Origin of the sequence: Pseudoalteromonas sp. CH_XMU1449-3, from assembly GCF_037027245.1 — a bacterium.
Classification (GTDB): domain Bacteria; phylum Pseudomonadota; class Gammaproteobacteria; order Enterobacterales; family Alteromonadaceae; genus Pseudoalteromonas; species Pseudoalteromonas shioyasakiensis.
Genome location: NZ_JAYMDY010000005.1, coordinates 230,687 through 284,256, shown reverse-complemented (window position 1 = coordinate 284,256; position 53,570 = coordinate 230,687). Strand labels below are relative to the sequence as shown.

The following is a 53,570-nucleotide window of genomic DNA, read 5'->3' as shown; positions in this document are numbered from 1 at the left end:
TGATAGCTGATAGCTGATAGCTGATAGCTGATAGCTGATAGCTGATAGCTGATAGCTGATAGCTGATAGCTGATAGCTGATAGCTGATAGCTGATAGCTGATAGCTGATAGCTGATAGCTGATAGCTGATAGCTGAAGCGCAAAAACCTACCTTTTTTCGTTCGATATTTGACCACTGATAATAATTAGTACGTATTACAGTAAAAAAACTTCAAGATTTAGCAAAATTAGCTTAAATCCATCAGTTAATTGATGAAATTTTTTGCTACAATTGGGGGGCAAGTAATGTGAGTGAGTTCAACAACAGCTAATGCAGAATTCTGTTTCCTCTTAGTGAGGTTGATCTTGGTCAGTATATTGTTTTTTTATATGCGTTATCATAACCAGCGGCTTCATACTCGAGCTAACCTAAATTAATAATTCATTAAATAGGGTTTATTCGAGCATGAGACTGTGAATAACCTTGTTTTAATCAAGGGTTTTAATTATGATCGCGTCTATTTTGAAATTTCTAAAAATTAACCTGCTGTAACTGATGTTCTCAATATGGCAAGTGTTGGGAATCATAGTGGAGATAAGTGGATGAGCAATGCGCCTGTAGACAATGGCCGACGTCGCTTTTTAACCATAGCTACCTCTGTTGTTGGTGGTGTTGGTGCGGCTGGGGCTGCTGTTCCTTTTATTGCGTCTTGGAATCCAAGTGAGCGAGCTAAATCTGCGGGTGCGCCTGTAGAAGTAGATATCAGCAAGCTTGAGCCAGGACAATTAATACGTGTTGAGTGGCGAGGAAAACCTGTTTGGGTTATTAATCGTACACCAAGAATGCTTGAACAGATGAAAGAACATGAAGGTCAACTTCGTGATCCTGCGTCTGAAGAGCCTCAACAACCTGAATCATCAACCAATGAATATCGTTCGCAACGTCCTGAAATTTTCGTTGCTGTTGGTATTTGTACGCACTTAGGTTGTTCTCCTAGCTTCCTACAAGGTGGCTTTGGTGAGAAAGTAGAGGGCACAGACGACGGTTTCTTCTGTCCGTGTCACGGTTCTAAATTTGATATGGCTGGTCGTGTATTCCAATCTGTACCTGCACCATTAAATCTAGAAATTCCTCCGTATACCTTCCTTGATGACACGACTATTCTAGTCGGTGAAGAAAAAGGAGTGGCGTAATGTTTGGTAAAATTATTGGTTGGATCGACGATCGTATTCCAATGACACGTGTTTGGAACATGCATATTGCACAGTATCCAGCACCAAAAAACTTTAACTTCTGGTACTTCTTTGGCTCTTTAGCCATGTTAGTACTTGTTAACCAAATCGTAACTGGTATCTGGTTAACAATGAACTTCGTACCATCTGCTGAAGGTGCTTTCGCATCGGTAGAATACATCATGCGTGATGTTGAATACGGTTGGTTACTTCGTTACCTTCACTCAACAGGTGCATCAGCGTTCTTTATCGTTGTATACCTGCACATGTTCCGTGGCATGATCTACGGTTCTTACCAAAAACCACGTGAATTACTGTGGTTATTCGGTATGTTCATCTTCTTAGCGCTTATGGCTGAAGCTTTCATGGGTTACTTACTACCTTGGGGACAAATGTCTTTCTGGGGTGCACAGGTAATCATTTCACTATTCGGTGCGATTCCGGTTATTGGTGATGACTTAACGCTTTGGATCCGTGGTGACTACGTAATTTCTGGTGCTACGCTTAACCGCTTCTTTGCACTACACGTAATTGCATTACCTTTAGTAATCGTTATCTTAGTATTCTTACACATTGTTGCACTACACGAAGTGGGTTCAAACAACCCAGATGGTGTTGAAATTAAGCGTAAGAAAGGCTCTGTAGCTGAAGAAGATAAGCCTAAATTCAAATTCCACGAGTATTACACCAACAAGAAAGACATTGTTGATGCAATCCCGTTCCACCCTTACTACACAGTAAAAGATATTGTGGGTGTGGTTGGTTTCTTAATCTTATTCTGTTGGGTTGTATTCTTTATGCCTGCGATGAATGGTTTCTTCCTAGAAGCGCCAAACTTCGAAGCAGCTAACCCGCTGAAAACACCAGAGCATATTTTCCCAGTTTGGTACTTTACGCCATTCTACGCAATCCTACGTGCAATCCCTAACAAGTTAATGGGTGTTGTGGCGATGGGTGCATCTATCGTAGTGCTTGCGTTACTACCTTGGATTGACCGTGGTTCGGTTCGCTCTATTCGTTATCGTTGTGGTCTTCACAAGTTAAACATCGCACAATTCGTGGTAACTTTCGTTATCTTGGGTTGGGTTGGTGCTACACCACAAACTGATTTCAAAACGCTGTTATCACAAATCACGACTGTGACATACTTCATGTTCTTCGTATTGTTATTTGTTTACAGCAAGAATGAGAAAACTAAGCCATTACCAACGAGGTTGACGAAATGATGAAAAAGCTAATTATCGGTTTATTCGCATTGTTGCCATCGTTGACAATGGCAGCAGGTCCTTCGGTTCCTTTAATGGATGCGAACATTGACCTTAAAGATAACGCATCTTTACAGCGCGGTGCTAAATTGTTCATGAACTACTGTCTTGGTTGTCACCAAATGCAGTATCAACGTTATGAGCGTACGTTCCGCGATATCGGTATTCCTACTGAGATTGGTCAAGAGCAATTAATTTTTGATGGCTCAAAAGTAGGTAGCCACATCAAAAATGCGATTGATAAAGATGACGCAGCTAAATGGTTTGGCGCAGCGCCACCGGATCTTACGCTTGTAGCGCGAGTTCGTGGTACTGACTGGATCTACACTTATCTGAAGTCATTCTATAAAGACGAGTCTCGTCCGTTTGGCGTAAACAACGTTGTTTTCCCATCGGTAGGTATGCCACACGTTCTTCAAGAACTACAAGGCTTACCAACACCAATCACTGAAGAAGTGGAAGAACATGGTCATACTGTGACTAAAGTTGTTGGCGTTGAAACAGATGGTTCTGGTGAAATGAGTGTTGACGAGTACGATCGTGCTGCTCGTGACTTAACTAACTTCTTAGCTTACGTTGGCGAGCCGTCACGTTTAGAGTCAGAAGCGTTAGGTCTGAAGGTAATTGGTTTCCTAGTGATTCTATTTATCTTGGCATTCATGCTGAAGAAAGAATACTGGAGAGATGTTCACTAATCCTGGGCATTTTGAAAGGTAGTTTTGTGATAGGGGCTTAAGCCCCTATTGCTGTTTTTGTAATATAATGGAGGTAGGCATGGCCGTAGCTGCCAATAAGCGCCCTGTAATGACCCTGTTTTCTGGTGCTAACTGTATGTATAGCCATCAAGTACGTATCGTACTTGCTGAAAAAGGTGTAAGTGTTGACATTCACCTGGCTGAAAAGGATAACCTGCCAGAAGCACTTCATGAGATTAACCCTTACGGTACAGTACCAACACTGATCGATCGTGAGCTTGGTTTATATCAGGCAAACATCATCATGGAATACCTTGATGAACGTTTCCCTCATCCTCCACTAATGCCAGTTTATCCGGTTATGCGTGGCCGTAGTCGTCTGATGATGCATCGTATCGACACGGATTGGTATAGCCTAGCTAACAAAATCACTAGCGGTAGCAGCGAAGCTGCGCAAGCACGTAAAGAGCTTACAGAAGCGTTACTTGCAATTGCACCAATCTTCTCTGAAGCACCTTACTTCATGAGTGAAGAGTTCAGCTTAGTTGATTGTTACTTAGCACCACTTCTTTGGCGTTTACCTGAGCTTGGCATTGAGCTTAATGGTGCTGGCGCGAAAGAGCTTAAAGAATACATGTTGCGTTTATTTGAGCGTGAATCATTCCAAGCTTCACTAACTGAAGCAGAGCGTGAGATCCGTTTATAATGACGCCTAATCGTCCTTATTTACTACGCGCTTTCTTTGATTGGATTGTTGATAATCAGTGTACACCACACTTAGTGGTTAACGCTGATTTTCCTGCTGTACAAGTACCAACACAGTTTGTGCAAGACGGTCAGATCGTTTTGAACATTAGCCCATCAGCGGTAACACAATTTGCAATGGACAACCAACAGCTTAGCTTTAATGCGCGCTTTGGTGGCCAACCAATGCAAGTGTACGTACCTATGGGTGCTGTGCTCGCAATTTATGCACGTGAGAATGGTGAAGGGACTGTATTTACTGCAGAAGAATTCATCGAGGACGAAGACGATTTTGCTCCGGTATTAGAAAGTGTTGAAACACCTGACGAGATTACGCCAGATGATGAACCACCTGCTAAACCAGAGAAGAAAAAAGGTGCTCACTTACGAGTGATTAAGTAACCTTAGTCAGACAAAAGAAAACCCGCTATTAAGCGGGTTTTTTTATTATTAATTAACTGTTTAGCGTTACAGATATTCAAACACTTTAATAACACGTTCAACGCCTGATACGTTACGTGCTACATCAACCGCTAAATTCGCTTCAGAATCGCTCACTAAGCCCATTAAAAAGACTTCGCCATTCTCTGTTACTACTTTGATGTTATTGCTGCTGATACTCTCTGTGGTGAGTAATTGCGTTTTCACCTTAGAGGTTAACCAAGAGTCGTGCGTTTGCGTACTCATGCCAATATTTGAACCAATGCGAATTTGGTTGTGGATTTTACGAATGCCATCAACGCCTTCAATAGCGCGTTGTGCTTCGTCTTTCATTTCTGCGTTAGCAACTTGGCCAATCATAAGCACAATACCATTAACGCTAATGACGTTAACGTTAGCAAATTTATGTAGGCGCTCATTTTCGCTGATAGCAATAGAACTTTTGATTTCGATATTGTTATCGTCGATTTGTGAACCAATCGTGCGGCGATCATTCGCAGCAGTTACAGCGCCTGCAGTACCGGCGACAACGGCAGCTGCACAGCCTTGCAGCAATAAAACGGTACCAAATACTAGTAAAGACTGTTTAAACATTAATTTTCTTCCTGTGGGAATAAGGTTAAATCGATAAGCTCACTGAGGCAGTGCAAATTCACTAAGTGTGACTCAACAATACGGCTTGGGCGTTTGGATGGCACACGAATTTCAACATCATTTGGGCCAAGTAAGCCAACTAATTCACCGCCGTCATCACCAACAAGCACAATTACTTTCATATCACGGGTCAGTGCCGCTTCAACGGCTGAGATAATCTGCTTTTCATTACCATTGACAGCAATTGCTAATAAAAGGTCGCCTTGCTGTGCAAATGCACGAATTTGTCGTGCAAAGGTTTCGTGCTCATCATTATTTGCGGCTGAGCCTAAGTTAACTTGATCTTGTGCAAGCGCAACTGCGGGTAGGCATGGGCGCTCGGTTTCATAAAAGTTAATTAATAGCCCTGCCATGTGCTGTGCCAACATGTGGCAGCTAGGAGTGCCACAACACAGCAGTTTATTGCCGTTAATAAGACTTTGTGCAATGGTGAACGCTGCCGATTCAAGTGCGCTTGGCAGTACTTCACCTGCCGCTATTTGAACTTGAATATTTTCGGTAAAGATTTTTTTTATCGTTTCTTGCATAACCTACCAAATTAAGCCGACGCCAAACGGCGTTAGTAAACATTTTTAAACCAGTTTAGGGTGCTGTTAAGCTCACCTGTTATAGCGACATAATCTATCCGCATAGCCTGGTTTGAGATCTTTTTCTCGGCAAGATAATGGCTAATCGTGCGCCTTAATCGTTGCTGCTTTTGTTTGCTGAGCGCATAGTTTGCACCACCACGCAGGGTGTTTTTTCTAAATTTTACTTCTACAAATACCAGTGTTTGCCCGTCACGCATTATTAAATCGAGCTCGCCGTACTTGCATAAGTAATTGCGCTCAATGGCTTTTAAGCCATGTTGTATTAAATACTGTTCTGCCTGATGTTCGTAATACAGGCCTTTCTCGCGGCTATTTTGCCACAATTGCTTAAACCACGACATAGCTTCATCCTTGAGCTAATACTACGTTTTAAAAAGGGTTATTCAGCGGCATTGATCCCAATAGCAGATTGCATAAATAGCGGTATTGGTTGCTCAGTCGCTAAATCGACCGCAATGATTTTCTTATTCTTGTACTGTGCCCAATCTAGGGTGCGTGTAACATAGCCATTACTAGCAATGCTTAATTGACCACTGATACCACTAAAGCGTTTGCCTTGTACCATACTCAGTTGTTTTACATCACCAAGCATACTAGCTGCATCGAACGCCATGGCAAATAAGCGCTGGCTTATATCAGCGTTTTCTGGCCATAAGCTTTCGTACTGCTGGCGTAAATTGTGTTGCTGAATTTGACCGTCAAGCATCCAAGGTAGTTCCGTAAAATAAAGGCCATCTAAGTCGCCTTTATCGGTTCTATCAATTTGTTTACTGTGGCTTTTTGAGCTGGCATAAAGCGGGATTCTATCTGCGAAGGTACTCACATTAACGTCTAAATAAGGCTTGATTAAGCGTGTTTCGGTGGCATCACCTAAAATATAAATCACGTCAATGTCGCTGCGTGAGCGGGTTTCACTTTCTACTTCTTGCTTGAATAATGATTTGACGACTTTAATACGCTCTTTACTTTGGTCTACTTCAAGTAAGCCAGTGATGGTTTTCGGCATATCATCTTTACCTGAGTAAAACCCTATTTGTGGTTTAACTTCGCTGTATCGTTGCCACTGCGTTTTAAAGTGTTCAACTAAACGCTGACCGTTACTATTATTAGGGGCTAGCAACATCGGCTTTTGATAGCCTGCTGTTAAAAATCGCTCTAATGCTTGCTGAACTTCATGCTCAGGGCTTAGTGCAAAGAAAAAGTGCTGCTGTGAAATGCGCTCACCATCAAAGGTGTTTAAATGCATTACCGGGTAATCAACCAGTGTTTGTGCGCTAGTAAGCTTTTCGATATTGCTTTTTAGTAGTGGGCCAATAATAAAATCAGCATTAAATTCGCTTAGCTTGAGTGAGATCTCTGCAGCTGATAGTGATTCATCAATAAATAGGGTTTGCTCTAATGACTGTCCATCTAAGGCTGCAAGCACACCGGCTTTTAAGGCATCACCTAATCGCTCATTAGCACCTGATTGTGGAATAAGCACAGCTAAACGGTTCACATTTAGAGGTTCAATTTGTACTAGCTCAGTCACTTTTTTTGGCAGCACTTCAGCGGCTGGGTGACCCGGGTAGCGACGCAGCCAGTTATTCATTGCTTGGTGAAGTTCTACAGGCGCACCTAAATACACTTGATGATAAAGCGCTAAATTAACCCAACCTTGTTGCACCACTGAGCCTCGGTTAAAGCGCTCAAGTGCGTACGATGAAAGCTGGGTTAGGCTTTGCCATAAATCTTTGTTTAAATTGGCAACGATAAAGTTATTTTCGCTGCTAAGTGTTGATGCCTTAAAAAAGAAAGGCATTGCTTGTTTTGGCATACCTTGCGACGCGTAAACGCGTGCAGTCAGGTATTGATGCCATGCTTGATGCTCTGGCTGGCTTAACTGAGGCTCAAGTTGTTGTAACTGAGCTAAAGCTAAGTCGCTTTTGCCTTGATGCTCTTGCGCAAGGGCAATGTAAAGTTTGTTTTGAATTTGGTCGACACTTGGGGTTGCTTCTAGTTCGAGGCAGATTTTTTCTAGCAGTGCCCAGCGCTCTTCGCTGATAGCCGCATCACGTGCAGTATATAAAAGCTGGATTTTATCGGCACCTTGACGGTTTAGCGCCGCTTGGTACATAGATTGTGCGTCGGTTAGCTGTGATAGCGCAATACTCGATTGGCTCGATTGATTTTCTGCACTATTTCGAGGTTTTTCGGTTGTGCTACAAGCCGATAACCCTGACAATACAATTAATAGACTAACAAGTTTAAGTCGCACAATGATTTCCCGATACGTTAACGCGATTTGCTTATATTACTGACTGACGCAGGAGACCTCAATGTTAAATGAGGACAATTCAGATAAAATCGGCACTCTTTACATTGTTGCCACGCCTATTGGTAACTTTGATGACATCAGCCAGCGTGCCATCCAAACCCTATCTGAGGTTGACTTAATAGCCGCTGAAGATACTCGTCATACAGGAAAGTTGTTAAGCCACTTTAATATCAAAGCAAAAACCTTTGCTCTGCATGACCATAACGAGAAACAAAAAGCGCAACAAATTGTAGATTGGTTAGAGCAAGGAATGAACATTGCGCTGGTATCTGACGCCGGCACGCCACTTATTAGCGACCCAGGTTATGCGGTGGTCAATTTATGCCGTGAACAAGGCGCGCACGTCGCGCCAGTGCCAGGAGCATGTGCTGCAATTACCGCTGTATGTTGTTCTGGTTTACCAACAGATCGTTTTCAGTTTATTGGTTTTACACCAGCAAAGAGTAAAGCAAGGCAGACCTTTTTCATTGAAGCGGTAAACTCAGGTATTACTAGCATCATGTATGAAAGTACCCACCGTATAATGGCGAGCCTTGATGATTTAGAAGCAGCTCTCGGTGCAGAGCAGCCAGTAGTGTTTGCCAAAGAACTTACCAAAACTTTCGAAACCTTTTTCAATGGCACAGTTGCCGAGCTAAAACAGTTCTTAACGGATGATCCAACAAAGCAGCGCGGCGAAATCGTACTGATGCTACCGGGTAAAGCAAAGCAAAGTGACGATATTCCAGAAGATGCGCGCCGCATGCTAGGTTTACTCGAAGCCGAAATGCCACTGAAAAAAGCCTGTGGTGTTGTGGCTGAGTATTTTGGTTTGAAGAAAAACGCACTTTATAAAGCAATTATTGACGAAAAAGGCTAATTCTTTACTGCATAGACGTGCGCGCTCAGGTATACTGCGCGCCGAGTCAGCCGAGATAATCGCTGCCTGCAACGAAAATGCGCAGGGGGAGGAAAGTCCGGGCTCCACAGGGCAGGGTGCCAGCTAACGGCTGGGGGGCGCGAGCCTACGACAAGTGCAGCAGAGAGGAGACCGCCAACTTCGGTTGGTAAGGGTGAAAGGGTGCGGTAAGAGCGCACCGGGCCACTGGTAACAGTTGGTTGCAAGGTAAACTCCACCCGGAGCAAGACCAAATAGGGTTCCTTATGGCGTGGCCCACGTTGGAACCGGGTAGGTTGCTTGAGCCATAGAGCAATTTATGGCCTAGACGAATGATTATCCACGACAGAACCCGGCTTACTGGCTGACTCACCAAATCATATTAAAGCCCGTAGTGAATGCTACGGGCTTTTTGCTTTTTAGAGCAGAGTTTTTAGCTGATTGCTATTGTGGCCTAACCATTATGCTAAATAGTGAAATTTATCATTATTGTTAAACCACCACATTCACCATTTTTAAACTGAGTTTTACCTTTGAGTACTGAGACACGCTCGACGATCCCTAATACACCAAACCCGCCTTTAGAATTTGAGTTTTTATGTTCAGGCAGGCCTATGCCGTTGTCACAAATAACTATCTCAAGTTCATTTTCTTGGTAATTAATATCTATTGAAAACTCAGTGGCTAGAGAGTGCTTAACTGCATTTGTGGATGCTTCTTGGCATATACGAAAGATGGCGATTTTAAAGTCATCATTTAAGCTATCTATCGGTCCACTTATTTTACATTGATAAGCTATTCCAGCTTCATTTAGGTGCTCAGAGAATAGCTCGCTTTTTAATGCTGCTTCTAAACCTAATTCGTCTAATAAGCGAGGTCTCAGCCAGTGCATTAACCTGTATACCGAGTCATACATATGGCTTGAAACGTTTTGGAGTCTTGTAATTGTCGATGCTAACTCGTTATGGTTGGCTGTTTTCTTTTCTAATATTGCAATATTTGTTTTTAAAGCTGTCAGGTTTTGACCTATATCATCATGTAATTCTTGTGAAAGCTGGCTTCGCTCAGATTCTTGAACATTAACAACTTTAGTAGCTAAGTTTTGAGTTAACGTACTAAGTTCAATTAACTCTTTATTTTGCTCTAATAATGCGGATTTAGACTCATTTAATTCAGTAACAAATGCACTGAGCAAAAGAGCCAGAACGCTGTAACTTATTATGTAAAGTTGCGTAGTCAGGAGTAATTCGGTTTCATTCACACCATAGACGTTAATGAGCAAAGATATAACAGTTACACTTGCATAGCTCAGAGCACCTAAGGCCCCGTATCGATAGCTAAACCATATCAAAGGAAATATAGCGAGCATTCGCAAGAGGTAGAGTGATTTAGGTTCAAACAGGTAAACCCCAATAAAAACAGTGAGGCAAAAACACAGTTGCACTAAAAGCGTGCCAACCTCTTTAGTTATAAGTTTATTTAATTGCTGGTAAATTGTTTTAGCATGAAACGCGAAAAGCAACATGATAAGTGTCGTTATAATACCGCCAAGCTGATGAGCTAACATCATTTCAAAGCGATCTTCATCAGCAATAAGTCGGTATTTATTTTGGCTATCACTCGGTAAGATAATGAGCATTGATCGTATAAAGCGATATGAAATTGCAATAAATAATACTGTAACAGCACTTTTAACAGTTTGAATATCTAATCGAACTTTGAAAAGCTTTGCCAGCACAAGAGGAGTAAGAATCAAAAACTCTCGGCATGCGGAGCTAACAAGCCTATAGAGGACATCATCAAGAGGGACATCATAAAAATACCAAACATAACTGATTTGTCCTAATGTAAAACCTACTGCTAATGCTGGCCAATAACGTAAAGGAAAAAACAGATAACAAACTACTCTGAAGCCAACCGGAAAGTACCAACTAACAAAGTCCTCGTACACAACATAGTTAAAGGAAAATAAATAAAGACTATTTTCGATAACTGGCGCAATTAAAACTATTAAGCACGAAAACAATGCAAACTTTACTATTTCACTGCGCTGGGTGCTCTTCAACTTGAGAGCTAACGGAACAAAGTAGTTTTTGTTGAAGACTCTATCCATGAGTAAGCATAACCTTTTTATAATATATAAACTTGCGTCGTATCAAACTGTTGTTTGGCGCTAGGGTTACACAAAGTATAACGTTGTGTAACTTGAATTTCAGCTTTATTTCCAATGAGTTGTAATAAATGCCCTTTAGCAATATCTGACATATTACGCTTATGTTTTACAATCACTTCACGACCTAAAGCTCCTTGCAAGCGTGGTTTAGGGAAAGCTGTTTTGGTTACCGGCTTGATATGCTCGCACTGAGTAAAATAATCTAAACATTGCTGTTTTGCATTATTGATGGTCTCATCGTTACTTTTAATTATGTCTACATTTTTAATGAAATGAACAAACGCGGCATTTCGTGAAGTGAAGTTAGCCGTAACATTAGCTAAGGCTTTTGATTCTGGCCATTTACGCATGACTACATATTTATTTTTACCTGTTTTGACTAGGTTAGTAGAGCCTTTTGTCATTTTACTTGTCCACTCAATACGATAATTTGACTCGCCAATGTAATGTAGTAATACGGTGATGTTTTGAAAGTGGCTTGTTTCCCCTGCGATCTTTTTCATGGCTATTTCCTTGTCATTTTGGGTAAGCTTACAAGGAGATAAACAATAAAATTACTTCCACTTTTCTTAGGCTTATAAGAATTTTTCTTACCTTAGTAATCCACTCCCGCGTTATAATGGGATTAATCAATACATGGAGTTGTTATGAAATTTGCGCTTATTGACGATCATCAAATGGTAAGGGAAGGTTTTAAGGCTCTCATCGAAGAAGAAGATCCTGATTGGCAAGTTAGCTTTGAAGCAAGTAGTTACAGTGAGTGTCTACAAAACTTAGGTGATATTGATATAGATTGCTTCGTCATCGATATTTCGCTGCCAGATAGAAATGGGTTAGAAGTTTCTCAACTAATTGACAATAAGCTACCAAGTGCTAAGCGTATAATTTTGAGTATGTATGAGGAAAAGTCTTATATTCAAAGAGCGCTAGATTTAGGTGTTGATGCTTATCTATCTAAGCGAGATGCAGCTGAAGAGTTAATAACAGCAATACATTCTATCTTTAAAAACCAATTATTTTTAAGCCCTTCAATTAACACGCATTTCTTAAAACCTCAAAAAACTGACAGTGTATTAAACAAACTGACGCCAAGAGAATTAGAGGTTTTTAAGTTACTTGCACAGGGCTTTAATGCGAAACAAGTTTCACAGGTAATTGATATAATGCCTAAAACGGCTCATGTTCATCGTGCCAGCATTATGAGCAAACTGAATTTAACTTCGCAAATTCAAATTACTAAACTGGCTCTTGAAAAAGGGGTGATTCTTATTGATGACATAGGGTAAATCCATTCCCGTTTTGTATGCTGTTTATCAATTGCTTAAGTTATCAAAAACGGAAATTTCTAGTTTAAACGCTATATTTTCTGAATCGTTGTGATTATTGATCTCGGACAAGGTTACTGCGTTGACTCTGTATGTTGCAGTGGTACAGTGAAATTGAACTTAAATTCTAGCTAAAGGAGTTGCCCATGTTAGGCGAAAAACACTCGTTATTGAATGAATTCCCAGAGTTTAATGAATTAATCCATAGCCTCGCGAAACACGATGCTCACTTCAAGAAAACCATGCAACGTTACGATGATATGGATAAAGAAATTCGCTCTCTTGAGTTGCAAGACTCTCCAATCGAAGATGCGGACATGCATGAAAAGAAGCATCAACGCGCCGTGCTAAAAGATGAACTTTATGACTTTTTAAAAGCCAATGCTTAATAAATGAATCGAATAATGCTCCTGCTAACTGCATTCTTACGGTAGGAGCTTTTTCTCTCCTCTATTTTTACTCTCCAATCGTATTTAATCGCAATATCCCTTTACTCAATCAAGGTTATGGTAGTCTTAGCGCGATTTTTTAAGGCAACAATGGAATAGTGCTTTGCACTGACTGGGATTAACATGATTAAAAAAAATATTATTACTACTTCATTAGCACTTATGGGTGTTGTCGCTGTAGGTAGCGCACACGCTGATGAAGGGCAGTGGCAACCGCATCAATTAAAACAATTACAAAGCGAGTTTGACCGCGTTGGTATTGAGTTACCGGCTTCACAAGTGGCAGATCTTAACCAATATCCACTCAATGCAGTGGTTGGTTTAGGCTATTGCTCTGCGTCATTTGTGTCACCAAAAGGCTTAGCGGTAACTAATCATCACTGTGCTTATGGTGCGATTCAAAATAACAGCACACCAGAAAATAACTTAATTGAAAAAGGCTTTTTAGCAGCTGACTTGTCAAAAGAATTACCAGCAGGCCCGCAAGAGCGTTTGTATGTAACTGAACAAGTGGATGATGTAACAGATCGCGTATTGGGTAACTTACCTGCAGAACTACACGGCAAAGAGCGTTTTGAGGCGATTCAAGCAAACCGCAAAGCCTTGATCAGCGAGTGTGAGTCAGATCCTAACTACCGTTGTACAGTGCGTGATTTCCATCATGGGCTAGAGTACTTCATGATCAAACAACTGATGATCAAAGATGTGCGCTTAGTGTATGCTCCGGCAGAAGCGCTAGGTAACTTTGGTGGTGACATCGATAACTTTGAATACCCACGTCACACGGCCGATTTTACTTTTGTACGTGGTTATGTTGGTAAAGATGGCAAGCCTGCAGATTACAGCGAAGATAACGTACCTTATGAGCCAAAGTCGTTCTTAAAAGTGAATGCGAGCGGCGTAAGCTTAGGTGATGGTGTGCTGGTGGCAGGTTACCCTGGCCGCACTAGCCGCTATAAACTAGCAGATGAAGTAAATTATTCAGCGAGTTGGTATTACCCGACATTGCTTAATACTTACAACATGACCCTTGATGTGATTGCCAAGCAGAGCAAAGGCGATGAGCAAGCACAAGTTAAATATGCCTCTCGTGTAAAAAGCACTAACAACCGTTTAAAGAAACTGGAAGGCTTACAAGATGGCTTTAATGTAACGGATATTCCGGGTATTAAAGCTGCGCAAGAACAAGAGTACCTCGCTTGGTTTGCACAAAGTGCTGAGCGTAAAGCTTACGCAGATTCATATCACGCATTAAAGTCATTATTAGTAGAAGCGCACGCACAGCAACAAAGCCATTTTTACTTTGATTACGCAAAACGCGCAGACTTATTAAGTACGGCAATTCGTTTATACCGCTTAGCTAAAGAAAGCGAAAAGCCAAATGCAGAGCGCGAAATGGGTTATCAAGAGCGCGATCTTCCTATGCTTAAAGCGCGTTTAGAGCGTTTACAAAAACAGTTTACGCCTGAAGTCGATAAAGCCTTATGGTTAAGCTATTTAGGTAACTATTTAGCGCAAGATAAAACAGCGCAAGTAGCGGCATTAAACGACGGCTTAGGTATTACAGATACCACTACACAAGCTGAGCTTGATGCGATTATTGCTTCTTTTTATGCTAATACAGAGCTTACAGATGTAGACGCACGTGTTAACTGGATTGGTAAATCTGTAGCAGAGTTTGAAGCATCAAACGATCCATTCATAAAGTTAGCTGTTGCTCTATACGATACCAACATGGCACAAGAAGCTGATAAAAAAGAAATGGCGGGTCGTTTAGCAGAAATTCGCCCGCAGTATATGCAAGCCGTGATCGCTTTCAATAACGCTAAAGGTAAGCCAGTATACCCAGATGCAAATGGCACATTACGCGTAAGCTATGCACAAGTTGATGGTTACCCAGCGGCAGATGCTGTTTATAAAACACCTTTTACATCACTACGTGGTTTAGTGGCTAAACACACAGGTGAAAAACCATTTGTTGTTACAGATAAAGTACTTGAAGCATACAAAAATCAAGCGTTTGGCGCGTACTACCGCGGTGACTTAGGTTTACCAGGTGTCAGCTGTAGTTTATTTAGCTTTGGTTGTGAGCCACAAGCGGCTAAACCTCTTGAAGTTAACTCAGTACCAGTCAACTTTTTAAGTAGCGCTGATACCACAGGTGGTAACTCAGGTTCGCCAGTCATGAATGGTAAAGGTGAATTAGTGGGTCTTAATTTTGACTCGACTTATGAATCAATCACCAAAGATTGGTACTTTAACGCCAAAATCACCCGTGCTATTCACGTTGATATTCGATACATGCTTTGGTTAATGGAAGAAGTTGATAACGCAGGTTACCTACTTGATGAAATGACCCTAGTTAAATAGCTCCGCTATGTTAATAATAACCGCAGCAATCGCTGCGGTTTTTTTATGTCTTTAATTTTTGCCAATCTAACGTTTTTAATTTGTTTATTTTCAATACTTTTGTAATGTACAAAGCAGATACTTTTACTTGGGAAAAATAATGAGCGCCAAACAAATAATAAAAGCCATTTCAGTGAGTGTTGTGGCAATAACGGCAAGCTTTAATGCCAGTGCAGCGAATACCGAAGCAATGTGGCCGGGCACGGCTTATAATCAGCAAATACCAACATTTAAACAAGTACTCGGATACGATGTAGGTGAGCGTATCACCAATTACAACGATATGCGTCGTTATCTCAACGCTTTAGAGCAAGCAGCGCCTGATCGTATTAAAGTGTTTAAGTACGCAAACAGCTGGGAAGGCCGTGAACTGGTTTATGCGGCGGTTGGCACTGCGGAGCATATTCGCTCATTAGAAACTCTCGCCAATAACACCCAAGCTTTGGCTGATCCGCGTATCACCTCTGAAAAAGAAGCTAAGTCGCTAATTAAAAATTTACCGACGTCTGTGTGGCTTCAGTATGCAGTGCACGGTAATGAAATTAGCTCAACCGATGCTGCATTATTTACTGCATATCACTTATTAGCAGCCCCGAATGATGCCATTAACAGCAAAATTTTAGATAACACAGTGGTGTTTATCGACCCACTACAAAATCCTGATGGTCGTGAGCGCTTTGTTACTCGTTATTATGCGACCGTAGGTCTTGAGCACAGTGCAGATAGGTTAAGTGCAGAGCATAATGAGCCATGGCCAAGAGGCCGAACAAATCATTATTTGTTTGATATGAACCGTGATTGGTTAGCGCTTACTCAGCCTGAAAGTAAGGGCAGAGTGGCTGCAATCAATAAATATAAACCACAAGTGGTGGTTGATATTCATGAAATGGGCGGCGACCAATCTTACTACTTTGCACCGGCTGCTCAGCCATTTAATCCGCATATGACGAAAACTCAAATCGCTAACATGGATGCGATTGGGCAAAATCATGCGAAGTATTTTGATGAATTTGGCTTTGATTACTTTACCCGTGAAATCTTTGATGCCTTTTACCCAGGCTACGGTGATAGCTGGCCTGTTTTTTATGGTGCATCAGCATCAACTTACGAAGTAGGCTCTGCGCGTGGTCATGTATTTGAGAAAAATACCGGTGAACTACTCACCTATTTTAATACTGTAAAACGTCAGTTTGTGGCCTCAATTTCGACCGCCGAAGGGGCTGCCAACCAACGTGAAAAACTACTAGGTGACTTTTATCAATATCAAGTTGATGCAATTGATTCGGGTAAAGATAGCAAAGAGCGAGTTTATATCTTACCTAAGCAAAGTAACCGTGAAGGCGCTCATAGACTCGCAACCTTAATGGCTGAGCATGGTGTTGAAGTTAAACAAGCAACTGAAGACTTCAAAGCCTGTGGCGTTAAGTATAAAGCGGGTAGCTATTTTATTGATACCGCACAGCCACGCGGGGTATTTGTACGTACCACATTTACAGACCAAGTAGATATGGCTGAAGCATTTGTAAAAGAGCAAGAAAGACGTCGTGCTCGTAACCTAGGTGATGAAATTTACGATGTCACAGGTTGGTCACTGCCGATGATGTTTAATGTTGATAGCGATAGTTGTGGTCGCGTAGTTAGTGCAGATAGTAAAGCGGTTCAGGCCGGCGACACATTGCTTGGTAAAGTGAATAATCCAGAAGCCTCAGTGGCTTATATTGTTGCTTGGGGTGATACGGCCGCAGCACGCTTTTTAACAGCAGCACTGCAAGCAGGCATTAAACTGAAAAGTGCTGACCAAGCATTTGTATTAGGTGATAAAACTAACTACCCAGCGGGTAGCTTAGTAATCGAAAAGCGGCTAAACGATAAAGACTTACTGACTAAAATTAGCCAAATTGCCGAGCAAACTGGTGCAATTGTTGATGGTGTGGATTCAAGCTGGGTGATTGAAGGCCCAAGCTTTGGTAGTAACAAAACAGTGCCTATGGTTGCACCTAAAGTGGCGATTGCATGGGATGCAGCCACTCGTGAACTAAGCGCCGGTAACACTCGTTTTGTTATCGAAAGACAGCTTGGCTACCCGGTAACCGCTATTCGCACACCCATGCTTGCTTGGGCTGATTTAAGTGATTACCAAGTGCTTGTTTTACCAGAAGGTAATTACGATCAAGCACTAGGTAAATCGGGTGCAGCTAATTTAAAAAGCTGGGTTGAAGCGGGTGGCGTGTTGATTGCCTTAGGTAACGCTAACCGCTTTACCACAAATGCTGATTACGGTTTGTTAGATGTTAAACGCGAGCAAGCTTACCGAGAAGATAAAGCAAGTAGCAATGATGATAAAAGCAGTAAAGTGGCAGGGCAGTTATTCACTTCTCGCGATGATTTAAAAGCAGCGAGCATTGAGCCACATACATCGCCAGACTATGTAGCTGGTGTACTTGCAAATGTTGAAGTAGACCAAGAGCATTGGTTAACCGCTGGGGTTGATAAAGACCTTGTTGCGGTAGCTTACGGTAATGATATTTACACGCCAATAAAACTGAACTCAGGTAAAAACTTAGCTTGGTTTACAGGTAAAGATGATGTGCTAGCAAGTGGTTATCTATGGCAGCAAAATAAAGCACAGCTTGCGTATAAGCCATTGCTTGTTCATCAACCGCAAGGCAAAGGCATGGTGATAGGCTTTACACAGTCACCAACCTACCGTGCTTACCTTGAGGGCATGAATGTACTGTTAACTAACACGATTTTCCGTGCTGCAGCACATGCTCAGTAAGGTTTTAGTCTAATCAAAAAGCCCGCCGATGTTGCGGGCTTTTTTGTGGGCAAAGTTGATTCAGCATTAATCAAACGGTAATTATCGAAAAGCTTCTCAACAGTAACTAGATCCACTCTGCAGTAAAGCTCATCGATTGCATACCTAATTCATAATTCTTTATCTATATAAACAAAAAGGGCTAAATATTTAAGATGTAATGTTGTGGCGACTTAAAAATGCGCATAGGATGAGGGGGAAGGTGTTAAATCATATAATAATAAATAGGGAGTCCGATGAAAAAATTAGCATTAAGTATGCTAGCTGTTGGTGTTTTAGTTTCTCAGTCTGCACAGGCAAGTAATGAGCAACAGCGTGTTAGTGGTTATTTTGATAATCTTAAAAAGCCCGCGATTAATATTGCTGATAATTTATGGAACTGGGCAGAGGTTGGATTTCAAGAGCATAAAAGTAGCGAGTTAATGCAGCAAACTCTTAAAGACGCTGGTTTTGACATTCAATCAGGCGTTGCAGGTATGCCAACAGCTTTTGTGGCAAGTTATGGTGATTCAGGCCCTGTGATTGGTATTTTGGCTGAAATGGATGCCTTGCCTGGGCTATCGCAAGACGCGCAACCCGCTCACTCCCCAATTGCAGGCAAGCAAGCGGGCCATGCTTGTGGTCATCACTTATTTGCTGGTGGCTCTGTAACAGCTGCAATGGCAATCAAGCGCTGGCTTGAAGAAACCGGTACGCAAGGGCAAGTTAGAGTTTATGGTACTCCTGCTGAGGAAGGTGGAGCAGGTAAAGTGTATATGGTCCGTGATGGTTTATTTGATGATGTGGATATTGCTCTACATTGGCATGCCGGTTCACAAAACAATGCAGATGCGACATCGTCATTAGCAAACAAGGGGGCAAAATTCCGTTTTAAAGGGATTGCTGCGCATGCCGCCGTGATGCCAGAAAGAGGCCGCTCAGCACTCGATGGTGTCGAGGCAATGAACTACATGGTTAATATGATGCGTGAGCATGTGCCTTCTGATACGCGTATTCATTACGTGATTACTAATGGTGGTGGTGCACCTAATGTTGTGCCTGAATTTGCAGAGGTTTATTACTACCTTCGTACGCCAAGAGCCGCAGATCTCGCAGAGCTTTGGCAGCGATTAGAAAACACCGCAAAAGCAGCTGCGCTCGGTACTGGCACCAAAGCAGAGTGGGAAGTCGTCTCGGGGGTATGGGATATTTTACCTAATATGACGTTAGCCCATGTTATGCACGAAAGCATGAGTGAGTTTGGTGGTATTGAATACTCTAAAAAAGAACAGGCGTTTGCAGAGCAGATCCGTCCTACTTTAGGTAAACAAGCTGAATCAATTATAGGTCGTGAAAAGCAAATAATGCCTCTAAGCGATAAGGTGCACGCAGGCACTTACTCATCAGATGTTGGCGATGTGAGTTGGAATGTACCTACGGCGGGTCTGATTGCTTCAACCTGGGTACCAGGAACAGCATTTCATAGTTGGCAGGCTGTTGCTTCTGGTGGTACTTCTATTGGCCACAAAGGGATGATTCTTGCCGCTGAAACTCTTGCTTTGAGCGCGGTAAAGTTGTACCAAAATCCGAATTTAATTGAAAAAGCGAAAGCGGAGTTTAAACAGCGTAAAGGGGACGTAAAATATTACCCTCAGATAGGTGATAGAGCGCCAGCGCTAGATTTACGCGCAAACAATAAGGATTAATACCAATCCGCAATAATACTTAATCATTTTGAGGGATTAAACCTGTCGCTACCTGCGTTAAAAATTTCTGATTTAGAACAACTAAATAACGAAATTTTTGCCTTGTTATCAACGAGGTTTTCTTGCCTCAAAATAGACTACTTAATTAAGCGAATTGGTATAAAAATAAAAAAGCCCGCAGGGCAAAGGGCGGGCTTTTTAGTGTTCCATGGAGAGGAAGTGTTAAGACACAATCCCTAGTGGCTTACCTGTTTGCCAAGCGCCACGGGTAAAATCTGGAATCGTTTTGCTGTTACTTCTATCAGCAACCGATGCCATACTTTGCGGGAAGATTGATGACCATGCTGCGGCATCGTATACATCTTGATCGAGTGGCTCATTATTGCGTAAGCAGTAGATCATGCGCCAAAGCATAATGAAGTCCATACCACCGTGGCCGCCGTTACGAACAGCTTCTTCACCCATGCGTTTCCATAGTGGATGATCAAACTCAGCACGCCACTTTTCCATATCTTGGTCCCAGCTATGGAAGTTTTGCATATGTGGCTTACGACCCTGTGAACCTGCTTTTTCCCATGCAGCGAGCTCTGCTTTATATTGCTGTTGGTAAATTTTCGCGATGGCTGGTGGCACATCTTCAAGAGCAATACGGTTAGGGAATCCAGCAAATGTGCCATTAGTACCTTGAATTAAGTTATGGCGGCTGTACGGGCGAGGGCTTGTGGTGTCGTGCTGAACCATAATGCTACGACCTTTCACTGTTTTAATAATGCTGGTGTTCATGTCGCCAGCAGTAAATTTCAGTGAGCGACGTTCGTGGCCCGCAGGAAATTCACGCTCTGCATAAGCTGCGCGGCCAAGTGCAGGTGAGCTGACTGATGTAACAAAATCAAAGCGGTCACCACGGTTGATGTTCATATATTGAGAAACTGGGCCTAAACCATGGGTTGGGTATAAGTTACCGTCTACTTTTGTATGCCAGTAAGTGCGCCAAGAACCAGTGCTGCGGTCAATTTCTTTCATTTGCCAACGCAGGTCATGAATATAAGCAGCTTCACCATGCAGTAACTCACCAAATACGCCTTTACGAACCATGTTTAAAACCATTAACTCGTCACGGCCGTAGTTAACGTTTTCCATCATCATACAGTTCTTTTGCGTGCGTTCAGCAGTGTTTACTAGTTGCCAACACTCTTCCATCGTGGTTGCTGCAGGTACTTCAACAAAGGCATGCTTACCACTTTCCATGGTCTCAACACTCATCGGTGTGTGCCATTTCCAAGGGGTTGAAATGATCACAATGTCGATGTCATCGCGAGCAAGCATGTCTAAATAGGCTTTATCAGAACCCGTATAAGCAGTTGGTTTAGGTAAGCCTTTTTCAACAACATAATTAACAGACTTATCTAGCATTAGCTGATCTGTATCGCAAATAGCTTTAATTTCAACACCTTCAATATGGCAAAGATGTTTAACATGGCCGCTACCACGTTGACCAACCCCAATAAAACCAACACGTACCACATCCATTGCTGGCACAGCTAAGCCCATTACGCTTTTACCTTGTGCTGCAAGAGGTGTGCTTTGATTATCACCTTGTTGGCTTTTTGCACAGCCAGTCACGACTGTCGCGGCGGTAATGGCTGCGGCAGATTTTAAAAAACTACGTCTATCTATTGTCATAACGATACCTAAATCACTGAGATTATTTTAATAGTGGGTTTCAGTTGTTTCTGTTATATCGCAACTCAAAGTCAATTACAATTAAATGCTTTCAAATTCTTTCGTAATCTTGGGTTTTATCATTTTAATCCTTATTTAATAGCGTGATTAGCGTGTTTTGAACTTATTTTCCATCTTTCATTGCCTTTCGTTTTGTTGCGCAGCGTTTCGCGCTGTGCTACTGTAATTTCAAATCACGTATCTAACCATAGGCGTAAGCTGCTTGGAGAAAACCATGAATGCATTAAAAACGATTATAAATAACAATCGAGTAGGGCAAGCGCAGGGTATTTATTCTGTGTGTTGTGCACACCCGCTCGTTATCGAAGCAGCAATGTTGCAAGCTCTCAATGATGACACCGAAATTTTAATTGAAGCTACGGCGAATCAAGTTAATCAGTTTGGTGGTTACACAGGGATGAAGCCCCATGACTTCGTAGAATTTGTTCATGCAATAGCCGAAAAGGTAGGGTTAGATACCCAGCGCGTTATTTTGGGGGGTGATCACTTAGGGCCCGTGTGTTGGGTAAATGAGCCTGCAGAGGTTGCAATGGTAAAAGCTGTTGACCTAGTAAAAGCCTATGCAAGCGCTGGTTTTAAGAAAATTCATTTAGATGCCAGTATGCCATGCGCTGACGATGGAGAACGTTTAGCTGATGCCGAAATTGCCAAGCGTGCAGCGTTGATGTGTCAAGCCTCTGAGTCGGTAGCAAAAGATAACGATATTCTTTATGTGGTGGGTACTGAGGTTCCTCCTCCAGGTGGCGCTACAGAAGAACATGAAATTATTGAGGTATCTCATGTTGAGGGAGTGCAGCAAACAATCGAATTACACCAGGCTGCGTTTGCTAACTTAAACATAAGCGATGTCTGGTCGCGTGTTATTGCTGTTGTTGTGCAGCCAGGAGTTGAATTTGATAACCATCAAGTTTTTGATTACCAACGTAATGAAGCGCAAAAACTAAAAGAGTTTATCACCACAGTCGATAACCTTGTTTATGAGGCTCACTCTACCGACTATCAGCCAGATCATTGCTACCACGAGCTGGTGCAAGATCACTTTGCCATATTAAAAGTGGGTCCACAGCTTACTTATGCACTACGCGAAGGGTTGTTTGCATTATCTTATATTGAAGATCAATTAGTCGAAGCGGCTAAGCGTTCTAATTTACGTGATGTATGTGAGCGCATCATGCTTGAAAAGCCACATTACTGGAATAAGTTTTACCCAACACAAGGTGCTGAAGCTAAGCTGTTTAGAGCTTATAGTTATAGCGACCGTATTCGTTATTACTGGCCTGAAGACGAAATAAAACAAACAGTAGAAAAACTGTTTGAAAACTTAGAAGGGCAAATTATTCCTCAGACCTTGCTTAGTCAGTTTATGCCAGCGCAATATAAGGCATTGATCAATGGCCAAATTAACTCATCACCACGTGAGTTAGTACTCAATAAAATAATGGAAGTAACGAATACCTATTCGCGTGCTTGTAATCAATAAGTGGTGTTGAGAGAGAATTAATTATGACGCAGTTTTTATCATTAAACGAAACAGAGCTTAAGCAGCAAAACGCATATTGGACAGCAAGAGAAATCTCTCAGCAGCCAGAGTCATGGTGCAATACAGCGGCTATTATTGAAACGCATCGAGCAGAAATAAGTGCATTTTTAGCGCCAATTTTGGCATTAAAAGGACTGCAAATCGTATTAACGGGGGCTGGCACATCGGCCTATGTTGGCGAAGCATTAGCACCTCACTTAACAGCCAAAACAGATTTAAATGTGCGTGCAGTTAGCACCACCGACATTGTGTCTAACCCACATGGTTTTTTACAAAAGAGCACACCCACTTTACTTGTTTCTTATGCGCGTTCAGGTAATAGCCCTGAAAGTGTCGCGGCGGTTGATATCTCAGAGCAAGTTGTTGAAAAGTGCTTCCACTTAGTTATTACCTGTAATGAAAATGGAGAGTTAGCGAAAAGGGCGGCAGCTAAAAGAAACAGCTTTAGTGTACTTATGCCAAAAGAAACTCTTGATGAAAGCTTTGCTATGACCAGCAGTTTCACCTCAATGCTGCTTTCAACCTTATGTATTTTTACCCCTGATGTTAACCAGCTCGCACAAGTGGCCACGCAGACAGAGCAGCTGCTCGACACGCAACTTGAAGAGATCAAGGGTTTTGCGCAAACTGACATTGAACGTTTGGTGTTTTTAGGAGCAGGTTCATTGCTCGGCTATGCTAAAGAAGCGGCCTTAAAGTGCTTAGAGCTGACCAATGGTGATTTAATAAGTTACTTTGAAACCCCACTTGGTTTTCGTCATGGTCCTAAAACCATTATTAATGATAAAACCGCAGTGATGTTAATGGCCTCAAGTGATTTTTATAGTAGTTTGTATGATACTGATTTATATAATGAACTACTAAATGACCAACAGTGTTTAGCGGTTAAAAAGCTGGCGTTAAATACTGAACTGGTCGAGCTAGATGATGTTTGGCAAGGTCTGTATTATATTGTCTATTGTCAGATTTTTGCATTTTATAAATCAATGTCACTCGGTTTAACACCTGATAACCCTTGTCCTACGGGCGAAGTTAACCGTGTTGTAAAAGGGGTAACTATTTACCCATTAACTTCTCGCTAAGTAGTGTTGGGTAAAGTATGGCTGTTTACGGACTCGATATTGGTGGTACAAAAATAGAGACCGCCATTTTTAATGATAATTTAGAGCAACAGCAAAGTTGGCGTATTACTACGCCAACGGATGACTATCAGCAATTTTTGCACGCAATTTATCAGCAGGTAATTAAAGCCGATGAGCTATCGGGTTGCCAAGGTGCGGTGGGCATCGGTATGCCAGGTATCGTTAATGATGAAGGTAAAGTGCTGTCGGCTAATGTGCCGTGTGCCACAGGTAAAGTGATTGCCAACGATCTTCAAGCATTATTAAAACGCCCTGTTGCGATATTAAATGACACCCGGTGTTTCGCTTTATCAGAAGCAAATGGCGGAGCTGGTGAAGGTTATAGCAGAGTATTCGGTGCCATTGTTGGCACTGGTGCGGCGGGCGGTATGTGTATTGATGGAACCTTGTTTAACCAAGGTTTGGGCATGTCAGGGGAGTACGGCCATTTACCACTGTCTGCGTATCTACAACAAAAATACCAGCTGCCTGTTTTGAAATGCGGCTGTGGTTTAAATGGCTGTGTAGAAAGTTATATTGCAGGGCCCGGCGTACAAACCTTGTACCAGCATATTACGCAATCTCCTAAATCAGCGATTGAATGGGCAAACGATATCAAACGTGGTGATGAACAAGCCTTAAAGGTGCTTGCCTGTTACTTAGATATTCTTGGCGAAACCTTTGCTGCTATTAGTAAAAGTTTGCACCCAGAAGTAATTGTGCTTGGGGGCGGGTTGTCGCTCATTGATGCAATAGTAGAAAAACTCCCTGACGCGATTCAAACTCATTTATTTTCAGGTTTTGCCGTGCCAGAAGTGAAGCGCGCAAAATTTGGTGATTCTAGCGGCGTAAGAGGCGCTGCAATAATAGGAAGTGTTCATGCTAATTCCAACGCATCTTAATCGTTATTACTTAAAAGCCGCAAAAGTTGTTACTGCTGATGCGGTTTTACTCGATCACGTGGTCTTGGTCGAGCAAGGTAAAATTACTGCCATTACTACGCAAATAGCGCCCGAGGTCGAGGTAATTGATTTAGGTGAGCACAGTTTATTTCCGGGCTTTATCGATTTACATATTCATGGCCGGGAAGGCTGCGATATTATGGACGGCACCCCAGAATCACTAGAGACTATTTCTCGTTCTTTAGCAAAGCATGGCGTAACGGGTTTTGTTGGCACAACGGTGACTGCAGACTGGGACATCTCAATTCAAGCTTATAAAAATATGGCGAGTGCGTATCAAAAAGGCTTGGCTGGAGCGCAGTTGCTAGGGGCTTATAACGAAGGTTTATTCTTTGCCGAAGCGCATAAAGGCGCGCATAACGAGTCATTTTTTTTAGAGCTTACTAAACAGCGATTTGATGAAATTTATGCCGCATGTGAAGGTTGCTTAAGCTCATTTGCGTTAGCGCCAGAACTACTTAAATCCCCCGACATGATCCGCTATATCACCGATAAGGGTGTGCGTGTGATGCTGGGTCATACAGATGCTAATTTTGAGCAAACAACACAAGCTCTTGCTCATGGAGCCTGCGGTGGTGTGCATATTTTTAATGGTATGCGCGGTATTCATCATCGTGATCCCGGCTGTACTGGCGCATTACTGATGGACAACGATGCCATGGTTGAGCTTATTCCTGATGGTATTCATTTGCATCCGAGCATCATGAACATGGTTTACCGTTTAAAAGGGGCAGATAAAATTGCTCTGATCACAGACTGTGTGAGCGCCGGAGGCTTACAAGATGGTCGCTACCGTTTAGGTGAGCTTCCTATTGTGGTTGAGCAAGGTGTTGCAAGAACTGAGAGCGGCTCTTTAGCAGGCAGTACATTAACCATGGAAGTTGGCGTTGAGCGCTTTTATAACCTAACCGACGCAAGCCTAGTCGAAGCAACTAACATGGCCAGTTTAGTACCCGCTGAGTTTTTAAATAAAGCGGAGCAAATAGGCAGTATTGCGGTAGGTAAACAGGCTAATTTTGCCCTGCTCGATAAAGACTTTTCTGTTCAAGCAACAATCTGTGCGGGTAAGCAAATCTTTTAAAAGTTAAGTGAGAATGCAGGCAAAAGTATTCGATGCCATTGTTATTGGCAGTGGCATTACTGGCGGCTGGGCTGCTAAAGAACTGACCGAAAATGGGCTCAATGTACTGCTGCTGGAACGTGGCAGGCAGGTTGTGCATGGTACTGACTATATCACTGCCTTTAAAGAAGATTGGCAACTGCCATTTCGCGACAGGCCCAGCTTGCTAGAAAAGCGCAACCAAGCTAAACAAGCACGCACTGGCTATGCCACCAAGCAATCAATAAAACACTGGTTTGTGAATGATTTGCAGCACCCTTATCAAGAATCACAGCGTTTTGATTGGATCAGAGGGTATCATCTTGGTGGGCGCTCATTAACTTGGGGGCGGCAATGCTTGCGCCTCAGTGATATAGATTTTGCAGCCAACAAACAAGATGGTCACGGCGTTGATTGGCCTGTGCGCTATCAAGATATTGCGCCTTGGTACGATAAAGTTGAAGCCTACATCGGGGTTATTGGCGAAGCGCTGAACTTACCTCAGCTACCAGATGGACCTTACTTACCTCCTTTTGCGCTTAATGCCGTAGAGCAGCAGCTTAAACAAAGTTTATTAACTCACTACACTAATCGGCACCTCACCATCGGGCGAGTTGCGCATTTAACTGAGGTAAAGCCTGAGCAAGGTCGTGCTCCATGCAGCAAGCGCAACCGCTGTATGCGAGGTTGTCCAACCGGTAGTTATTTTAGTAGTTTAGCCTCGACCTTACCTGCAGCGATGCGTACTGGGCGACTCACGATTCAGACTCACTCCATTGCCAAAGAGATTATTTACAATCCAGAAAGCGGGCAAGCCACAGGTGTGAAAGTAATTGATGCTGAATCTAAAAAAGAGCGTATCGAGCGAGCGAACATCATTTTTTGCTGTGCATCAACGGTAGCCACAACAGCCTTGTTATTAAATTCAACCTCTGCACGTTTTCCTAATGGCTTAGGGAACGATAGTGGAGAGCTTGGTCATAACCTCATGGATCACCATTTTAGGGTTGGCGCAACGGGTGAACCAAAAGGTTTTGCTGATGACTTTAATGATGGCGACAGACCCGTAGGCTTTCATATTCCGCGTTTTCGAAACCTTGATGATAACGAGCAGCATAGCTTTATTCGCGGCTATGGCTATCAAGGATACGCAACACGCAAAGATTGGCGGCGGGGCTTTAAAGAACTTAGCTTTGGTAAGGCTTTTCGAGAAGAACTTGCCAAACCTGGGCCTTGGCAAGTTGCATTGATAGGCTTTGGTGAATGCCTGCCTTATCATCGTAATAAAATGAGCTTAGATCCGGTATTAAAAGATCAATGGGGATTACCTTTAGTTAATTTTGATTGCCAATTTGCAGAAAACGAGCAGCGCATGCGCGAGGATATGAAAGCACAAGCCGTCGAGATGCTAAGCAAAGCTGGTTATCAAAATGTGCAAGCGTACGATAAAGGCTCAGCGCCGGGGCAGGCCATCCATGAAATGGGAACTGCGCGCATGGGGCATGATGCTGCAAGCTCTGTGCTTAATTGTTACAACCAAATTCACAGTGTGCGTAATGTCTATGTCACTGACGGCTCGTTTATGTGCTCGTCGGGTTATCAAAACCCTTCGTTAACCTATATGGCATTTACTGCAAGAGCCGCCGATCACGCTGTACGGCATTATCAAAACGGGGTGTTCAATGGCTGATTTACAAAGGCGAAATGCGATTAAATGTTTAGCTGCATTATTCGGTGCGGCTATTACGCCAGTGGCTGCGACTCAGCTATTTGATAAAGTGAATGACAATCATTTTGAGGTGCTTAAATCTGAAGCGCATCGGGATGTGGTCACGCACATGCAGGCGGTTATTTTAGAACTGGAGTCAAATGAACAGCTGTATTTTAATTTAGTCGCTTTCACAGATTTAATGCTAGCAAATACACTAACTACGACTGAGCGTACGGCATGCTTAAAAGGCGCAGATCTGATTGCAGAAGGTGCTCTTTCATCGTCGCAATTAGCAGATAAACTCACAGGTTTATTTACTATTTCTTCACTGCAGCAACAGCGCATAATAGCGCAGCAAGCCTTACCTCTTTCAGATGTGAGCCCTGATAAGCGTGACGAGTATTTAATTTATAAGTGTATTTTTACCGTGCGTGAACTTTTGCTACTGGGCTATTTCACATCAGAAAAATTGCAGGCTAGTTAAATATTAAAACAACTAAGCCTGCCCATGTTGTTACTTACGCCAACTTGTTAGTTTGTGACCAATCAGTGCGTAATAAAGAATAAACGCATAGCAAGGGATCAACAGATAGTAAGCTTGTTGTGCATTGCCCGTATATTCTGCAAATACACCGTATACCAAAGGCAATAGCGCGCCACCTGAAATCCCCATAATCAGTAATGCCGCGCCGGTTTGGGTTTTATCGCCAAGATTTGCAAGGGCCATTGGCCAAATGGTCGGCCATACCAGCGCATTCGATAAGCCAAGTAATGCAACAAATAACACGGTATCAGGAAAACTGTTATCAGCAAGCCAAAAGAGCACAAAATTCGAAATCGCAGTTTGTTGCGGATTAATTAAAATGATACTAAGTGAAAACACACAACCACTTAACGCGGAAAATATCAGCGCCTGTTGCTGACTAAAAAAGCGAGGAATTAACACGATACCTAAAACATAACCCAGCACCATAAAGCCCATGGTGTAAGAGGTGAGTTCTGCGAACTGCAACACCCCTTGTTCTTTGCCGTAAAGGCCAATGGTGTCGCCAGCAATGACTTCTGCACCTATGTAAAAGAATAGGGCTATCACGCCTAAAACTAAGTGCGGAAATTGCAGGACTGATTTACTCTCGCTGTTGTTGCTGGTTTTTGGTTGTTCAATATCAGGTAGCGGGGCCAGCATGATTAACGCCGCTAATATTGCTAATGCGATTGCCATTACAAGGTAAGGAGTAATTAAACGATTAGCCAGTTCTTGTAACTGTAATTGCTTTTGAATGCTGTTTAATTGAGCCAGAGCTTCTGGGCTAAAGTTGGCAATGTCGCTAAATACAATCGCTGAGAAGAGCAATGGAGCCACCACACCAGCACTCTTATTGAGAATACCCATAATGCTAATGCGCACGGCTGCTGTGTCTTTAGAGCCAATAAGCACGATGTAAGGATTCGCAGCGGTTTGTAATAAGGTAAGGCCGCTACCTAAAGTAAATAAGGCAACCAAAAACAACCAGTAAGCCTGAATTTGTGCCGCAGGAATAAACAACAGTGCACCAAATGCCATGGTACCTAAACCAAACGACATACCATGCTTATAGCTGAATATTTGCAAAATCTTAGCGCTTGGCAGTGCCATCACGGTATAGGCGATATAAAACACCAGTGTCACCATGTAAGCTTCAATATGGTTGAGATCGCAGACCATTTGTAAAAATGGGATCAAGGAGCCGTTAAGCCAAGTTATAAAACCAAATAAGAAAAACAAGCCACCTATAATCATCATAGGCAGTAATTGCGTGCGATTGGTGTGTTCTGTTTGCTCTAACAGTGAGCTTTGTGTTGTCATTTTTGTCACCAAAGAAGTTTGTTGTGAAATAATCATAAAACAAAATTCGTAAGTTTTGAAAGTTTTATTTTATTTCGAAACTAAATTTGGCTTTGAAACTGTAAATTGTGTAATATTGAACTACAAATTTGAAAGCAGCTATTAAAACAACAGGCCAGCTATGCTAACCACAATAGAAAGAAGACAAAAAATCGTCCTGATGACCGAGGAAAATGGCAAAGTAAATGTTAAAGATCTTGCAAAGACCTTTGATATTTCGGAGGTTAGCATTCGCCATGATCTTAACGAGCTCGGTAAACGAGGCTTAGTTGTCCGTTCACGTGGTGGGGCAATTGCCTGCGATAAATTGGCTAAAGAGCTTTCGGTAAAAGATAAGCATAACGAAAACTACGCAGTGAAAGTGTTATTAGCGAAAGCTGTGGCAAGTTTGGTTGATGATGGCGATTCATTGATTATTGATTCTGGTACCACCACAGAAGAAGTTGCCAAAGCATTAACCAATAAGCAGGGCCTTACTGTGATGACAAACGGCCTTAATATTGCCCATGTACTGGCTGATATTGAAGATGCAAATGTGTTTATGCTGGGTGGGCAATTACGAAAGAAATCAATGTCTTTTTACTCAAATGAAGTCGAGCAAGCACTTAGTAAATATAACTTTAAAAAGGTTATTTTAGGGGTTGATGGTATCGACTCAGAAGCAGGGATCACCACTCATTATGAGCCCGAGGCAATGCTGAATCGCACCATGTGCACCCGCGCAGATAAAGTCATTGCAGTCACTGATTCAAGTAAATTTGGTAAGCGTGCTTTGTATAATGTATTGCCGCTTAAATCAATCGATGTGCTGGTCACCGACAAAGATATGCCGGCAGAGTTCGTTGAATCATTAACGAGCTTAGGTATCGAAGTGATTACCGTTTAACTCTCTAGTTAAATAGAACTATTGAAAGGTGGCTTTTGCCGCCTTTTTTATTGTTCGTAAAAACCGAATCTCCCCACCGAAAAGAAAATCTTCAGAAAAAATCATTATCGTAACTTTCGAAATTAACTCCCCATCTTTAAAGGCATGCGAAGCCATTTTTGCTGTTTTTGAAACTTAATTCGTAACTATCGAAAGTTTCACTAGGTAATTAATTGTTGCCAGTTTGTTTCATTTTGTTATAGATTAAATATAAGGCCTTACTCATTACCATTTTTATGGTGAAAAAATCTGAACATTTAAAAACAGGAAATCATCATGGCAACAACAACTAGAAAAAAATATTTGAGCGTGCTGATAAGCTCGATTTTGGCCTCATCAGTCAGTTTCGCTGCGACGGCCCAGCAACAAGAAAACGATAGTAAGGCCGAAGAGGATGTTGAGGTTATTGAAGTTACAGGGATCCGTAGCAGTATTAAAGAATCAAACTTTCGAAAGAAAGAAGCAACGACGGTTGTTGATGTCGTTGTCGCTGATGACATCGGTAAGTTCCCCGATGAAAACTTAGCTGAAGCATTGCAGCGTATTCCGGGCATCACCATTACTCGTAATGGCGGTGAGGGGCAAAATATTTTAGTCCGTGGTTTAGGTGGCGGCTACAACATTACCACGTTGAATGGTCGTAAACTGGCTTCTGAAAACTCAGGCCGCGACTTTAACTTTGATACGATTGCTTCAGAGTTAGTGGGGGCACTACAAGTGTATAAGTCACCAGAAGCACGCTTAATTGAAGGGGGGATTGGTGCGGTCGTTGATATCGAAACTCGTAAACCACTAGACCAAGATGGCTTTACCTTGAGCGCTTCAGCAAAAGGGATTTATGAATCTCGAACAGGCGATGTACACCCGCATGCTTCATTCATCATCGGTGACAACTTTAATGATGATACTTTTGGTGTGCTTTTCTCGGGTGCGTATTCTAAGAAAACCTTACGTGCAGACACATACTCGGCAAGCGGTTTTTTTGACGAAGAAGAAGGTTGGGGGGCAGACAGCGCAGGTGTGCCAGTCGACATGAACGGCAACGGAGAAATTGATGGGCAAAGTGAAATATTTGCCTCAAAAATCCCGAGTTACATGTATTTTGCCAACGCGCAGGATGTGCGTGAACGCGTCGGTGCGACGTTAGCAATGCAATGGCGCCCAACAGATACCCTAGACATTAACTTTGATGCTCTTTATTCACGTTACAACACCGATGGTCATCGTTATCAAATCGGTTTTGTTAACTATGATGAAAGCTGGACGCCAGGCACGCCAGTGTTTACTGATGCAGAATTTGATGACACAGGCCGTGTAGTATCAATGACGCAAACCGGTAACACCATGGTGGAGCTACTCAACTTAACCAACCCACGTAAAACCGATACTTATCAGTTTGCCCTTAATGCTAAGTGGTATCCAATGGATGGCCTAACACTGGCTGTGGATGTTGCCCATTCAAAAGCGAAAAACGAAAATGGTGGTGATAACCGCTTTATTGTTGCGCGTGGTTTTATTGACTCGATTGGGATTGATTACACCACAGGTAATATGTTGCCGGATGTGACCTTATCGCCGGGCTTAACTGCGGATCAATCTTACGGTGCACACTATAGCCGTAATACAGGTACTGGGGTTGAAGACACGGTTAATGACTTTAAGTTTACTGGGACGTTTGTGCCAGAAAGCGATTTAGTTACCCGTGTTGATTTTGGTTTAACTTACCTTGAACAAACGAAGAGCCAGCTTGAATATGCATCTAAAAATGCCAGCCAATTCAGTAATGGTGGTCAGTATTTAGAGCGCGATGGCTATGAATTTGATGACAGCACAGTAGTGAATGTGGGTGACTTTAACCTCTTTGAAATCCCAAGTGATGTGTTTGTTGAGGCGAATTTCGATAACTTCTTAGAAGGCGAAAGTAGCATTACACCAGAGCCGTGGCCAAGTTTCGATTACGATAAGTTACTTGCTTATTATCGTTCAATAAATGCAGAAGCGACCGATAAGAGCATTGTTGCATCGCTAAATTCATCGGGTACTTATGAGGTAACCGAAGAAGTCCTTACCGCATATGCGCAAGTGACGCTCGAAAGCAGTCTTGCAAATATGCCGTATATGTTAAACGTTGGTATTCGCGGCTCGCAAACAGAAGTGAGCTCTAAAGGGTCGGTTTATGATCTATCGTTAATTGACTTACAAGAAGATGGTAAACCACTTGAAAATGGTTGGCGCGAAACTGTTGAGCAATCATTTAAAGGGGATTACAGCAACATTTTACCAAGCATGAACTTTAAGCTTAGTATTACCGATGATTTAATTTACCGCTTCTCTGCGGCACAAGTGATTAGCCGCCCATCTTTAAGCTACTTACGTCCGTGGCTTGCGCCAAATTTTGATACGTATCGTGAAGGTTTACCACAACTTTCTATGGGTGATTCGTCGTTAACACCTGAAGAAGCTAATCAAGCTGATATGACTTTAGAGTGGTACTTTGAAGACAGTAGCTCGTTAAGTGGTGGGGTGTTTGTCAAAGACCTGAAATCATTTATCGATTACGTCGAAAGCCCAGTTGAAATCGAAGGTGTGCGTTACTTTGCATCTTACCCAGGTAAGAGTGAATATGGTGCAACTATTAAAGGGGCTGAGTTTGCTTATCAGCAGTCGCTTGAAAACTTACTACCCGAACCTTTCAATGGCCTAGGCTTTCAGCTTAACTACACCTATGTTGACAGTAGTTACGATGAACCAGAGCTAAAAGAATCAGGTTTGCCATTTAGAGGCATGTCGAAAAACTCATATAACGCCGTGGTTTACTATGAGCAATATGGTTTCCAAGCACGTTTAGCGTATAACTGGCGCAGCAAGTTCTTGTCGGATCCTGATGCATGGGGTGGTCCATATTGGATCTCTGATTATGGTCAGTTAGATGCCAGCATGAGCTATAATATCAGTGACCAATTCACAGTGTTTGCCGAAGCAACGAACTTAACTAATGAACGTTATTGGGGTTACACCAAGCGTACTGACCAAGTGAGTTACCTTGAGCGTTTTGGTACTCAAGTAGCCTTGGGTGTTCGAGCTAGTTTCTAATTTTAGTGTTTTACAAGCGCCTGTAAGGGCGCTTTTATTTTAAATGAGGTTGTTATGGCAGGAATTAGTGTTTGGCAATTAGTCATTATTGCTGCAATTGTGGTGCTGTTATTTGGCACAAAAAAATTATCTCGAATAGGTGGAGATTTAGGGACGTCAGTCAAAGGGTTTAAGCGTGCTATGCAAGATAAACCCAATGATGAAACCTAGTTCTCAAGTACCTTAAATTATATTGCTACCCTGTTCAGGGTCGCGAGATTGATCCGCTTGTTCGCGAATATCATCGGCATCACTGCTAACGTCATCAAGGCTATGGTCGTCGAGTGATTTTGCTGTTTTTGGCTCTGCGCTTACATTATTGTCTGGCTGCTCGGTCTCGTTCTCGCTATTTAAAATAATTCGCTCGCGAGCATCATCAGGCATGCTGATTTGCTCTGCTAAATAGGTATTGACCAGCTCTCGCATTAACTGTGAGGCCACTTTAATAGTACTGTGTTCGTTACTATTAACCCAAAAATAAATGGTTAGATTTAAAGTCGCTGAGCCTAAAGAATCAATTAACACTTGGCTTGGCGGATCACTAATAACAGCAGGGTTTTGATTAACCACTTTCATTGCTAATTGTTGGGCATAGCGAATGTCATTATCGTAGCCAATGCCAACGTTAAAGTGACCTCGCATTTTAGGATTTGCGGTGAGGTTTTTAATGACGTTTTTATAGACGGTCGCATTGGGAATTTGAATGTGATTACCATCAAAATCAACCAAGGTGGTGGCTCGAGCCGTAACCTTTTTAACTACCCCTAAACGACCATCAACTTCTATCACATCATCAATACGAAAAGGGCGCTGCACACTAAGCAGCATACTTGAAATAAAGTTTTCGGCGATATCGCGAAAAGCAAAACCTAAAATAAGCCCGACTAAGCCAGTACCACTCATAATCGCCACGGCAAAACTGGTGAGTCCAGCAAGACGCAAAAATAAGTACACCCCAAACAAGATGATAATGATGCTAAAAAAGCGCCTAGTCACCACATGCAAAAGTTTACTTTCACTGACAAAGCCAAGTGGTTTGATTAATAAATACGATAAAGGGCGGGCTAAAAAGTAGCAAACAATGATGGCTACAATACCGAGTGTCAGTGCAGGTAACATTTGCCATGTAGTATGTAAAAACTGCGTAATTTGAGAGTTTAAGTCTTGCCAAGATAAGCTCTCAGGGATTGCTTGCGATGTTACTGAAACTGTCGGTGTAAACAAACTAGCCAATTGATTTTTAATAAGTAAATAATAATTCATCGCACCGCTCCATGGACCTTTGTACTGTTTTTATAAGCTTAGCTTAATGCAATTCAGACGCCATTATTACTGGCAAGTTGTTTGCAGCTTGAGAGTGATTAAAGCAATTTTTTAGGTCGCTTATGAGTAAGGACAACCGAGGTTACCAAGCTCGCTCACCAATGGAGATCCCAATGCGAGGCTGGTGGGATATCTGCAAGCGGGTTTATCACAACCTATCACAAGACAATTTATCTTTTGTGGCGGCAGGCGTGGCATTTTATGCTCTGTTGGCTATTTTCCCTGCGCTGGCGGCTATTGTCTCTGTGTATGCATATTTTGCCTCGCCAACAGATATTTATGATCAGCTTGATAAAGTGATTGCCATTTTACCTGAAAGTAGCCGTGACATCATTTTGCTACAGGTTAGTGGTATCACTCAGCAATCGCAAAAGGTATTGAGTGCCAGTGCCATAGGTACTTTATTATTGACTGTTTGGAGTAGCAGCAAAGGCTGCCAAGCATTGATCACTGCCTGCAACATTACTTATCATCAGCGCAATAAGCGCCAGTTTTTTATGGCATTAGTGGTGCGTTTTTTATTTTCGTTAGGTGCTATTGTGGTTGCGCTGGTGGCGTTATTGATCATTGGTATTTTGCCAATAGTGCTTAACTTAGTTGGCTTAACTGAGCTTATCGATTTAATGATTCAGCTTATTACTTGGCCACTATTAGCCATTATTTTTAATTGCGCTTTAGCATTTTTATATCGTTATGCACCGCATAGAACGCCTGCCAAATGGCGCTGGATCACCCCAGGCTCAATGCTTGCCACCTTACTGTGGATCATCGCATCAATCGGTTTTTCATATTATGTATCGCAATTTGCAAGTTATAACGAAACTTACGGATCGTTAGGTGGTGTGGTGATCATGTTGATGTGGCTTTATATCAGCGCATACATCATTATTTTTGGTGCCGCCATTAATGCCAGTGCCGAGCAACAAACCTTAGTCGATAGCACCATAGGGCCAGAGAAAGAAGTTGGAGAGCGGGGTGCTACAGTGGCTGATAGATTAACCAGACAACAAAATGAGCATTCTTAAAAATAGAATGATTAGCGCTAATTTTACTCATGGTTGTTAGTTAAATTAGCGCCTACAATCATTTCATACAATTTACGGGAGTAAAGTTATGAAAGTGATTCAACAATTAAATAGTCATGCCACACAAGATGGTGACGGCGTAAACATCAGTCGTATTCCTGGCTTTGATGGCAAGTATTTAGACCCTTTTTTAATGATCGATGAGCTTAAGTCAGATGATCACAGTGATTTTATGGGGGGCTTTCCTGCGCATCCTCACCGCGGTATCGAAACCTTTACTTATATTATTAAAGGTGGCTTTGAGCACCAAGATCAAATGGGTAACAAAAAAGCGATCCGTGCTGGTGATGTGCAGTGGATGAGTACCGGTTTTGGTGTGATCCACAGTGAAATGCCATTAGCAGATGCTAAAGAAGGCATGCACGGTTTTCAGATTTGGCTCAATATGCCAAGTGCCGAGAAACTAAGAGCACCACGTTATCAAGATACCACAGAAGCGCCAGCACCAACGACTCAAAATGAGCAAGGGGTTGAGCTTAAAGCGTTGGCAGGAAGCTGGCAGTTTGCCGGTGAAAAGCAGGACTCTAGCCTACAAGAGCTCGCCGCTGATGGCATGCTTGCTGATGTGACTTTACCGGCTGGTACGCAGTTTTACCATGCACCATTAGCGCAAACTAAGGTGATGATTTATATCCATACTGGAGAAATTCATACTGAACAGGGCGGTCCAGTTAAAGCTGGCAGCTTATTGATTTTAGAGCCTGGCAGTAACATTGAGTTTAACTCGCAAACTGGTGCTGGGGCGTTGATCCTAGCCGGTGAGCCGCTTAAGCAACCAATCGCTCATATGGGCCCGTTTGTAATGACAACCCAAGCTGAGTTACAGCAAGCAGTGCGTGACTATCAGATAGGTAAATTTGGCACACTATAGGAGGTTATTGTGGGATTACTAGTAAATGGCCAATGGCAAGATAAATGGTACGACACCGATAACAATCAAGGTGAGTTCAAACGTGAGGCAGCCCAGTTACGTAACTGGGTTACCGAAGATGGCAGTGCAGGGCAAAGTGGTGATGCGGGCTTTAAAGCTGAGAAAGGTCGTTACCATCTTTATGTCTCTTTAGCTTGCCCTTGGGCTCATCGCACTTTGATTTTTCGCCATTTAAAAGGCCTTGAAGATTATATCAGTGTGTCGGTTGTAAGTCCTGACATGCTAGAGCATGGCTGGACCTTTGATAAAGACAATCACAGCACCGGTGATGCACTTTTCGATAGCGAATTTATGCATCAAATTTATACGCGTAACAAAGCCGATTATTCAGGTCGTGTTACGGTTCCCGTGCTTTGGGATAAAAAAACGCAGCGTATTGTTAGCAACGAATCTGCTGAAATTATCAGAATGTTTAATAGCGCGTTTAATGCCCTAACAGGTAATGAACGTGACTTTTATCCGCAATCGTTACGTTCTGAAATTGATGAAGTTAATGAGTTTGTTTATCACAACATTAATAATGGGGTGTATCGTGCAGGCTTTGCGACAACGCAAGAAGCTTACACGGAAGCCTTTGATGATCTCTTTGCTGCTCTAGATAAGATTGAGCAACGCTTAACAGCTAATCGTTATTTAGTGGGTGATACATTGACTGAGGCCGACTGGCGTTTATTTACCACTTTAATTCGCTTCGACAGTGTTTATGTGGGCCACTTTAAATGTAATTTGCGTACTATTGAGAGCTATCCGGCGATCAGCAACTATTTACGTGAGTTATATCAAATTGAAGGTGTAAGTAAGACCGTTGATTTTTATCATATAAAACGTCATTACTATTTTAGCCACACCATGATCAACCCAACTCAAGTTGTGCCAAAAGGGCCTGATATAGACTACGCTCGACCACATAATCGTGGTTAATAGACTCTGATAACTAACAGTTTAATGACTGATTAAGCTGTTAGTTATAACTATCCATGACCTTGCGGATAGTGTCGATGCCAAACATCACCTTTTGAATAAATGACTCTGAACTTTTCACTAAATTAAAGTTAGGGTGCTGTGACCAAACAGCTTGCAGTTTGTCATCAAGCAAAATAGCTTGCTGATCAGATTCGTTTCTAACAGGGTTATTAGAATGAATACTTTGCCCAGACTTAGCAGCTGTTTCAAAAAAGATCACTGCATCATACTGGTTAAGTTCGATTTCTAGGCTGGTGTCTAAACACTGAAAAAACTCATCTTGCTCACCGGGCCAATAGGCAAGCCCATCTAAACTACCACGATCGCAAAGCATTAAACGATCTGGGTGCATGGTTCGCTGAATATGTTCAAGGTGTTTTTGTAAGCTGAAGATAGCTTGTTGGTGAGCTTTAATGAGGTGAGTTGCATCACCACGTTCTACACCACCGCTGAATAGCATGGTCGCAGACTCTGGTACAACAACAATTTGATTAGAAAATTCACGTCTTAATAGATCGATGGCTGTTGTTTTACCACCGCCTGGGCCGCCTGTTAATACAATCCTTTTTTTCACCTTACATTCTCACAAATTGCTCGTTTGTGTTTAAGGTAATGAAAATAGGTGGCAAAGAGAAGTAAAAAGCAAACATTACATGATAAAGATCACAACAAACGCAGTAACCAGCTGAAGCGGCTGACTTGTTTCAATTTACCGTCTTTGTGGTCTGAGTTATTAAGTGCTTCGTAGCCCATTCCCGCAGTGAAGGCACTGGCAATACCTACTTTACTTACTGCAAAGCGTTTTAAACGGTATTTGAATGCTTGATGGTGTTGACGTTTAAGCTCATCTTGTAGATCCATTTGTTGGCTTAGTTCAGTCACTCTGTGCTGTGGTTTATTAATAAAATAATCAATTAACATCATTCATCCTTATTAATATTAAATAATTGACGAACGCTTTTTAGCGTGTGATCAAAGCCTATCTTACTACTTACATAACCAATATTTTTCCAAAGCCATGCAAGGCATATCAGTTGTAATGCAATCAATGAAATAGCGGCTAACCACAATGATTGGCTAAAGCTAAATATTGCGATACCGACAGTAGCAAGTAGACCAGCCCAAAGTAGCACCAAGCCGCCTGCAAAACAGACGAGTAGGATGATCGTTAAGGCGAGTGAGCGTGTTGATAAGCGCCACTCAGCAGCTGCAAGCTTTTTACAAGTTCCAGTTTGTTCACGGTAGTCAATGTATAGCTGTTTGCCGTAATCAGATAATTTAGCAAGATGATCTTGCCACTGATCAGCGTTTAACGGCTGTTCAGTGGCATCTTGCGTTTTCTCATCTGTGGATTGAGAAGACTGCATAACAATTACTTACGACGAATAAGAGCAGTTACTAACATGCCTGCAGCAAAGGCAATACCTGCTGTTGCAAGTGGGTTTTCTGATGCAAGCTTACGAGTTTTACCACTGTACTCATTAATTTTAGCGCGTGCTACAGCTTGCTTTTCAGAAAGCGTTTGAGCAGAGCTCGATGCGCCTTGGCGAACACTATGTTCAGCACTTGCTGCACGAGTTGAAAGTGCATCAACAGCGTGATGTGCTGCTTCAGTTGCTTTTTCTGTGAATGGCGCCTCTACTTGAGCCGCGTTCGAGTTTGCACTGCTATTAGTTTCTGTGCTTGAATTCGATTTAGAAGTTGCGGTAGTCATAATCATTCCTTAAAAATTGCCATTTAATTGGTATCTAACCTATCGCAACCTTCATACCAAATAATAAAAATTAACTTTTTCAATGCGTTATAATTTTTAATCAGCCATTGGAGGGAGAACATTCGTAACTCTTGCAGGGTGATTAAGTAAAAATTACAACATTCGATAATTTTGTAATTATTCATTGGTTATTCATTAACCATTTTTCCCTAATACATCGCCAAGAAAATTGAAAAAATATTTTTTTTCGATGTTTTCCACTTTTTCCCACGTAATTCATAGGCTTTGCTTGAGGCCTTATTTTTTCTGGCTTCACAAGGCGCTTATGATGATCTGCTTACTTGACAAAATGGCTTGTCAAGCCCTAAACTGGAGCACTGTGGTAAAAAGTGGTTTTTAGTGGATCAAACTGGATCGGAAATAATCATTAACGATTAACAACCTATTTTTAAGGCAAGTTATGTTTCGGGGTGCGAGCTCTCTGAGTTTGGATGATAAAGGACGCTTTGCGGTACCGACTAAGTACCGAGATGCGATCTTGTCTGAAGATCAGGGAACGGTTATCTGCACCGTGGCCTTAAATGAACCTTGTTTGTGGTTATACCCGCTAGCAGAATGGCTCGAAATTGAAGAACGATTATTAAAAATTTCGAACATGAATCCACGCGCTCGCCGTATGCAACGTATGCTGCTCGGTAACGCTACAGAGTATCAACTAGATAAAAATGGCCGAATTTTGCTGGCGCCGTCGTTACGCGCACATGCAGAACTTGGAAAAAAAATCATGTTGGTTGGCTTGATGAACAAGTTTGAAATTTGGGATGAAGATCGTTGGCATGAACAAATGCGCCAAGATACTGAAATTGAACGCCTAGGCGATTTTGAGGCGAATCCTGAGTTCGATAATTTCTCACTCTAACCACAATAATAAAAAGGCAAAAAATAGCTAATGACAGCGCAATTTGAACATGTCTCTGTACTGATGGACGAAACCATAGATGCTTTGGATATTAAACCCGAAGGCATTTACATGGATGGCACATTTGGTCGCGGTGGGCACTCTGGACAAATTCTTGCGCGTTTAAGTGAGCAAGGTCGTTTACAAGCAATTGACCAAGATCCACAAGCTATTAAAGCCGCTGAAAAGTTTGCTGATGATGCACGTTTTTCGATTGCCCACACTCGTTTTTCAAACCTTAAAACAGTTGCCGAAGATAACGATTTAATCGGTAAAGTTGACGGTATTTTGTTAGATATCGGTGTCTCTTCGCCACAGCTTGATGATGCTGAACGCGGTTTTAGCTTTATGAAAGATGGCCCGCTTGATATGCGCATGGACCCAACCAGTGGTCGCAGTGCTGCACAATGGCTCGCTGAAGCTGAACTTGAAGATATCACTCATGTGATTAAAACCTACGGCGAAGAAAAGTTTGGCCGCCGTATCGCTCATAAAATAATTGAAACACGTGAACACACTGCTATCACAAGCACAAAGCAGCTTGCTGACTTAGTCGATGAAGCGGTGCCAGTGAAAGATAAACACAAACACCCGGCTACACGTACATTCCAAGCGATCCGTATTTATATCAACAGTGAACTTGAAGAAATTCAAACTGCACTGCAAGCCGCTGTTGACGTTTTAAAACCAGGTGGACGTTTAGTCGTTATTTCGTTCCACTCGTTAGAAGATCGCATTGTTAAGCAATTTATAAAAAAACAGAGTAAGGGAGAGGCGATACCCAGAGGTCTGCCTTTGACGGACGCACAAATAAACAAAAACCTGACGTTAAAGGCAGTGGGTAAAGCCATTAAGCCGAGTAAGGCGGAAATAGAAGCTAACCCGCGTTCACGTAGTTCTGTGTTAAGGGTTGCTCAGAGGTTGTAATGAAAGCTAAAGCGACACATCGCCAACCCAATTTATTTGTAGAGATTTTTAAAGGCCTAGGAGCTAATAAGCTGACCTTGGCCTTGTTGGTTGTGATCCTTGCTTCGAGCTTAAGTGTGGTTCAAGTGACGCACCTAGCGCGTCAACAATTGATTGAACAAGATAAATTATTGCAAGAGCGCGATGAACTTGATCTTGAGTGGCGTTACTTGCTTGTAGAAGAAGAATTTTATTCGCAGCATGCGCGTATTGAAGAAGTCGCAACCATGCAATTAGAAATGAAACGGCCAACTAGCCAAGACGAACAGGTGGTGGTACTGCAATGAGAAGCAGAGGGAAAAAGCCAACGAATACCTTGATAACATGGCGCTTTTTGCTCGTGTGCTCAGTGGTGTTGCTAGTCTTTATGACGCTGGTTGCGCGTGCCGCTTTTTTACAGGTCATTGAGCCAGATAAAGCGCGTTCAGAAAGTGATAAACGTACTGTGCGAGTTGAAAAACAACATGTGCAGCGAGGTATGATCTTCGATCGCAATGGTAAAGAGTTGGCAGTCAGCGTGCCTGTGGTGAGTGTGTATGCCGATCCTAAGGCACTACATAAATCACTGATCAGCAAGGTACTGCGTCAAGCACGTAAAAATGGTGAAGATCAACAAGCGCTTGCTGAAAACACTGTTGAGTTAGATAAACGTATTGCCGCTTATTACAATAATGATATTCGCTGGCGTGAACTTGCGGATGTATTACGTATTGAACCAAGCAAAATTAACTCTCGTCTTCGTGATAATCCAAAGCGTCGTTTTGTCTACTTAAAACGTCAGGTTACCCCTGCTGTTGCTAACTATATTGGTGATCTTCGTTTACCAGGTATCCACTTACTTGATGAGTCAAAACGTTATTACCCTGCCGGTGAAGTGACAGCTCATGTTATTGGTTTTACTAACATAGATGGTCATGGTATTGAGGGGATCGAAAAGCTTTATGAAAAAGCTTTAACCGGTGTTGAAGGTCAGCGTACTATTCGTAAAGATGCGCAAGGCCGTGAAGTAGAAGTTCTTGATGAGCGCGAGCGTGTAGAGCCAGAGAGTATTCATTTAAGTATAGACCAACGTATTCAAGCAATTGCTTATAAGGCAGTGAAATCAGCGGTGTTATCGTACAAAGCGACCTCAGGTTCAGCCATGGTTGTGGATGTTAAAACCGGTGAAGTGTTGGCTATGGTAAATAGCCCATCGTTTAACCCAAATAACTTATCAGATGCTGCGCCGCATAAGCGTCGTAACCGTGCTATCACCGATTTGTTTGAGCCAGGCTCAACTGTTAAGCCGCTAGCCATTTTAGCTGGTTTAGACTACGGCGTAATTCAACCGGATTCAATTGTTGATACTTACCCTGGCTGGATGCGAGTAGGTGGTAGCCTTGTGCAAGATACTCGTAATCATGGTGAGATGACTTTAAGAGAGATCTTAAAATATTCAAGCAATATGGGTGTGACTAAGGTCAGCCAAGAGCTACCAAAAGATTACTTTGTTGGTCTTTATCAAAAAGTTGGTTTTGGCAGCGACAGTGGCACGGGCATGGTTGGCGAAAGCAGTGGTTTATTTTATCCAAATCGCCGCTGGTCTGATCATGAAATTGCTGCACTATCATTTGGTTACAACTTAGCAGTAAGTACCGCACAAATGGCGCGTTTTTATGCCATGTTAGGTTCAGGCGGTGTTATGCGTCCATTGACTGTACTTAAACAAGAGTCGGTACCTGAAGGCGAACGTATTTTTCAACAAAAAGATGTTGAAGCTGTTGTTCACATGATGGAAAGCGTGTTTGAGAAAGGTGGTACTGCTCAAAAAGTTCATGTTGATGGTTATCGTGCTGCAGGTAAAACAGGTACTTCTAAAAAAGCGGCTGTTGGTGGTTACGGTGATGAGTATGTTGGTTATTTTGCCGGTATTGCACCTGCAAGCAACCCGCGTTTAGCGGTAGTAGTATTGATTAATGAGCCGGGTGGAGATGTTTATTACGGCGGTGCGACGGCAGGTCCTGCATTTGCAGAGATTGTCTCCAATGCTTTAAGAATTCTAAACGTCGCACCGGATAAAGATGCGGTTGCGTACGTAGAAGGCAAAGATAACGATGCGTGATTTAAAACCGATTCTTAATCAAATTGATGTTGAGGCCAATAGTTTATTGGTTAATCAACTACGTCTTGATAGTCGAGATGTAAAAGCTGGCGATGTATTTGTCGCTATAAAAGGTCATCAGCTTGATGGCGGACAGTTTATTGAAAAAGCCATTGAAAATGGTGCGGTGGCAGTTATTGCTGACCGTTTATGTGAGTTCGAAAGTGAGTTTGAACCACTTTATTTAGTTACCGATTTAGCGAAAAAGCTGCCTGCACTTGCAGCTGCTTTTTACCAGCAACCATCAAAGCAGTTGGATTTAGTGGGTGTGACAGGCACCAATGGCAAGTCAACGACCACAGCGATGATCGCGCATTTAGCACAGCATTGTCATAAACGTGCGGCTGTGATTGGTACGCTCGGTTATGGGCACCCTGATAACCTGACTGAGCTTGCAAACACCACACCATCGAGCGTCGATTTACAGCGTATTTTATCTGAACTTGTAACAGAACAGCATGATGTTGTGGCTATGGAAGTCTCATCTCATGGCTTAGTTCAGCAACGTGTTGATCAGTGTAAATTTAAAGCCGCTGTGTTTACTAACCTTTCGCGTGACCACTTAGATTATCATGGCACGATGGATGCCTACGGTGATGCGAAGTTGATGTTAATGCGTGACCATATGCCTGAGCTTGTGGTGCTTAATCAAGATGATGCGCAAGTTGAAGCATGGTTAGAAAAATACGACTTCAATAACCTAATTTGTTACGGCCATAAAAACCTAACGCCTAAAAATGCGCGTTTTGTTTATTTCAGCGATGTAACCTATGATAACACCGGTATATCGGCGAAGTTCGATACCAGTTGGGGACAGGCTGAAGTTAATTGCACACTGTTTGGCGAGTTCAACTTATATAATTTAGCCGCTGCAATGGCTACTTTATTAGGTATGGGTTACCCACTTGATTTACTCGTTGAAGGGTGTAAATCATTGCAGCCTGTTGCTGGGCGCATGCAGGCATTTAGTGCGCCAGGTCAACCGACTTGTATTGTTGACTATGCCCATACTCCTGATGCGTTAGCACTAGCATTACAAGCATTGCAAAAGCATGTTCCAGGTGGCGTCAGCTGTGTGTTTGGCTGTGGTGGCGACAGAGACAAAGGCAAACGCCCGATGATGGCAAAAGCTGCTGAAGCTAATGCAGACCGTATTATTGTAACCAGTGATAACCCAAGAAGTGAAGACCCAGACGCAATTATTGCTGATGTGATTGCAGGGCTTGAGCAGCCTGAACGCGCACATTGTGAAGCAGACCGCGCGCAGGCTATTAGTTATGCCATTGCGCAAGCAGGTGCTGATGATGTCATTCTAATTGCGGGCAAAGGCCACGAAGACTATCAAATTATTGGCGACCAACGAATTGACTTCTGCGATCGTCAATATGTACAACAACAATTAAAAGAAAAATCGCAAGGGGCGCAGTTATGATCCCTATGGATTTTGATTGGCTAGCTAAAGTTCTAGCAACCGATTACCAAGGTGGTAATCAAACGGTAAAAAATATTAACACTGACACCCGTACTTTGTGCGACGGTGAAGTGTTTTTAGCGCTACAAGGGCCTAATTTTGATGGTCATAAATTTGTTGCGCAAGCAAAAGAAAAAGGCGCGATAGCTGCCATCGTAGCGCGTCCTGTTAACGTCGATATTGTGCAGTTTGTGGTCAGTGATACACGTATTGCGCTTGGCCAAATTGGCGCGGCTGTGATGGCACAGGTTGCACCAAAAACAATCGCTATCACAGGTAGCGTGGGTAAAACGACCGTTAAAGAAATGTGTGCGGCGATTTTATCTGGTCATGGTGAAGTACTGGCAACAAAAGGCAACTTTAATAATGACATTGGTGTACCACTGACGTTATTACGCCTTGAACCACAACACCAATATGCGGTGATTGAATTAGGTGCCAACCACATTGGTGAAATTGCATACACCGTTGCAATGACGAAACCTGATGTTGCTGTGGTATGTAATGTTGCAGCTTCTCACTTAGAAGGCTTTGGCTCACTACAAGGTGTAGCAACGGCCAAAGGCGAAATCTATGACGGATTAAAGCCTGATGGTGTTGCCGTAGTTAATTGCGACAGTGATTATGCCGATTTTTGGCTTGATAAATTAACTGATCGCAACGTAAAACGTTTTTCTACTAGCCAACAATTAGATTATTGGGCAGAAGATGTGGTGCTTGATGAGCAAGCCCGTGCTTCTTTTGTGCTTTGTAATAAAGATAAAAAAGTACCTGTCACACTGGCACTACCGGGCAAACATAATATTGCAAATGCATTAATAGCCACCGCGTTAACCACTGAGCTGGGTGTAAGCCTCGAAAGTGTTGCATCGGCGCTGGCAACCATGGGTGAAGTTAAAGGTCGTGTAAACGTCCTTAAAGTGTCAGACACATTGACGGTTATTGATGATACCTACAACGCGAATGTGCAATCGGTTAAGGCGGCAATTGATTTATTAAGTGATATGCCAGGGCGTCGTATTTTTGCGTTAGGTGATATGGGTGAGCTTGGTGAAGAAGCGCGTTTTTATCATCAACAAGTCGGTGAGTATGCACAGCAAAAAGGCATTGATGAGCTATACAGCTTAGGTGTTTTAAGCAAGTCAGCCAGTGATGTATTTGAAAAGCCAAACCGCCACTTCTCAAGCCGTGAACAATTATTACAACAATTACAAAGTGAACTTGCTCAATCGACGCAAAAAACCACAGTTGTTGTAAAAGGTTCGCGCAGTTCTCGTATGGAGCTTGTGGTCACAGATTTAGTAAATAGCCAGCAAAATGGCAACAATGGAGTATCGTCATGTTAGTTTGGCTGGCCGAGTATTTAACACAGTATTACAGTGGTTTTAATGTTTTTTCTTACCTAACGCTGCGCGCGATTTTAGGTATTTTAACAGCACTACTTATTTCACTTTATTTTGGCCCTAAGCTAATTCGTGCATTACAAAAAATGCAGATTGGTCAGGTGGTTCGTCACGATGGTCCAGAGTCACACCTATCTAAAAAAGGCACGCCAACTATGGGCGGTATTTTGATTTTAGGAGCGATTTTTACCAGCACATTACTGTGGGCAGACCTTTCAAATAAATATGTTTGGGCAACCTTATTTGTTGTGGGCTCGTTAGGTGTAGTTGGTTTTATTGATGACTACCGTAAAGTGATCCGCAAAGACCCTAAAGGCTTAATCGCTAAGTGGAAATACTTTTGGCAATCAGTGATTGCGTTAGTGGTTGCCAGTGCGCTTTATTTTACCTCGCAGCAAGGCAGCGAAACCTCATTAGTTGTGCCGTTTTTCAAAGACGTGTTACCACAGCTAGGATTGTTTTATATCGTGATGACTTACTTTGTAATTGTAGGTACGTCGAACGCGGTAAACCTAACAGATGGCCTTGATGGTTTAGCGATTGTGCCAACCATTTTAGTGGCGGCAGCGCTTGCCATTATTGCTTATTTAACAGGTAACGTTAATTTCTCAAGCTACCTACATATTCCGCATTTGCCACTCGCCAGTGAGCTTGTGGTTGTGTGTACAGCAATTGTGGGAGCTGGACTTGGTTTCTTATGGTTTAACACCTACCCAGCACAGGTATTTATGGGTGATGTAGGCTCATTAGCACTCGGCGGTGCTTTGGGTATTATTGCGGTGCTGGTTCGTCAGGAACTGGTACTTATCATCATGGGTGGTGTGTTTGTAATGGAAGCATTGTCGGTGATTTTACAAGTGGGCTCTTACAAATTACGTGGTCAACGTATTTTTAGAATGGCGCCTATTCACCACCATTATGAATTAAAGGGTTGGCCTGAGCCGCGCGTAATTGTGCGCTTTTGGATTATTTCAATCGTGCTAGTACTTGCTGGCCTTGCGACATTAAAGATCAGGTAAATGACAGTTATTAACGAGATTAAAAATAAACAAATTTCAGTGCTCGGACTCGGTGTAACCGGTCTGGGCATTGTGCGTTTTTTATTATCTCAGAATATTAAGCCAATTGTTGTTGATAGCCGCACAGCGCCGCCGGGTGCTGATTGGCTAAATGAGCATGCCAGTGAGTTAACGACTCACTTTGGTGATTTAGAGCAGGCAGACTTAGCCAGCAATGACATTATTATCATCAGCCCAGGTCTAAGCCTCGCGACACCTGCTGTAGCAAAAGCGATTGATGCTGGTGTTGAAGTGATTGGTGACGTTGAGCTTTTTGCCCGATTAACCGATAAACCAATTTTTGCGGTGACTGGTTCAAATGGTAAGTCGACTGTAGTTACATTGGCGTTTGAAGTACTTAAAGCGGCCGGTTATAAAGTTGGCCTTGGTGGCAACATTGGTACTGCGGTACTTGATTTACTATCGCAAGACTATGATGTGTATGTACTTGAACTGTCGAGCTTTCAGCTTGATACCACACACAGCTTAAAAGCAAAAAGTGCCTGTGTATTGAATGTGAGCGAAGATCACCTCGATCGTTATCCAAGCTACCAAGCATACATTGACTCTAAGCAAAGTATTTATAACGGCTCTGAGCTTGCGGTAGTTAATGCCATTGATGTGGCAACGCATACTGCAAAGCAGCCCCAAGTGAGCTTTGCGCTCGCTAATGCAGATTTTGCCTTGGTTGAATATCAAGGTGAGCAATACTTTGCAGCACACGGTAAGCCGGTGTTACCAGCAAGCTGTTTAAATGTTGTTGGCTCGCACAATCAACAAAACGCGCTCGCGGTGATGGCATTACTGAGCCCGTTTGATATTGCTAAAGAGCATTACCAGCAAGCGTTTAGTGCTTTTACTGGGCTTGCACACCGTTGTCAGTTTGTTGCTGAAATTAATGAAGTAAAATACTTTAACGATTCAAAAGCGACCAATGTAGGTGCAACTATCGCTGCGATTGAAAGCTTAGCAGGTCAAGCAAAGCAATTAGTTGTGATTGCCGGTGGTGATGCAAAAGGGGCTGATTTAGATGCCCTAAAGCCATACTTAAACAACAAAGTAAAAGCGCTTGTTTGTTTTGGTAAAGATGCTAAAGCGTTAGTGGCTCTGACTGAAAAAGGTCACCTAACCACCAACATGCATGAAGCTGTGCAACTAGCAAAACAGTTAAGCAGCAGTGGCGATATCGTTTTATTAGCACCTGCATGTGCCAGCATTGATATGTATAACAATTACATGCAACGTGGTGATGACTTTGCTCAGTGCGTATTGGCGGAGGCGGTATGATTGCATTTGCTGACATCCGTGAGGCATTAACACCTAAGCAATCGCCACAGCTTTATGATGTGCCGTTATTGTATTGCATGTTGATGCTGATTGGCGTTGGCTTTGTGATGGTAACCAGTGCCTCTATGCCAACAGCAGAGCGATTATTTGATAATCCGTATCACATTATCATTCGCCATGGCATGTTCTTAATTATGGGCTTTTTCTTGTTTTGGATTGCCACTAACGTGCCTATGGATTGGTGGAAGCGCAGTAACGCCTATTTATTGTTGCTGGGTTTAGGTTTGCTGGTTTTGGTGCTGATTGTTGGCCGTGAAGTGAACGGTGCAAAGCGTTGGATACCTATTGGCCCTGTGGGCTTTCAGGTTGCTGAAGCCGCCAAACTGTATTTCTTTAGCTACATTGCTGGTTACTTAGTGCGTAAACGTGAAGAAGTACAAGAGAACTTAAAAGGTTTCTTTAAGCCATTAGCCGTATTTGGTGTGTATGCGTTTTTGATTTTGATGCAGCCAGACTTAGGAACTGTAGTTGTATTGTTTGTGACGACAGTTGGTTTGTTATTTTTAGCAGGTGCTAAGTTATGGCAGTTTTTTGGCCTTATCTTAACGGGTATTGCTGCAGTGGTAGTGCTAATTATCGCTGAACCATATCGTATGGCTCGTGTTACAGGCTTTTTAGAACCGTGGGAAGATCCGTTTGGTAAAGGTTATCAGTTAGTACAATCGCTAATGGCCTACAGCCAAGGTGGTTGGTTTGGTCAAGGTTTAGGTAATAGTGTACAAAAACTGCAATACCTGCCAGAGGCACATAATGACTTTATCTTTGCAGTGATTGGTGAAGAGCTCGGCTTTTTTGGCGTATTTAGTATTTTGATTGTACTTGCTGTATTTGTATTCAGAGCCCTGTTAATTGGCCAAAAAGCGCTGCAATGTGGCAAAGAATACGAAGGCTATTTTGCCTTTGCTATTGGTATCTGGTTTGCGTTTCAAACCATGGTAAATGTTGGTGCAAGTGCGGGCATTTTGCCAACCAAAGGCTTAACACTACCGTTTATTTCGTACGGTGGCTCTAGCTTATTAATTATGACCATAGCAACAGGTGTACTTTTGCGAATAGATTTTGAAACAAAGATGGCGACTAAGCAGGCAACCTCACGTGGAGGTAAACGATGAGTAAAAAATTACTTGTTGTTGCAGGTGGTACCGGTGGCCATATTTTTCCAGGTATTGCCGTGGCTGACTTTTTAAAACAGCAAGGCTGGCAAGTTAGCTGGATTGGCACGCCTGACAGAATGGAAGCAACGGTAGTACCTAAGCACAACATTGAGATTGATTTTGTCAATGTAAAAGGTGTACGCGGAAATGGAATTAAACGCCTGATTAAAGCACCTTTTATGGTGATGAATGCGATTTTTCAAGCACGTAAAATTTTAAAAGCTCAAAAGCCTGATGTTGTTCTTGCTATGGGTGGCTATGTGACCGGACCTACTGGAATTGCAGCAAAGAGCTTAGGAATTCCTTTGGTTATTCATGAGCAAAATGCCGTTGCAGGCATGAGTAACCGCTGGCTAGCGAAGTTTGCCAACAAAGTGCTGGCAGCTTTTCCATCGGCTTTTGCAAAAGAACAATGTGAAGTAGTGGGTAACCCAGTCAGAGCAAGTGTCGCTAATGTCACTGCTAAGCAAACAACGACACCAATTAATGTGCTGGTGGTAGGCGGTTCACTTGGTGCACAGGTACTAAATGAGACTTTGCCTGCTGTATTCAGTGAGCTTTCAGCGCTAACAACGCTTAATATATGGCACCAAACGGGTAAAAATAATGAACCGAATGTGACTGCCAGCTATCAACAGTTAGGATTAACTGAAAATAGTAAAGTTGCTGAATTTATTGATGATATGGATAGTGCATATCAATGGGCCGATTTGGTAATTTGCCGTGCTGGTGCATTAACGGTGAGTGAGATTGCGGCGGCAGGAAGAATGGCCTTATTTGTGCCTTTTCCGCATGCTGTAGATGACCATCAAACTGCCAATGCAAAGTATTTAGTGACTGAGCAAGCAGCGTTGATTATGCAGCAAAGTGAGTTTAACCAAGCGGCGGTTGTTGAGTTATTAACGCCTTACGTAAATGCACCAGAAAAAATTTCAACAATGGCAAGTAAAGCAAAACAGCTTGCTATTTTAGATGCCACAGCCAATGTTGCAAAACGCTGTGAGCAACTAGCAGATAGAAGAGATTAGTAGTGAAAGAAAGCACGATGAAAGAAAACAACACTCGTCCTGCGATGCGTCGTATCGACACTATCCACTTTGTGGGTATTGGTGGCGCAGGCATGGGTGGTATTGCCGAAGTACTTGCTTTTGAAGGCTACCGCATCACAGGTTCAGATATTGCGCACAGTGCGATGACTGAGCGCTTAATTAAAGTGGGTGCAGAAGTATTTATTGGTCATGATGAGAACAATGTAAAAGATGCCAGCGTGGTGGTGGTATCAAGTGCGATTAACGAGCAAAACCCTGAAATTAAAGCTGCAAAAGCGGCGCGTATTCCAATTGTTCGCCGCGCAGAAATGTTGGCTGAATTAATGCGTTTTCGCCACGGTATTGCAGTGGCAGGCACTCATGGTAAAACAACAACCACGAGTTTAATCGCGAGCATTTATGCACAAGCAGGCCTTGATCCAACCTTTATTATTGGTGGCTTGCTAAACAGTGCTGGGAGTAATGCTAAGGTTGGTAAAAGTGACTTTTTAATTGCAGAAGCTGATGAGAGCGATGCGTCATTCTTACATTTACAGCCTATGGTATCTGTGATCACGAATATTGAAGAAGATCACATGGATACGTACGGCGGTAGCTTAGAAAAAATGAAAGACACGTATGTTGATTTCATTCATAACTTACCGTTTTATGGTTTAGCTGTGGTGTGTATTGATTCTGAGGTTGCGGCAGAGCTGATCCCTCGTTTTGGGCGTCCTGTTATTACCTATGGTGAGTCGGCAGAAGCTGATTACCGCATGGTTGATTTTAGCCAAACAGCGAATACTTGTTCATTTAATGTTGTAAATAAGCAAGGTGAAAGCCTAGCAGTTACGCTTAATATGCCGGGTAAGCACAATGCGCTTAACGCGACTGCAGCGATTGCGGTCGCTAAAGATCAAAACATCGCTAATCATGCAATTTTAGAAGCGTTAACAAAATTTGAAGGGGTGGGCCGTCGTTTTCAGCATTACGGAAGCTTTGAAAATGAGCGCGGCAATGTCATGTTAGTTGATGATTATGGTCATCACCCATCAGAAGTTGCGGCGACGATTGCGGCGGTTCGTGAAGGGTGGCCAGATAAACGTTTAGTGATGATTTATCAGCCGCACCGTTATAGTCGAACCCGTGATTTATACGAAGACTTTGTCAAAGTACTGGCTGATGTTGATCAGTTATTACTGCTAGATGTGTATTCAGCGGGTGAAGACCCAATCGTGGGAGCCGACAGCAAGAGTTTATGTCGCAGTTTACGCCAGCGTGGTAAAGAGCCATTACATGTTGCTAGTAACTCTGAGCTTGCTGGTGTCCTTGCCAGTACACTGCAAGATAATGATTTAGTTTTAACACAAGGCGCTGGTAACATAGGCCAGTTAGTGAAAAAGTTAGCAGCAACCGAGTTGTCTATTGAACAACTAAAGCAGGTAAACGTATGAGCCAGTTAAGTGACAAATTTGGCAAAGTAGCGGTACTTTTCGGCGGCACATCTGCCGAAAGAGAAGTATCTCTTAAATCAGGCCAAGCTGTATTGAATGCTTTGCAAAGTGCTGGCGTTGATGCCATTGCTTTTGATCCGAAAGATCAGCCGTTATGGCAATTAAAAGAATTAAACATTGAACGTGTATTCATTGCCCTTCATGGTCGTGGTGGTGAAGATGGCACAATTCAAGGTGCACTTGAGTTTATGGGTATTCCATATACAGGCAGTGATGTTTTAGGTTCTGCGCTTGCGATGGATAAAGTACGTTGTAAGCATTTATTTAAAGCAATGGGGCTGAGCACAGCACCTTACACAGTGGTTGATAGCCGCCATGAGTTTGATAGCCAAGCGATTATTAATGAATTTGGTAAAGTGATGGTGAAACCGTCACATGAAGGTTCAAGCATTGGAATGGCAGAAGCAAACAGTGCAGAGCAACTCGATGCTGCGCTTAACGCTGCATTTAAGTTTGATAGCCAAGTGCTTGTTGAGCAATGGATCACTGGCCGTGAATTTACTGTTGCTGTACTAGGGCAAGATGTTCAGCCTGTCATTGAGATGACGACGCCAAATGGTTTTTATGACTATCAAGCTAAGTATCAATCGAATACAACTCAGTATCATTGCCCTGCAGATATATCTGTGCAAGAAACTGAATTGTTGCAAGATATGGCATTAAAAGCGTTTGATTTAGTGGGTGCTAGTGGTTGGGGTCGTGTTGATGCAATGCGTGATCAACAAGGTAACTTTTACTTATTA

At 42.6% G+C, this 53,570-nt stretch carries 47 protein-coding genes, 1 other RNA gene and 1 pseudogene (1 of these 49 cut by a window edge); 36 read left to right on the top strand and 13 right to left on the bottom strand.

The window, feature by feature from the left end; genetic code table 11:
• Window positions 1-582: 582 nt before the first annotated feature.
• The 5 genes from petA (at window position 583) to WA256_RS08980 (ending at window position 4,318) form a co-directional block, all read left to right on the top strand.
• Complete coding sequence (petA, locus tag WA256_RS09000; protein ID WP_054554178.1) at window positions 583-1,173, top strand: ubiquinol-cytochrome c reductase iron-sulfur subunit; 591 nt, start codon at window positions 583-585, stop codon at window positions 1,171-1,173.
• Window positions 1,173-2,438: a cytochrome b gene (locus tag WA256_RS08995; RefSeq protein ID WP_335990652.1), complete on the top strand. Its 1,266-nt coding sequence runs from the start codon at window positions 1,173-1,175 to the stop codon at window positions 2,436-2,438. Before petA ends, WA256_RS08995 begins: the two co-directional genes overlap by 1 nt.
• Window positions 2,435-3,172, top strand: a complete 738-nt coding sequence (locus WA256_RS08990; protein WP_054554180.1) for a cytochrome c1 — start codon at window positions 2,435-2,437, stop codon at window positions 3,170-3,172. The genes WA256_RS08995 and WA256_RS08990 overlap by 4 nt, the downstream gene beginning before the upstream one ends.
• A gap of 79 nt (window positions 3,173-3,251) precedes the next feature.
• Complete coding sequence (sspA, locus tag WA256_RS08985) at window positions 3,252-3,878, top strand: stringent starvation protein SspA (protein WP_054554181.1); 627 nt, start codon at window positions 3,252-3,254, stop codon at window positions 3,876-3,878.
• Window positions 3,878-4,318 (top strand): ClpXP protease specificity-enhancing factor, encoded by a 441-nt coding sequence (locus WA256_RS08980; protein WP_062566526.1) that lies wholly within the window; start codon window positions 3,878-3,880, stop codon window positions 4,316-4,318. The genes sspA and WA256_RS08980 overlap by 1 nt, the downstream gene beginning before the upstream one ends.
• 66 nt (window positions 4,319-4,384) lie before the next feature.
• Here WA256_RS08980 and dolP read toward each other — a convergent pair whose 3' ends face one another.
• The 4 genes from dolP to WA256_RS08960 are packed head-to-tail and all read right to left on the bottom strand — an operon-like array spanning window position 4,385 to window position 7,858.
• Window positions 4,385-4,951: a division/outer membrane stress-associated lipid-binding lipoprotein gene (gene dolP / locus WA256_RS08975; RefSeq protein ID WP_054561086.1), complete on the bottom strand. Its 567-nt coding sequence runs from the start codon at window positions 4,949-4,951 to the stop codon at window positions 4,385-4,387.
• Window positions 4,951-5,538: an SIS domain-containing protein gene (locus WA256_RS08970; RefSeq protein ID WP_054561085.1), complete on the bottom strand. Its 588-nt coding sequence runs from the start codon at window positions 5,536-5,538 to the stop codon at window positions 4,951-4,953. The genes dolP and WA256_RS08970 overlap by 1 nt, the downstream gene beginning before the upstream one ends.
• 32 nt (window positions 5,539-5,570) lie before the next feature.
• Entirely contained in the window at window positions 5,571-5,942 is a 372-nt protein-coding gene (locus WA256_RS08965; protein ID WP_063528301.1) for a YraN family protein, read from the bottom strand.
• 38 nt (window positions 5,943-5,980) lie between these two features.
• Window positions 5,981-7,858 (bottom strand): penicillin-binding protein activator, encoded by a 1,878-nt coding sequence (locus WA256_RS08960; RefSeq protein WP_335990646.1) that lies wholly within the window; start codon window positions 7,856-7,858, stop codon window positions 5,981-5,983.
• Window positions 7,859-7,919: 61 nt separating this feature from the next.
• Between WA256_RS08960 and rsmI the strand changes: the two genes are divergently transcribed.
• Window positions 7,920-8,777, top strand: a complete 858-nt coding sequence (rsmI, locus tag WA256_RS08955) for a 16S rRNA (cytidine(1402)-2'-O)-methyltransferase (protein ID WP_269407340.1) — start codon at window positions 7,920-7,922, stop codon at window positions 8,775-8,777.
• Window positions 8,778-8,819: 42 nt separating this feature from the next.
• Window positions 8,820-9,171: RNase P RNA component class A (gene rnpB, locus WA256_RS08950), an RNA gene on the top strand.
• Between the two features lie 90 nt (window positions 9,172-9,261).
• Here rnpB and WA256_RS08945 read toward each other — a convergent pair.
• Complete coding sequence (locus tag WA256_RS08945; RefSeq protein WP_335990645.1) at window positions 9,262-10,908, bottom strand: histidine kinase; 1,647 nt, start codon at window positions 10,906-10,908, stop codon at window positions 9,262-9,264.
• A 17-nt stretch (window positions 10,909-10,925) separates the two neighbouring features.
• Window positions 10,926-11,471 carry a hypothetical protein gene (locus tag WA256_RS08940; protein ID WP_235378295.1) on the bottom strand — a complete coding sequence of 182 codons (546 nt, stop codon included), beginning with the start codon at window positions 11,469-11,471 and terminating at the stop codon, window positions 10,926-10,928.
• A gap of 144 nt (window positions 11,472-11,615) precedes the next feature.
• On the opposite strand from WA256_RS08940, the gene WA256_RS08935 reads away from it, so the two are divergent.
• The 5 genes from WA256_RS08935 to WA256_RS08915 all read left to right on the top strand — a co-directional run bounded on the left by WA256_RS08935 (window position 11,616) and on the right by WA256_RS08915 (window position 19,654).
• Window positions 11,616-12,254, top strand: coding sequence for a response regulator transcription factor (locus WA256_RS08935; RefSeq protein ID WP_335990641.1), 639 nt, complete (start codon window positions 11,616-11,618; stop codon window positions 12,252-12,254).
• Between the two features lie 185 nt (window positions 12,255-12,439).
• Window positions 12,440-12,682 carry a YdcH family protein gene (locus WA256_RS08930; protein WP_054561078.1) on the top strand — a complete coding sequence of 81 codons (243 nt, stop codon included), beginning with the start codon at window positions 12,440-12,442 and terminating at the stop codon, window positions 12,680-12,682.
• A gap of 183 nt (window positions 12,683-12,865) precedes the next feature.
• The gene (locus WA256_RS08925) at window positions 12,866-15,112 is read left to right on the top strand and encodes a S46 family peptidase (RefSeq protein ID WP_335990637.1); all 2,247 of its coding nucleotides are present in this window, start codon (window positions 12,866-12,868) and stop codon (window positions 15,110-15,112) included.
• A 139-nt stretch (window positions 15,113-15,251) separates the two neighbouring features.
• Window positions 15,252-17,930: a M14 family metallopeptidase gene (locus WA256_RS08920; protein WP_335990634.1), complete on the top strand. Its 2,679-nt coding sequence runs from the start codon at window positions 15,252-15,254 to the stop codon at window positions 17,928-17,930.
• A 275-nt stretch (window positions 17,931-18,205) separates the two neighbouring features.
• Entirely contained in the window at window positions 18,206-19,654 is a 1,449-nt protein-coding gene (locus WA256_RS08915) for an amidohydrolase (protein WP_335990632.1), read from the top strand.
• Between the two features lie 222 nt (window positions 19,655-19,876).
• Here WA256_RS08915 and WA256_RS08910 read toward each other — a convergent pair whose 3' ends face one another.
• Window positions 19,877-21,337, bottom strand: a complete 1,461-nt coding sequence (locus WA256_RS08910) for a Gfo/Idh/MocA family protein (protein ID WP_335990630.1) — start codon at window positions 21,335-21,337, stop codon at window positions 19,877-19,879.
• 274 nt (window positions 21,338-21,611) lie between these two features.
• Between WA256_RS08910 and WA256_RS08905 the strand changes: the two genes are divergently transcribed.
• From WA256_RS08905 to WA256_RS08880, 6 genes are read left to right on the top strand one after another with little or no spacing between them, the layout of a single operon-like run.
• On the top strand, window positions 21,612-22,877 hold the full coding sequence (locus tag WA256_RS08905; protein WP_335990628.1) for a D-tagatose-bisphosphate aldolase, class II, non-catalytic subunit: 1,266 nt from the start codon (window positions 21,612-21,614) through the stop codon (window positions 22,875-22,877).
• A gap of 23 nt (window positions 22,878-22,900) precedes the next feature.
• Window positions 22,901-24,019: an SIS domain-containing protein gene (locus tag WA256_RS08900; RefSeq protein ID WP_335990626.1), complete on the top strand. Its 1,119-nt coding sequence runs from the start codon at window positions 22,901-22,903 to the stop codon at window positions 24,017-24,019.
• 17 nt (window positions 24,020-24,036) lie between these two features.
• Window positions 24,037-24,960 (top strand): ROK family protein, encoded by a 924-nt coding sequence (locus WA256_RS08895; RefSeq protein ID WP_063529024.1) that lies wholly within the window; start codon window positions 24,037-24,039, stop codon window positions 24,958-24,960.
• Window positions 24,938-26,101: an N-acetylglucosamine-6-phosphate deacetylase gene (nagA, locus tag WA256_RS08890; protein WP_335990623.1), complete on the top strand. Its 1,164-nt coding sequence runs from the start codon at window positions 24,938-24,940 to the stop codon at window positions 26,099-26,101. The genes WA256_RS08895 and nagA overlap by 23 nt, the downstream gene beginning before the upstream one ends.
• A gap of 13 nt (window positions 26,102-26,114) precedes the next feature.
• On the top strand, window positions 26,115-27,809 hold the full coding sequence (locus tag WA256_RS08885) for a GMC family oxidoreductase (protein ID WP_335990621.1): 1,695 nt from the start codon (window positions 26,115-26,117) through the stop codon (window positions 27,807-27,809).
• Entirely contained in the window at window positions 27,802-28,314 is a 513-nt protein-coding gene (locus WA256_RS08880) for a hypothetical protein (protein WP_335990619.1), read from the top strand. The genes WA256_RS08885 and WA256_RS08880 overlap by 8 nt, the downstream gene beginning before the upstream one ends.
• Before the next feature lie 30 nt (window positions 28,315-28,344).
• On the opposite strand, the gene WA256_RS08875 is transcribed toward WA256_RS08880, so the two are convergent.
• Window positions 28,345-29,676: a sugar MFS transporter gene (locus tag WA256_RS08875; protein WP_335990617.1), complete on the bottom strand. Its 1,332-nt coding sequence runs from the start codon at window positions 29,674-29,676 to the stop codon at window positions 28,345-28,347.
• A gap of 160 nt (window positions 29,677-29,836) precedes the next feature.
• Here WA256_RS08875 and agaR point away from each other — a divergent pair, with 160 nt between their 5' ends.
• The 3 genes and pseudogenes from agaR to tatA form a co-directional block, all read left to right on the top strand.
• Window positions 29,837-30,601 carry a transcriptional repressor AgaR gene (agaR, locus tag WA256_RS08870; protein ID WP_248528251.1) on the top strand — a complete coding sequence of 255 codons (765 nt, stop codon included), beginning with the start codon at window positions 29,837-29,839 and terminating at the stop codon, window positions 30,599-30,601.
• 315 nt (window positions 30,602-30,916) lie between these two features.
• Window positions 30,917-33,733 carry a TonB-dependent receptor gene (locus WA256_RS08865; RefSeq protein ID WP_335990614.1) on the top strand — a complete coding sequence of 939 codons (2,817 nt, stop codon included), beginning with the start codon at window positions 30,917-30,919 and terminating at the stop codon, window positions 33,731-33,733.
• A 54-nt stretch (window positions 33,734-33,787) separates the two neighbouring features.
• Window positions 33,788-33,937 (top strand): annotated as a pseudogene (gene tatA, locus WA256_RS08860) (twin-arginine translocase TatA/TatE family subunit); the annotation flags it as partial.
• An 18-nt stretch (window positions 33,938-33,955) separates the two neighbouring features.
• Here the strand turns inward: tatA and WA256_RS08855 are convergent.
• A complete protein-coding gene (locus WA256_RS08855) occupies window positions 33,956-35,035 on the bottom strand; it encodes a mechanosensitive ion channel family protein (protein WP_063528954.1) in 1,080 nt (359 codons plus the stop codon).
• Window positions 35,036-35,157: 122 nt separating this feature from the next.
• Here WA256_RS08855 and WA256_RS08850 point away from each other — a divergent pair, with 122 nt between their 5' ends.
• The 3 genes from WA256_RS08850 to WA256_RS08840 all read left to right on the top strand — a co-directional run bounded on the left by WA256_RS08850 (window position 35,158) and on the right by WA256_RS08840 (window position 38,032).
• Window positions 35,158-36,120, top strand: a complete 963-nt coding sequence (locus WA256_RS08850) for a YihY/virulence factor BrkB family protein (RefSeq protein ID WP_130166195.1) — start codon at window positions 35,158-35,160, stop codon at window positions 36,118-36,120.
• A gap of 88 nt (window positions 36,121-36,208) precedes the next feature.
• Window positions 36,209-37,051, top strand: coding sequence for a pirin family protein (locus WA256_RS08845; protein WP_335990609.1), 843 nt, complete (start codon window positions 36,209-36,211; stop codon window positions 37,049-37,051).
• Window positions 37,052-37,060: 9 nt separating this feature from the next.
• On the top strand, window positions 37,061-38,032 hold the full coding sequence (locus tag WA256_RS08840; protein ID WP_063527973.1) for a glutathione S-transferase family protein: 972 nt from the start codon (window positions 37,061-37,063) through the stop codon (window positions 38,030-38,032).
• Between the two features lie 40 nt (window positions 38,033-38,072).
• On the opposite strand, the gene WA256_RS08835 is transcribed toward WA256_RS08840, so the two are convergent.
• From WA256_RS08835 to WA256_RS08820, 4 genes are all read right to left on the bottom strand, one after another.
• On the bottom strand, window positions 38,073-38,648 hold the full coding sequence (locus WA256_RS08835) for an AAA family ATPase (protein ID WP_335990606.1): 576 nt from the start codon (window positions 38,646-38,648) through the stop codon (window positions 38,073-38,075).
• 89 nt (window positions 38,649-38,737) lie between these two features.
• Window positions 38,738-38,995, bottom strand: a complete 258-nt coding sequence (locus tag WA256_RS08830; protein WP_054561060.1) for a hypothetical protein — start codon at window positions 38,993-38,995, stop codon at window positions 38,738-38,740.
• Entirely contained in the window at window positions 38,995-39,441 is a 447-nt protein-coding gene (locus tag WA256_RS08825; protein WP_062566497.1) for a hypothetical protein, read from the bottom strand. Before WA256_RS08825 ends, WA256_RS08830 begins: the two co-directional genes overlap by 1 nt.
• A 5-nt stretch (window positions 39,442-39,446) precedes the next feature.
• A complete protein-coding gene (locus WA256_RS08820) occupies window positions 39,447-39,788 on the bottom strand; it encodes a hypothetical protein (RefSeq protein WP_054561058.1) in 342 nt (113 codons plus the stop codon).
• 460 nt (window positions 39,789-40,248) lie between these two features.
• Between WA256_RS08820 and mraZ the strand changes: the two genes are divergently transcribed.
• The 12 genes in view from mraZ to WA256_RS08760 are tightly spaced (at most 30 nt apart) and all read left to right on the top strand, a layout consistent with a single transcriptional unit that may run on beyond the window.
• The gene (mraZ, locus tag WA256_RS08815; RefSeq protein ID WP_054552739.1) at window positions 40,249-40,707 is read left to right on the top strand and encodes a division/cell wall cluster transcriptional repressor MraZ; all 459 of its coding nucleotides are present in this window, start codon (window positions 40,249-40,251) and stop codon (window positions 40,705-40,707) included.
• A 30-nt stretch (window positions 40,708-40,737) separates the two neighbouring features.
• The gene (gene rsmH / locus WA256_RS08810; protein WP_130166197.1) at window positions 40,738-41,673 is read left to right on the top strand and encodes a 16S rRNA (cytosine(1402)-N(4))-methyltransferase RsmH; all 936 of its coding nucleotides are present in this window, start codon (window positions 40,738-40,740) and stop codon (window positions 41,671-41,673) included.
• Window positions 41,673-41,999 (top strand): cell division protein FtsL, encoded by a 327-nt coding sequence (ftsL, locus tag WA256_RS08805; RefSeq protein ID WP_054561056.1) that lies wholly within the window; start codon window positions 41,673-41,675, stop codon window positions 41,997-41,999. Before rsmH ends, ftsL begins: the two co-directional genes overlap by 1 nt.
• On the top strand, window positions 41,996-43,813 hold the full coding sequence (locus WA256_RS08800; RefSeq protein WP_062566495.1) for a penicillin-binding transpeptidase domain-containing protein: 1,818 nt from the start codon (window positions 41,996-41,998) through the stop codon (window positions 43,811-43,813). Before ftsL ends, WA256_RS08800 begins: the two co-directional genes overlap by 4 nt.
• A complete protein-coding gene (gene murE / locus WA256_RS08795; RefSeq protein WP_062566494.1) occupies window positions 43,806-45,284 on the top strand; it encodes a UDP-N-acetylmuramoyl-L-alanyl-D-glutamate--2,6-diaminopimelate ligase in 1,479 nt (492 codons plus the stop codon). The genes WA256_RS08800 and murE overlap by 8 nt, the downstream gene beginning before the upstream one ends.
• Window positions 45,281-46,669, top strand: a complete 1,389-nt coding sequence (locus WA256_RS08790) for a UDP-N-acetylmuramoyl-tripeptide--D-alanyl-D-alanine ligase (protein WP_287243460.1) — start codon at window positions 45,281-45,283, stop codon at window positions 46,667-46,669. Before murE ends, WA256_RS08790 begins: the two co-directional genes overlap by 4 nt.
• Complete coding sequence (gene mraY / locus WA256_RS08785; protein ID WP_054552733.1) at window positions 46,663-47,745, top strand: phospho-N-acetylmuramoyl-pentapeptide-transferase; 1,083 nt, start codon at window positions 46,663-46,665, stop codon at window positions 47,743-47,745. Before WA256_RS08790 ends, mraY begins: the two co-directional genes overlap by 7 nt.
• Window positions 47,746-49,071, top strand: a complete 1,326-nt coding sequence (gene murD / locus WA256_RS08780; protein WP_130166198.1) for a UDP-N-acetylmuramoyl-L-alanine--D-glutamate ligase — start codon at window positions 47,746-47,748, stop codon at window positions 49,069-49,071.
• Complete coding sequence (gene ftsW / locus WA256_RS08775; RefSeq protein WP_054561050.1) at window positions 49,068-50,243, top strand: cell division protein FtsW; 1,176 nt, start codon at window positions 49,068-49,070, stop codon at window positions 50,241-50,243. The genes murD and ftsW overlap by 4 nt, the downstream gene beginning before the upstream one ends.
• A complete protein-coding gene (murG, locus tag WA256_RS08770; protein WP_130166199.1) occupies window positions 50,240-51,313 on the top strand; it encodes an undecaprenyldiphospho-muramoylpentapeptide beta-N-acetylglucosaminyltransferase in 1,074 nt (357 codons plus the stop codon). The genes ftsW and murG overlap by 4 nt, the downstream gene beginning before the upstream one ends.
• A gap of 17 nt (window positions 51,314-51,330) precedes the next feature.
• Complete coding sequence (gene murC / locus WA256_RS08765; RefSeq protein ID WP_414628167.1) at window positions 51,331-52,767, top strand: UDP-N-acetylmuramate--L-alanine ligase; 1,437 nt, start codon at window positions 51,331-51,333, stop codon at window positions 52,765-52,767.
• Window positions 52,764-53,570 carry the 5' portion of a D-alanine--D-alanine ligase gene (locus WA256_RS08760; protein ID WP_058585895.1) on the top strand. It continues 114 nt past the right edge of the window, so only the first 807 of its 921 coding nucleotides appear in the window; its start codon is at window positions 52,764-52,766; the stop codon falls past the right edge of the window. Before murC ends, WA256_RS08760 begins: the two co-directional genes overlap by 4 nt.

Coding starts and splice junctions, on each gene's coding strand:
- murD (WP_130166198.1), top strand. CDS start 47,746: ATGACAGTTATTAACGAGATTAAAAATAAACAAATTTCAGTGCTCGGA.
- WA256_RS08905 (WP_335990628.1), top strand. CDS start 21,612: ATGAATGCATTAAAAACGATTATAAATAACAATCGAGTAGGGCAAGCG.
- murC (WP_414628167.1), top strand. CDS start 51,331: ATGAAAGAAAACAACACTCGTCCTGCGATGCGTCGTATCGACACTATC.
- WA256_RS08865 (WP_335990614.1), top strand. CDS start 30,917: ATGGCAACAACAACTAGAAAAAAATATTTGAGCGTGCTGATAAGCTCG.
- WA256_RS08900 (WP_335990626.1), top strand. CDS start 22,901: ATGACGCAGTTTTTATCATTAAACGAAACAGAGCTTAAGCAGCAAAAC.
- mraZ (WP_054552739.1), top strand. CDS start 40,249: ATGTTTCGGGGTGCGAGCTCTCTGAGTTTGGATGATAAAGGACGCTTT.
- WA256_RS08915 (WP_335990632.1), top strand. CDS start 18,206: ATGAAAAAATTAGCATTAAGTATGCTAGCTGTTGGTGTTTTAGTTTCT.
- WA256_RS08825 (WP_062566497.1), bottom strand. CDS start 39,441: ATGCAGTCTTCTCAATCCACAGATGAGAAAACGCAAGATGCCACTGAA.
- WA256_RS08880 (WP_335990619.1), top strand. CDS start 27,802: ATGGCTGATTTACAAAGGCGAAATGCGATTAAATGTTTAGCTGCATTA.
- WA256_RS08850 (WP_130166195.1), top strand. CDS start 35,158: ATGAGTAAGGACAACCGAGGTTACCAAGCTCGCTCACCAATGGAGATC.
- WA256_RS08945 (WP_335990645.1), bottom strand. CDS start 10,908: ATGGATAGAGTCTTCAACAAAAACTACTTTGTTCCGTTAGCTCTCAAG.
- WA256_RS08965 (WP_063528301.1), bottom strand. CDS start 5,942: ATGTCGTGGTTTAAGCAATTGTGGCAAAATAGCCGCGAGAAAGGCCTG.
- mraY (WP_054552733.1), top strand. CDS start 46,663: ATGTTAGTTTGGCTGGCCGAGTATTTAACACAGTATTACAGTGGTTTT.
- dolP (WP_054561086.1), bottom strand. CDS start 4,951: ATGTTTAAACAGTCTTTACTAGTATTTGGTACCGTTTTATTGCTGCAA.
- nagA (WP_335990623.1), top strand. CDS start 24,938: ATGCTAATTCCAACGCATCTTAATCGTTATTACTTAAAAGCCGCAAAA.
- ftsW (WP_054561050.1), top strand. CDS start 49,068: ATGATTGCATTTGCTGACATCCGTGAGGCATTAACACCTAAGCAATCG.
- WA256_RS08920 (WP_335990634.1), top strand. CDS start 15,252: ATGAGCGCCAAACAAATAATAAAAGCCATTTCAGTGAGTGTTGTGGCA.
- WA256_RS08855 (WP_063528954.1), bottom strand. CDS start 35,035: ATGAATTATTATTTACTTATTAAAAATCAATTGGCTAGTTTGTTTACA.
- WA256_RS08895 (WP_063529024.1), top strand. CDS start 24,037: ATGGCTGTTTACGGACTCGATATTGGTGGTACAAAAATAGAGACCGCC.
- WA256_RS08830 (WP_054561060.1), bottom strand. CDS start 38,995: ATGTTAATTGATTATTTTATTAATAAACCACAGCACAGAGTGACTGAA.
- WA256_RS08970 (WP_054561085.1), bottom strand. CDS start 5,538: ATGCAAGAAACGATAAAAAAAATCTTTACCGAAAATATTCAAGTTCAA.
- WA256_RS08980 (WP_062566526.1), top strand. CDS start 3,878: ATGACGCCTAATCGTCCTTATTTACTACGCGCTTTCTTTGATTGGATT.
- WA256_RS08800 (WP_062566495.1), top strand. CDS start 41,996: ATGAGAAGCAGAGGGAAAAAGCCAACGAATACCTTGATAACATGGCGC.
- murE (WP_062566494.1), top strand. CDS start 43,806: ATGCGTGATTTAAAACCGATTCTTAATCAAATTGATGTTGAGGCCAAT.
- WA256_RS08935 (WP_335990641.1), top strand. CDS start 11,616: ATGAAATTTGCGCTTATTGACGATCATCAAATGGTAAGGGAAGGTTTT.
- WA256_RS08930 (WP_054561078.1), top strand. CDS start 12,440: ATGTTAGGCGAAAAACACTCGTTATTGAATGAATTCCCAGAGTTTAAT.
- WA256_RS08910 (WP_335990630.1), bottom strand. CDS start 21,337: ATGACAATAGATAGACGTAGTTTTTTAAAATCTGCCGCAGCCATTACC.
- murG (WP_130166199.1), top strand. CDS start 50,240: ATGAGTAAAAAATTACTTGTTGTTGCAGGTGGTACCGGTGGCCATATT.
- WA256_RS08885 (WP_335990621.1), top strand. CDS start 26,115: ATGCAGGCAAAAGTATTCGATGCCATTGTTATTGGCAGTGGCATTACT.
- WA256_RS08940 (WP_235378295.1), bottom strand. CDS start 11,471: ATGAAAAAGATCGCAGGGGAAACAAGCCACTTTCAAAACATCACCGTA.
- WA256_RS08995 (WP_335990652.1), top strand. CDS start 1,173: ATGTTTGGTAAAATTATTGGTTGGATCGACGATCGTATTCCAATGACA.
- rsmI (WP_269407340.1), top strand. CDS start 7,920: ATGTTAAATGAGGACAATTCAGATAAAATCGGCACTCTTTACATTGTT.
- WA256_RS08790 (WP_287243460.1), top strand. CDS start 45,281: ATGATCCCTATGGATTTTGATTGGCTAGCTAAAGTTCTAGCAACCGAT.
- rsmH (WP_130166197.1), top strand. CDS start 40,738: ATGACAGCGCAATTTGAACATGTCTCTGTACTGATGGACGAAACCATA.
- sspA (WP_054554181.1), top strand. CDS start 3,252: ATGGCCGTAGCTGCCAATAAGCGCCCTGTAATGACCCTGTTTTCTGGT.
- WA256_RS08875 (WP_335990617.1), bottom strand. CDS start 29,676: ATGACAACACAAAGCTCACTGTTAGAGCAAACAGAACACACCAATCGC.
- WA256_RS08990 (WP_054554180.1), top strand. CDS start 2,435: ATGATGAAAAAGCTAATTATCGGTTTATTCGCATTGTTGCCATCGTTG.
- ftsL (WP_054561056.1), top strand. CDS start 41,673: ATGAAAGCTAAAGCGACACATCGCCAACCCAATTTATTTGTAGAGATT.
- petA (WP_054554178.1), top strand. CDS start 583: ATGAGCAATGCGCCTGTAGACAATGGCCGACGTCGCTTTTTAACCATA.
- WA256_RS08820 (WP_054561058.1), bottom strand. CDS start 39,788: ATGACTACCGCAACTTCTAAATCGAATTCAAGCACAGAAACTAATAGC.
- WA256_RS08925 (WP_335990637.1), top strand. CDS start 12,866: ATGATTAAAAAAAATATTATTACTACTTCATTAGCACTTATGGGTGTT.
- WA256_RS08845 (WP_335990609.1), top strand. CDS start 36,209: ATGAAAGTGATTCAACAATTAAATAGTCATGCCACACAAGATGGTGAC.
- agaR (WP_248528251.1), top strand. CDS start 29,837: ATGCTAACCACAATAGAAAGAAGACAAAAAATCGTCCTGATGACCGAG.